This window comes from Stenotrophomonas sp. OVS01A (assembly GCF_019969775.1).
Lineage (GTDB): Bacteria > Pseudomonadota > Gammaproteobacteria > Xanthomonadales > Xanthomonadaceae > Stenotrophomonas > Stenotrophomonas indicatrix.
The window spans coordinates 630,632-686,260 of the sequence record NZ_JAHXYV010000002.1 but is presented as its reverse complement, the minus strand read 5'-3'; the positions used below and the strand labels follow the sequence as shown (position 1 = coordinate 686,260).

Below are 55,629 nucleotides of genomic sequence, written 5' to 3'. Positions count from 1 at the left end.
CACCGTGGCGCAGGCCACCACGGACAACGCACGGCGGCTGTTCAACCTGCCCGCCTGACCGGTAGCGCCGGGCCCTGCCCGGCGGCATTGTGCTGGTCGCGCTGTGCGCTCGCCGGACATGGCCCGGCGCTACCGATCACGCGTCGGCGTGATCCTCGGCCACTTCGGCCTTCACCTTCTTCGGCTCCAGCAGCATCTCCAGCGCCTTGCCCACGGCCGCGAACGCAAACGCGCCGGTGATGTGGGTGGCCGCGCCCAGGCCAGCGCCGCAATCGAGCTTCAGGGCCGCATCCGCGCCCAGGTTCGGCCGCAGGCCACAGACGCTGCCGTCGGCCTGCGGATATTTCACGTTTTCCAGCGAATACACCGCCGGCACGCCGAAATAGCGCTTGGCATTCTTCGGGAAGTTGAATTCGCTGCGCAGCTTCTTGCGGATCAGCGCCAGCATCGCGTCATGCTCGGTGCGCGAGACATCGCGGATGCGCACCAGGGTGGGATCGGTACGGCCGCCGGCCGCGCCGACGGTCAGCAACGGCAGCTTGCGGCGGCGGCACCAGGCGATGGTTTCCACCTTCACCCGGAAGCTGTCGCAGGCATCGATCACCAGGTCGAAACCGCGGTCCAGCAGTTCGGCCATGTTGGCCGGGGTCAGGAACGCCTGCACAGCGTCGACCTCGATCTGCGGATTGATCGCCCGGCAGCGCTCGGCCATGGCCTCGGCCTTGTTGCGGCCGTAGTTGCCTTCCAGCGCCGGCAGCTGGCGGTTGGTATTGGATACGCAGATGTCATCGGCATCGATCAGGGCCAGATGACCCACCGCCGAGCGCGCCAGCGCCTCCACCACCCACGAGCCGACGCCGCCCATGCCGACCACGGCAACACGGCTGCCCTGCAGGCGCTCGAGCGCGCCGACGCCATACAGCCGTTCAATACCGGCAAAGCGTTGTTTGACCTGTTCGTTCATCGGGCTATTTTAACGTGCAGGTCCCCTGACTACAGCACGACGACGCCGAACCCACCGTTGCACGCCCGGAGCGCCCGCCATGAGTGCCAGCCCACCCCGCCGCCCGTCCACCGCCTACCGCTATCTGTTCGTGCTCGGCCTGGGCCTGCTGATCGGCCTGATTGCCACGGTGATGGTCGGCCGCGCACTGCAGGCACGCCGCGATCCGTTCCCGGACAGCCTGATGCAGGTGATGCAGCGGCAGGCGGATCTGCTGCAGCAGGCTCAGCAGCAGAACCGCTGCAGCCTGGCCGACAGCGTCCCGCGCCTGCAGGTGCTGCGCCTGCTGTCCAACGATCTGGACCAGGCCTTCCCCGGATTGAAGGACAGCCGGCAGTTCCAGCAGCACGCCAGCCAGTACCGGGCCGATCTCAATGCGGCATTGGCCAGCCCGCCCATCGACTGCAACGCGTTGGCGCAGCAGGTCCAGGCACTGCAGGACGATTGCCGGGCCTGTCATCAGGACTTCCGCTGATTCATCTTCGAGTGGGTGAAGGCCGAGGTGGTTGGCGCCTTGTTCACGTTGGAAAGAGGAGGATTCGCTCACCCTGCTGCATGACGCAGTACCACCCAACGCACCCGCCTTCACGGCCAGGAGATGCCCCATGAAGATCCAGCTCATCGCCGCCAGTGTCATCGCAACCGTCGGCCTGGCCGGCTGTGCCACCTCGCCGGGCTACGGCGGTGGTGGTTACAACAACGGCGGCTACAACAACGGCGGCTACGGCAACAACTCCGGTTACAACCAGGGCCGCTGCGCCGACTGCGGCATCGTCACCCGCATCAATGCCGTGCAGTCCGGCCGTACCGCGCCCTCCGCCACCGGCGCGATCCTCGGCGGTATCGTCGGCGCGGTTGCCGGCCATGAGATCTCCGACCACACCGGCGGCAGCCGCGGCAACAAGAACATCGCCGCCGCCGCTGGCGCCGTGGGTGGCGCATTGGCCGGCAACCAGATCCAGAAGAACGTCACCAGCGATACGTATGACATCAGCGTGCGCATGGATGACGGCCGCACCATCGTGGTCAACCAGCGCGACCTCGGCGGCATCCGCGAAAACACCTATGTCCGCGTGGTCAACGGCAAGGTCATCCTGCGCTGAACCGCAGCGGGCCCCGGCCGATCAGAACCGGAGCAACAAAAAAAGGCCCGCTTGCGCGGGCCTTTTTCATGCCGGCAAGCGGCAGGTATTACGCCGGCTGGACCTTGTCAGCCTGCAGGCCCTTCTGGCCCTGCACCACTTCAAAGCTCACAGCCTGGCCTTCCTTGAGGCTCTTGAAGCCCTGGGTCTCGATGGCACGGAAGTGCACGAACACATCCTCGCCATTCTGCCGGCTGATGAAGCCGAAGCCCTTGGCATCATTGAACCACTTCACGGTACCGTTCTCGCGATCAGCCATCTCACTAACTCCCTTTGACTCTCTACTTGTTGTTGGATACGCCTGTTGGGCGGCTGACAAGCAAGGGGGAAGCGAGGTGCATCGATGCAGCGGATCGGAACGATCTTGCTTCATCAGGCCACGATCCACGGTGACCTTGCCAAGCTCAGCGACTGCAACTTAACCCGACCAAAACGAAAAAGCAACTGGCAAAAACCTTTCACTGTCAACCCCAAAAAGACAACCATACTGGACAGCATGGACCTCTCATTCATCTTGTATCTGCTAGCGGTCATTTTTGTCCTCATCGGCATCGCCGGCATCGTCCTGCCGGCCCTGCCGGGCATCCCACTGGTCTTCATCGGGCTGGTGCTGGCGGCCTGGGCAGACGGCTTCGTCCATGTCGGCTGGCCCACCCTGCTGATCCTCGGCGTGCTGACCGCGCTGTCGCTGCTGGTCGACGTGCTGGCGACCGTGGTTGGCGCCAAGCGCGTGGGCGCCAGCCGCAAAGCGCTCTGGGGCACCTTCATCGGCAGCATCGTCGGCCTGTTCTTCATGCCGATCGGATTGTTCGCCGGGCCGTTGCTGGGCGCGCTGCTGGGCGAGTACTGGCATACCCGCGAGCTCGGCCGCTCGACCAAGGTCGGGCTGGCCACCTGGCTTGGCATCCTGCTGGGCCTGGCGCTGAAGCTGGCGCTGGTGATCGCGATGCTGGGCCTGTTCGCCTTCGCCTGGTTCCTGTGAGCCATGCGGCCTTCACGCAGCGCGCACGCACACGCCGGGCATAAACCCGTGGGGCTGGCCGTTACCGGATGCAGCCGCCACACTGTCCCTCTTTCCGCATTCATTCCGAAGGGCCTGCTGCAATGACCCTCTCTCCGTTGTTTCCCCGCCTTGCACCGCTGGCGTTGGCCCTGGCCAGCGCGCCTGTGGCTGCCCAGGAATTCGCGCCCAGCGCCGAAGCCTCGCCGGCCGCCTGCGCGGCCATCACGACCGATGCTGCCCGTCTGGCCTGCTACGACCGCCAGTTCGGGCGCACGCCTCAGGCCACCGCCGAAGCTGATGCGGCCGCCGAAGCCGCCGCACAGGCACGTCGCGAGCAGCGCGACACCACGCGGGTGAGCCAGGGCGAGGAGAAGCTGCGCGAGCGTGTCAGCGATCTGTTCCGGTCCGAAGCGCCGGACAGCGCACTTGCCAATGCCGGCCGCGGTTCGCTGCTGGACAGCCGCTGGGAACTGGCCGAGGACTCCAAGCTGGGCCCGTTCCAGCTGCGCGCGTACAAGCCTGTCTACCTGCTGCCGGCATTCTGGACCAGCGACCGCAACACCATGCCGCACTCGCCGAACCCGGCCAACAGCGTGACCACCCCGCAGGTGCTGGACAGCGCCGAGCTGAAGTTCCAGATCAGCTTCAAGACCAAGATCGCCGAGAACCTGTTCGGCGACAACGGCGACATCTGGGCGGGCTATACCCAGAGTTCGCGCTGGCAGGCCTACAACGGCGAAGACTCGCGCCCGTTCCGCGAGACCAACTACGAGCCGGAAGTGATGATGGTGTTCCGCAACGGCTACTCGATCGGTGGCTGGCGTGGGCGGATGACCGGCATCAGCCTCAACCACCAGTCCAACGGCCGTGCCGATCCGCTGTCGCGCAGCTGGAACCGGGTGATCCTCAACGTCGGCCTCGACCGCGAGAACTGGGCACTGGTGCTGCGTCCCTGGTACCGCATTCCCGAGACCCGCAGCGACGACAACAACCCGGACATCGAGGACTACATGGGCCGCGGCGACGCGACCCTGACCTGGAACCACAAGGGTCACGAGGTCTCGTTGATGGCACGTCATTCGCTGCGCACCGGTGACCGCTCGCACGGCGCGCTGCAGCTGGACTACGGCTTCCCGATCAGCAACCTGCTGCGCGGCCATGTGCAGATCTTCGACGGCTATGGCGAGAGCCTGATCGATTACAACCACAAGGCGACCTACGTCGGCGTGGGCGTGTCCCTGCTGGAGTGGTTCTGATGGATGTGACGATCTGGCACAACCCCGCGTGCAGCAACTCGCGCGGGGCGCTCCAGCTGATCCGCGACGCCGGCTTCGAACCGGTGGTGATCGACTATCTCGGCAGCCCGCCCGACGTGGCCACGCTGCGCCAGGTACTGGCCGAATCCGGCCTGGCCGCGACCGGGCTGGTGCGCAGCAAGGAACCCGAGTTTGCCGCACTGGGTCTGCAGGGAAGCGATGACGACGCCCTGCTGGCCGCGATGGCCACCCACCCACGGCTGATCAACCGCCCGGTGGTACGCACCGCGAAGGGTACCCGCCTGTGCCGGCCACCGGAAACGGTGCTGGAGATCCTGTAACCCGCCCCGCTTTGGTAGAGCCGAGCCATGCTCGGCTGCGGTTCGCGTGCCACCCGTGAATGCAGCCGGGCATGGCCCGGCTCTACAGAACGGGTTACCGCCAGTCGGTGATACCTTCGCGGCGATAGACCTCGGCGAACGCCGGGCGCGCCTTCAAGCGATCCGCATACGCCTTCAATACCGGCCAGTGGTCGCTGGGCGTGGGCATGTTGCGTGACCAGCGCATCAACATCACCAGCATGAAATCGACCACGCCCGGCGCATCGCCGAGCAGGTAGGGATCGCCGTCCTGCAGGTGTGTGGCAACGTGCTGCCACGCTGCCTCCAGCTGCTGCCGTGCCATCGTACGCACCGCCTCGATGCACTCGCCACCCGCTGCTTCATGCGGATAGAACCAGGCGCGGTATGCCGGCTGCACGGTGTTGGCGCACCAGAACATCCAGCGATAGGCCTCGCCGCGTTCCGGTGTGCCGACGGCAGGCAACAACCCTGCCTGCGGATGACGGTCTGCCAGATACAGCGCGATCGCGGCCGCCTCGGTCAGTACCTGGTCGTCGATCAACAGGGTCGGCACCCTGCCCGCCGGATTGAGCGCCAGGTAGCCAGCTGATTTGTGCTCGCGCGTTTCGAAATCGAGCAGCACCAGCTCGTGCTCGATGCCGAGCTCGATCAGCAGCCAATGCACCACCAACGAGGCGGTGCTGGTGGAACCATACAAGGTGGTGCGCATAGGACCTGTCCTGGGCGGGGAACGGCTGATTATGCGCGCTGTCCCCGGCGTGGTCAGCCGCAGGTGCTCATGCAGGTATCACGACGCTCGCCGCAGCCCATCATCGGTGCGCGCAGCGTGCAGTCGTGCGCCTTCAACTCGCAGGAACGGCGCAGTTCCGGATGCTCGATGTCCTTGCAGCGCTGGTCCGGCGTCGGTGCCACCTGCTGCTCGCAGCTGGACTGGCGGCTGCCGATCCCCTGGCCTTCGGCCATGCAGCTGCGATAGCTGGCCTGGCACTGCATCTGGCACTGGGCACCGGCGCTGAAGCCGCCCCCACCGCCATACGACGAGGACGACGTACTGCAGCCGGCCATGACCAGCAGGGTGACAAGGGAAAGGCTACGCAACAGGTTCACAGGACGCTCCTTGTTCAATAGACCGGAAGACTGCCAGAAGAACGGGTTTCGCTCACCGATCCGCCGCAGTCGAGTACACACTGCGCCCGGGTCGCATCGCAGGCGCGCGTGTTGACTGCGGTGGCGCAGTATGCGCCGGCGCCACGTGCGCCCTCGCAACGATGCCGCATCTTCTCGTCAGCGATGTCACTGCATCTGTCGATGACGCGCTCCTTGTCCGACTGACAGCTCTGCTGCGCCATCTCGGCCATCGAACGTGCCTGACCCGCGCACTGCATGTGCCGCTGCGTACACCCCGCTGCACACACGCGGCCGGCCTCGCTGGTGGGTTGCTTGACGTAATACTGCGGCGCGCAGCCCACCATCAAGGCAAGGGCGACTGCGGCGAAAACATTGCGTATTCCTTGACGCACAAACAGCTTCCCTTGCCTGGCAACGTGCACACCCTAGCAAAGCCGCGCGGTTGCAATCGTTAAACGAAGAACGGCGCCACCCGGGCGCCGTTCTGAAATCGGACGGGCGTGGTCGACGCCGCGCCGATCACTCCACCACGACAGGAATCTTGCCGATGCGGGCCTGCCACTCGCGCGGGCCGGTCTTGTGCACCGACTCGCCGGTGGAATCGACGGCCACGGTCACCGGCATGTCTTCCACGGTGAACTCGTAGATCGCTTCCATGCCCAGGTCCGCAAAGCCGACGACCTTGGCCGCCTTGATCGCCTTGGACACCAGATAGGCCGAACCACCGACGGCCATCAGGTAGGCCGACTTGTGCTTCTTGATGGCCTCGATCGCGGCCGGACCGCGCTCGGCCTTGCCGACCATGCCCAGCAGGCCGGTCTGTGCCAGCACCTGCTCGGTGAACTTGTCCATGCGGGTGGCGGTGGTCGGACCGGCCGGGCCTACCACTTCGTCGCGCACCGGATCGACCGGGCCGACGTAGTAGATGAAGCGCCCCTTCAGATCGACCGGCAGTTCCTCGCCCTTGTTGAGCATGTCGACCATGCGCTTGTGCGCGGCGTCGCGGCCGGTCAGCAGCTTGCCGTTGAGCAGCAGGGTCTGGCCCGGCTTCCAGCTGGCCACGTCTTCCGGGGTGATCGTGTCCAGGTCCACGCGGGTGCCCTTGGACGCGTCGTAGGTCAGCTTCGGCCAGTCTTCCAGCGACGGCGGATCCAGCATCACCGGGCCGCTGCCATCCAGGGTGAAGTGCGCATGGCGGGTGGCGGCGCAGTTCGGGATCATCGCCACCGGCAGGTTGGCCGCGTGGGTCGGGTAGTCGTTGATCTTGATGTCGAGCACGGTGGTCAGGCCCCCCAGGCCCTGCGCACCGATACCCAGTGCGTTGACCTTCTCGTACAGCTCCAGACGCAGTTCCTCGATGCGGTTGGACGCACCACGGGCCTGCAGCTCGGTGATGTCGATCGGCTCCATCAGCGCTTCCTTGGCCAGCAGCATCGCCTTCTCGGCAGTGCCGCCGATGCCGATGCCGAGCATGCCCGGCGGGCACCAGCCCGCGCCCATGGTCGGCACGGTCTTCAGCACCCAGTCGACGATCGAGTCGGACGGGTTGAGCATGGCGAACTTGGTCTTGGCTTCCGAGCCACCGCCCTTGGCGGCAACGATCACCTCCACGGTGTTGCCCGGCACCACCTTGACGTTGACCACGCCAGGGGTGTTGTCCTTGGTATTGATGCGCTTGCCGGCCGGATCGGCCAGCACCGAAGCGCGCAGCTTGTTGTCCGGGTACAGGTAGGCGCGGCGGATGCCTTCGTTGGCCATGTCCTCCACGCCCATGGTGGCGTCATCCCAGCGCACGTCCATGCCGATTTCCAGGAACACGGTGACGATGCCGGTGTCCTGGCAGATCGGCCGATGGCCTTCGGCGCACATCCGCGAGTTGATCAGGATCTGCGCGATCGCCTCCTTCGCTGCCGGCGACTCCTCGCGCTCATAGGCGGCGGCAAGGTTCTTGATGTAGTCGACCGGGTGGTAGTACGAGATGTACTGCAGCGCGTCGGCGACGGACTGGATGAGGTCTTCCTGCTTGATCGATGTCACGGATTGCTCGCTTGCTGAAGGCTGGCGGGGGTAATCCGCCCATTTTACCCCCTCCCTCGACCGTGGGGTGGTGGTGCCGGCCGCTGGCCGGCAAGATCCGACCCTGCCCTCTGTCACGCTGCGCCCCGCTGGCGCGTCCTTGCCCACATGAACGCCGAAACCACCTTCCAGACCCACCGCCCACGCCTGATGGCGCTGGCCTACCGCCTTCTTGGCAGCCGCAGCGACGCCGAGGACGTGGTCCAGGACGCCTGGCTGCGCTGGGCCGGCAGCGATTCGGCCGCCATCGTCGACCCCGAGGCCTGGCTGGTGACCACCACCACCCGGCTGGGGCTGGACCGGCTGCGGGCAGCCAAGCGTGAACGCACCCACTATGTCGGGCCGTGGCTGGCCGAACCGCTGGCGATCACCCTCGAACCCGACCCGGCGCCCGGCCCCGCGCAGCTGCACGCGCTGGCCGACGACGTCTCCGTGGCCTTCCTGACCCTGCTCGAACAGCTCGGACCGGAGGAGCGCGCCGCCTTCCTGCTGAAGGAAGCCTTCGACCACGATTACCGCGAAATTGCCGAGCTGATCGGCCACAGCGAGGCCAATTGCCGCCAGCTGGTGCACCGGGCCCGGCAGCGCCTGCAGTCTGGGCGGCCGCGCTTCAATGCCGATGCCAGCCAGCACCGGCAACTGCTGGCGCGCTTCATGGACGCTTCCCAGCGTGGCGACAGCGAGGCCATCCAGGCGCTGCTGCATGCCAACGCGCTGCTGGTTTCCGATGGCGGTGGCGTGGTCACCGCGGCGGTGCGACCACTGCGGGGTGCCGAGCGTATCGGCCGCCTGTACTGGGCCATCGCCCGTCGCGGCGCGGCGCAACCGGCACAGCTCGGCTACGTCAATGGCGAACCGGCGATCCTGCGTTTCGAAGGCGACCACCTGCACTCGATCACCACCATCGAGGTGGTCGATGGCCGCATCGCCAATCTCTACAGCGTGCTCAATCCGAACAAATTGCCGTCGGTTGTCACGCGCGGCGATGCTGCGGCGTCCTTGTAATGAAAGGCGGCCACCGTGGCCGCCGTGGAGCCGAAAATGTCCGACCACGCCTCTCCCCGCGTTCCCTACACCCGCCTGGCCGCCGAGGCCTTCAAGGGCCTGCTGGCCACCAGCAAGGCAGTGCATGACAGTTCGATCGATCCGACGTTGATGGAACTGGTATTCCTGCGCGTTTCGCAGCTCAATGGCTGCGGCTACTGCATGGACATGCACGGCACCGCGCTGCGCAAGGGCGGCATCGAACCGCGCAAGCTGGATACGCTGCCCGCCTGGCACGAAAGCCGCTTCTTCGACGACCGCGAGCGCGCGGCGCTGGGCTGGGCCGAGGCGCTGACCCGGTTGACCGATGGCGCACCGTCGCAGGCGGCGTTCGATGCGCTGGCACCGCACTTTGATGAGAAAGGCATCAGTGACCTGAGCATGGGCATTGCAGTGATCAATGCCTGGAACCGGCTGGGGGCTGGGCTGCTGCCGCCGCTGCCGTAAAAGAGGCCAGCCCGGTGGGTCAGGTTCCTGCAGCTGCTGGTAGGTGTCGACCTTGGTCGACACGGTAGATCCACGCCATGCGTGGATGTGGTTGGGTCGGACCCCTTCGCAACGCGAACGGATCCGACCCCGGCGCCCACACGGCTGCCCTGACCCCACCTGCACGTATCAGGCGCGCACAATGGCGGCATGCCCGCCTCTCCCATTGCCGGCGCTGCCGGCGCCAAGAAACCCAGCCTGCGCCAACGCTTCAAGGCGATGCGCAACCTGCCGCCGTTCCTGCGCCAGGTGTGGCAGACCAGCCGCGCACTGACCCTGGCCAGCCTCGGCCTGCGCCTGATCCGTGCGCTGCTGCCGGTGGCGATGTTGTACGTCGGCAAGCTGATCATCGATACCGCCCTGCACCTGAGCCAGCACGGAGCCGGTTTTCCGCCGATGGGCGAGGCGCTGTCCAGCGGCCTGCTCAATCCACTGCTCGGCCTGCTGGCACTGGAATTCGGCCTGGCGATCGCCTCGGACCTGCTCGGTCGGCTGGTCAGCTACGCCGATGCGCTGTTGTCGGAACTGTTCGCCAACGCCACCAGCGTGCGCCTGATGGAACATGCGGCGACCCTGGACCTGGAGGATTTCGAGGACCCGGACCTGCAGGACAAGCTGGACCGTGCGCGGCGCCAGACCATGGGCCGGATGAACCTGATGAGCCAGCTGTTCGGCCAGGTGCAGGATGCGATCACCGTTGCCAGCCTGGCCGTCGGCCTGCTGGTCTACGCACCGTGGCTGATCCTGCTGCTGGCGCTGGCGCTGGTGCCGGCCTTCATCGGCGAGTCGCACTTCAATGCGGCCGGCTACAGCCTCAACTTCCTGTGGACGCCGGAGCGCCGCCAGCTGGACTACCTGCGCCAGCTCGGTGCCAGCGTGGAGACGGCCAAGGAAGTAAAGATCTTCAACCTGCACCGGTTCCTGGTCGACCGCTACCGCAGCCTGTCGGCGGCACTGTTCCTGGCCAACCGCGCGCTTGCCCGGCGGCGGGCGTTCTGGGGCACGCTACTGGCCGCGCTGGGCACGCTGGGCTACTACACCGCGTATGCGTATATCGCCTGGCGCACGGTGCGTGGCGATTTCTCGATCGGTGACCTGACCTTTCTCGCCGGCAGCTTCCTGCGCCTGCGCCAGTTGCTGGAAGGCCTGCTGATCGGGTTCTCGCAGGTGGCCAGCCAGGCGCTGTACCTGGACGACCTGTATTCGTTCTTCCAGATCGAACCGGAAATCCATTCGCGAAAGGACGCGGTGCGCGTGCCGCAGCCGATCCGCGAGGGCTTCGTGTTCGAGGACGTGGGCTTCCGCTATCCCGATGCCGAGCAATGGGCCGTGCGCCACCTGGATTTCCACCTGCACGCGGGCGAAGTACTGGCGCTGGTCGGCGAGAACGGCGCGGGCAAGACCACTCTGGTCAAGCTGCTGGCACGCCTGTACGAACCGGACGAAGGCCGCATCCTGCTGGATGGGCGCGACCTGCGCGACTACGACCTGGACGACCTGCGCGCCAATCTGGGCGTGATCTTCCAGGATTTCGTGCGCTACAACCTCAGTGCCGGCGAGAACATCGGTGTCGGCCAGGTCGAAGCGATGGACGACCGCGCGCGGATCTCCGATGCCGCCCGCCGCGGCATGGCCGAGGAAGTGATCGCTGCCCTGCCCGGCGGCTACGACCAGCAGATCGGCCGCCGCTTCCAGCAGGGCGTGGACCTGTCCGGCGGCCAGTGGCAGAAGATCGCCATCGCCCGTGCGTGGATGCGCGACGCACAGGTGATGATCCTGGACGAGCCCACCGCGGCACTGGACGCCCGCGCCGAGTTCGAGGTGTTCCAGCGGTTCAGGGAATTGGCGGATAATCGTACGGCAGTGCTGATTTCCCACCGCTTCTCTTCAGTACGCATGGCCGACCGCATCCTGGTGCTGGCCGATGGCCGGATCGAAGCCAGCGGCACGCACGAGCAGCTGATGGCACAGGGCGGCCGCTATGCCGAACTGTTCGAACTGCAGGCGGCCGGTTATCGCTGAGAACGCCTCTCGTTCCGTCTAATGAGAACCTGTCTCATTTGAGATAGAATTGTCCCGACGACTTCCGATAGATACGCCCATGTCCTCCGCTTTCGGCGCCGAAACGGTGCTTGAGGTCCGCCACTGGACCGACGCCTACTTCAGCTTCACCCTCACCCGTGACAGCGGTTTCCGCTTCGAGAACGGCCAGTTCGTGATGATCGGCCTGGAGACCGATGCGCGGCCGCTGCTGCGCGCGTATTCCATCGCCAGCGCCAACTGGGAAGAACAGCTGGAATTCTTCAGCATCAAGGTGCAGGACGGTCCATTGACCTCGCGCCTGCAGCACATCAAGCCAGGCGACAAGGTACTGGTCGGCAAGAAGCCCACCGGCACCCTGCTGATCAGCGACCTGCACCCGGGCAAGCACCTGTACCTGCTGGGCACCGGCACCGGCCTGGCGCCGTGGCTGTCGGTGATCAAGGACCCGGAGACCTACGAGCGCTTCGACAAGGTGATCCTGTGCCACGGTGTGCGCTACGAAAAGGACCTGGCCTACCGCGATTATTTCGAGAAGGAACTGCGTGAGCATGAGTTCCTGGGCGAAATGGTCGGCGACAAGCTGCTGTACTACCCGGCGGTGACCCGCGAGCCGTTCCCGAACCAGGGCCGCCTGACCTCGCTGATGGAAAGCGGCGAGATGCAGCGCACGCTCGGCCTGCCCGAGCTGAGCCCGGAAAACGACCGCGCGATGATCTGCGGCAGCCCGCAGATGCTGGCCGACCTGCGCACCGTGCTGGACAGCCGTGGCTTCCAGACTTCGCCGCGCATCGGTACGCCCGGGCACTACGTGTTCGAGCGCGCGTTCGTCGAGAAATAAGCCGCCTCGGTAGCGCCGGGCCATGCCCGGCGGATATCGGTCGCCGGGCATGGCCCGGCGCTACCGGTCAAAGCAGCGCCTCGATGCCGCCGCGCAGCTGCTCCGGCTTGGTGGTCGGCGCATAGCGATCCACCACCTGGCCCTGGCGATCGACCAGGAACTTGCTGAAGTTCCACTTGATGCGGGCGATACCCAGCAACCCGCGCTTCTCATGAGACAGCCATGCCCACAGCGGGTCGGCACCCTCGCCATTGACCTCGATCTTCTGCGACAGCGGGAAGCTGACCGGGTAATCGATCGAACAGAACTGGCGGATCTGCGCGGCATCGCCCGGCTCCTGCGCGCCGAACTGGTTGCAGGGAAATCCGATCACCACCAGGCCGCGATCACGATAGTCCTGCCACAGCTGTTCCAACCCGGTGTACTGCGGGGTAAAGCCACAGCGGCTGGCCACGTTGACCAGCAGCAGCGGACGGCCCTGGTACTGCGCCAACGCCTGCGGCTGGCCTTCAAGGTCACGGAAGCTGAAATCGTAGGCAGTGGTCATGGCGGATGGCCGTGGGCGGTGATTGCATGGTACCCGGGCAGCCACCCAAGGGGTGGCCCTGCTGCGGGGTGGCTTTGCCAACATGCCTTTTGACACAAGTGCGGGCGCGCCGGGCCGGGTTACCCTCGGGCCCTTGTTTGCCTTACCGGAGTATCGACCTTGACCACCCGCCTTGCCCTTGCCGTGGCCATGACCCTCGGCCTTGCCCTGCCCGCCTATTCGGCCAGCGCCGCCGCCCCGGCCACCGCTACCAATGCCCAGCAGGCCAATCCGTTCTTCGCCGACAGCCCGCTGCCGCTGCATTTCCCGCAGTTCGACAAGATCAAGGACAGCGACTTCGCCCCGGCCTTCGACGCCGGCATGGCGCAGCAGCTGAAGGAAGTGGAGGCGATCGCCAACACCAAGGCCAAGCCGACCTTCGACAACACCATCATCGCCCTGGAAAAGAGCGGTGACACCCTGGACCGCGCGACCACCGTGTTCTTCAGCCTGGTCGGCGCCGACACCAACGACACCCGCAAGAAGCTGCAGGCCGACTATTCGGCGAAGTTCGCCGCGCACAGCGATGCGATCGCGCTGAACGGCAAGCTGTTCGCGCGCATCCAGGCGCTGTATGACAGCCGCACCACCCTCGGCCTGGACGCTGAAGGCGTTCGCCTGGTCGAGAAGTACTACGACAACTACGTGCGCGCCGGCGCCAAGCTGTCCGAGGCCGACAAGACCAAGCTGAAGGAAATGAACGCCGAGCTGGCCAACCTCGGCACCAAGTTCAGCCAGAACGTGCAGTCGGAAGTGAACGCTTCGGCGATCACCGTCAACGACGTCAAGGAACTGGACGGCCTGTCCAAGGAGCAGATCGCCGCTGCCGCCGAAGCCGCCAAGGCCCGTGGCCTGGACGGCAAGTACGTGATCACCCTGCTCAACACCACCGGCCAGCCGCCGCTGACCAACCTGGCCAACCGTGCCCTGCGCCAGAAGATCTACGAAGCGTCCACCACCCGCGGCAGCCGCGGCGGTGAGTTCGACAACACCGCGCTGGTCGCGCGCATCATGCAGCTGCGCGCCGACAAGGCCAAGCTGATGGGCTTTGCCAACTTCGCCGCCTACAACCTGACCAACCAGACCGCCAAGACCCCTGAAGCGGTCAATGCGATGCTCGGCAAGCTGGCCCCGGCCGCGGTGGCCAACGCCAAGCGCGAAGCCGCCGACCTGCAGGCAATGATCGACCAAGAACAGAAGGCCGCCGGCAAGCCGACCTTCAAGCTGGAGCCGTGGGACTGGGCCTTCTACAGCGAGAAGGTGCGCCAGGCCAAGTACAACTTCGACGAATCACAGCTGAAGCCGTACTTCGAGATGAAGAACGTGCTGGAGAACGGCGTGTTCTTCGCCGCCAACCAGGAATTCGGCCTGACCTTCAAGCAGCGCACCGACCTGCCGGTCTACCACGATGACGTCACCGTCTATGACGTGTTCGATGCCGACGGCAGCCAGCTGGCGATCTTCATCTTCGACCCGTACGCACGCGCCTCCAAGCGCGGCGGTGCGTGGATGAACTCGTACGTCTCGCAGTCCAAGCTGACCGGTTTCAAGCCGGTGGTGGCCAATCACCTGAACATCCCCAAGCCGCCGGCCGGCCAGCCGACCCTGCTGACCTGGGATGAAGTGAGCACCACCTTCCACGAGTTCGGCCACGCCCTGCACGGCATGTTCTCGAATGTGAAGTATCCGTACTTCTCGGGCACCGCGGTGCCGCGCGACTTCGTCGAGTTCCCCTCGCAGGTCAACGAGATGTGGGCCGACAACCCAGCCATCCTGAAGAACTACGCCAAGCACTACCAGAACGGCTCGGTGATGCCGCAGGCACTGCTGGACAAGGTGCTGGCCGCGGCCAAGTTCAACCAGGGCTTTGCCACCACCGAATACCTGGGCGCCGCCATGCTCGACCAGCGCTGGCACCAGATCGGCCCGGACCAGGTGCCGGCCGCCAAGGACGTGATGGCCTTCGAGCGCGCCGCGCTGGAGAAGGACGGCATCTACTACGCGCCGGTTCCGCCGCGCTACAGGACCCCGTATTTCAGCCACATCATGGGCGGCTACTCGGCCGGCTACTACGCCTACATCTGGTCGGAAGTGCTCGACGCCAACACCCAGAAGTGGTTCCGCGACAACGGCGGCCTGAGCCGCAAGAACGGCGACCACTTCCGCGCGACCCTGCTGTCCAAGGGTGGCAGCGTGGATGCGATGCAGCTGTTCCGCGATTTTGCCGGCCACGAGCCGCAGATCGAACCGCTGCTGGAAAAGCGTGGCCTGACCGGCACCGGCAACTGATCGCCGGCACCGCATAGCGTGAAACGAAAACCGCCCGGGAGACCGGGCGGTTTTTTTTTCGCCGGGGCGGACCTGGCGCATTGCCGATGCTGGCCTTTTACCCGCTGTCGCATTCGCCTCTTGCCATGACGTAGGTGCAAGAAGATGGCCGCGTCATATACCCCTCATTCAGCCCGATACAGCAGTTCGCGACACCGCTTGTCGCAAATCAAATGGAGTTGTCAGGAGAAGATCATTCCACGACGAAATTTGACAGTGGCCCCAGAACGCGCGGTGCCGCTTGTGGCCCACTCGGCCCCGACCGACCACGGAGGGAGGCGAGCACAGGAGGTGCGAACGCCAGTCAATCGTCCTGACTTCCCGTTGTGAAAAAACATGAAAATGCGCTTCAAAGCTCCCTTGCTGTCTGCCAGCGTGCTGGCTGGCATCGCAATCTTTTCTGCATCCCAGGCCATGGCTGCAGGACGTGCGTACGACACGCAGGAGGTTGCCTGCAACGATCCGGCAGATGCGGTCTGTCTGTCGTGGAACCTGCAGACCGCTCCGGGCGGATCCCGCACGGCCGGCATCAATGTGACGCTGATGGAGGGCGAGAGCATTTCCGGCGTCGTCAAGCCCAAGGCAAACCGGTACACGACGACCAAGCTGCGCGCCAATCCCGACCTGGACATCTACATTGGCATGGGCTTTGAACCCACCGAGACGCAGTTCACCTGCAAGGTCGATGAGCTCGAGGAATGCCGCATGAGCGGACGCAATCTGCCGCCGATGCACTTCAAGGTCAGAGCCCGAACCGACACGGCCAACACGTCGTTGGGATACGTCTACACCGTCGCCAACTGACGCAAGGGTGATGCCGCAGCAGCCCGGCAAGACGGCGGGCTGCTGCGGTTGCGCGCCTCCGCCGGCGATCACCGCGGCGCTACATATCCCCCGGGCACGCCCTCCGGCGACAGCACCAGCTGCCACAGCTGCGCATGCCGGCAGCGGAAGCTGGCCATCGATCCGGCCAGATAGAAACGCCACATGCGCCGGAAATGTTCGTCATAGCGCGCGTCCAGCCGCGGCCACGCCGCTTCCACGTTGCGCCGCCAGGCTTGCAGCGTCAGGTCGTAGTCGGTACCGAAGTTGTGCCAGTCCTCCAGCACGAAGCGCCCTTCGAACGCCCGGCTGATCTGCACCGCCGACGGCAGCATCGAATTGGGAAAGATGTAGCGGGCGATCCACGGATCGGTGCGGTGACGCGAAATGTTGCTGCCGATGGTATGCAACAGCAGCAGTCCCCGCGGCGAGAGGCAGCGCCGGGCCACGTCGAAAAAGCTGCGGTAGTTCTTGTCGCCCACGTGTTCGAACATGCCGATCGAAAAGATCGCATCGAAAGGTTCATCAAGTTCGCGATAGTCCTGCAACCGGATCTCGATCGGCAGGCCAGCGCACAGCTTGCGGGCGAAGTCGGCCTGCTCCTGCGAGATGGTGATGCCCACGCCACTGACACCGTATCGTTCGGCGGCGAACTTCAGCGCCTCGCCCCAACCGCAGCCGATGTCGAGCACGCGTTGCCCGGGACGCAGCCCCAGCTTGCGGCACACCAGGTCCAGCTTGGCTTCCTGCGCGCCATCCAGATCGTCGGCATTGCGCCAGTAACCACAGCTGTAGACCAGGCGCTGGCCAAGCATCGCCTGGTACAGGTCATTGCCAAGGTCATAGTGGCGGCGGCCGACTTCGTAGCTGCCCGCCCCGGACTGCAGGTTGAACAGGCGCGCCTTCAAGGCGTCGGCCACCTCGCGCCAGCCGTGCACCCGTTCGTCCAGGTGCGCCTGCATCAGGTGGTACAGGAACTCGTCGAGGACGTTGGCATCCCACCAGCCGTCCATGTAGCTCTCGCCCAGGCCGAGTGACCCGTGCGCGATGACCCGCGCGAAGAAACGCGGGTCATGCACCTGGATATCCTGCGGCCGGGTTCCATCGATCTGGACCCCGGCCTCGTGGAGCAGGCCGGTGACCCGCTCCTGCAACCCTGTATCCACGTCACCTCCTCGTCTACGGTTACCCGCGTGCGAACAGCTCCACGTAGTCCTTGGCCACGTGTGGCAACAACACCGAAGCCGGCACATCGGCGGTCTGGGTGCCGTCCGAGTATGGACCCACCTGGTAGGGCGGGAACACGAAGCGCAGCGCGGTGATCTGTCCCTTGTCGTCGGTCAGCGGCTGGAACTGGCTGAAGTTGTCGGCCTGCGGACCGGTGCCGTCGGCGATCATCCGCGAGGCATTGCGCAGCGATTCCTGCAGCTGCGACGGGTCCATGTCCTCGCCGCTGAGGCGGGTGGCCACACGCTCGCGCAGCTGGTCGGCGACGAAATCGCTGATCGCTTTCCATCCCTTGGCATCGGCCACCAGCTTCTCGGCGCTCAGCATCTGCTGCTGCGCGGGCAGCCACACGAAACGAGCAACCAGCGGTTCGCCATGGGCGCCGCCGGTGTAGCGGCTGCCGTCGGCACTGACCACCACCAGCTGCGGCGTCTCCAGCAGCTTCTCGAAGCTCAGCGACAGCTCATAGGGCATGGTCGGCTTGTCGTTGCCCAGCCCGTCCAGCGCCTGCTGCAGATCGCTGCGGGCGGAGGTGGCATAGGCCTGCAGCGCGCGTGCCAGGCCCGGATAACGATCGATGCCCGCCGGGTAGCTGATGCCGACCACTTCACGTTCGTTGTTCTCGATCACATCGCGCAGATCCAACGGCGCTTCCGCCGCGGGTGCCTCGGCGGTGCCGGTGGTTTCGGCCGCAGGTGCGGCATCGGTGGCCGGAGCCGCCTCGTTCTCGCGCTGGCAACCGGCCAGCAACAGCACGCCCATAGCGCCGGCCAGCACGCTGGCGTGCAGTGGCCGGTTGTTTCCAATCTTCATCGGGATCCCCTGTTCATGTTCATGCATCATCGCCTGCCCTGGCTGAAGGGTGGCCCGCTGGATTCAGCCCACAAGCAGATCGTGGTACTCCTCGTGCCGCTGCAGGAAGGCCTCGGCATAGGCACATGCCGGCACCACCTTGTACTTCTGCTCACGGGCGAAACGCAGTGCGACCCGGGTCAGCTCACCGGCAATGCCGCGGCCGGCGATCGGCTCGGGCACTTCGGTATGGGTGATGACCATCCGCCTGCGCTTGATCTGGTACTCCAACAGTGCCACCTGCCCACGCACACGGGCGGTGAAACGGTGGTTGACCTGATCGTGTTCGACCTCGTAAGCCAGACCGGGGGGCGTGACCGAAGCCATGGGACTGTCTCCTGCGGCGACTGCGTGGATGGTGCGCACGCGGGCGCCATGATCGCGTGAAGCCTGAACAGGGACAAGTCTGCGCCCGTTGCGTCAGTTGTTGCCCTCAAGCTTCAGGCCAACCGGCCGCTAACCCCTCTGCAGGGGTGCGCCAGCCTGGCATGCCCCTTGCGACAGTTGACCAAGCGATCTGCCGTGGAGGCCCGTGATGCACCCCAGCGATTCCCAAACCGATACCGATCACGCCCTGCTGGAGGGCCTGCTGCAACTGGCCGTGGAGGGACAGACCGAAGACCAGGCGTTCCAGAGCATCGGCGAGGAAGTCTTCTCCCGCCTGCTCGATACCTACGGTCAGCAGACCCGGGCCTGACCCGGAGCGGGGCCGCAGCCCCGGGGGTCGGATCCAGTGGATCCGACCCCGGCCACCCTCAGCCGCCGCCGAGGCGGAAGGTCGGGTTGGACAGTTCGCGCAGGAAGTGACTGAAGATGCTCGGCTGCATGGCCAGCATGAAGATCACGCCGAACGCCGCACCGGCCAGGTGCGCGCTGTGGTTGATGCGATCGCCACCGCGCTTGTCCATCCAGATGCTGTAGCCGACGTAGAACGCGGCATAGACGATCGCCGGCGCCGGGATGAAGAACACCAGGATGATCGACCACGGCTTGATCAGGATGAAGGCGAACAGCACCGCCGACACCGCCCCGGACGCACCGAGGCTGAGGTAATTCGGGTTCTTCTGGTTCTTCAGGTAGCTGGGCAGGATCGAGACCAGCAACGCACCGACGTAGAACGCCGGATAGACCAGGTAGCTGCCGGTCAGCTGCACCATCACGCTCTCGATGAACCCCCCGAAGAAGAACAGGGTGATCATGTTGAAGATCAGGTGCGACCAGTCGGCATGGATGAAGCCGTAGGTGATCAGGCGGTCGTACTGGCGGTGGCGATCCACCGCCGGCGGCCACAGGATCAGGCGGTCGGCCAGCTTGCGGTTGTTGAACGCCATCCACGACAGGATGGCGGTGATGGCGATCAACAGCAGATTGACGGGGGTCATGTCAGGCTCAGGCGGTGCGGTAGTTGTCGACCATACGATAGCGTCGTGCATACCAACCAAAGGCCAACGCCGCGATGAAGGCGAAGCCGGCGAAGAAGAACATCAGGAATGCCGCCTCGCTCAACCCGGTCCCCGCGATCTGGTGGGTCACCGTCTCGTTGCGTACGGCCGCATTGGACAGCAGCACCCACAGGTTGCCGATGGTGGTGGTCAGGTTCCAGAAGCTCATCACCACGCCCTTCATCGCCTGCGGGGCCTGGCTGTAGGCGAACTCCAGGCCGGTGGCCGAGACCAGCACCTCACCGAAGGTCAGCAGCGCGTACGGCAGCATCTGCCAGAAGATCGACATCGCATTGCCGCCATCCATCACCACCTGGATGCCACCCACCACGATCCAGGCCAGGCCGCTGAAAGCGATGCCGGCGGTCATCCGGCGCAGCGCGGTGGGCTCGAAACCGAAGCGGCGCAGGGCCGGGTACAGCACCAGGTTGTTGAACGGAATCAGGATCATCACCAGCAACGGGTTCAGCGCCTGCATCTGCGAGGCGGTGAACCAGCTCGGCATCTGCATCTGCTGGCCCTGCAGCACCCAGGTCGAGGCTTTCTGGTCGAACAGCGAGAAGAACGGCGTGGTCAGGGCGAAGATCACCAGCACGCGCAGCACCGAGCGCACGCCTTCCACGGCTTCGGCCGGATGCTGGCCGCGCGCGCGGTCCAGCTGCAGCCAGGTGCCACCACCGATGCCTGCCAGGATCGAGACCAGCGCCAGGCACAGGCAGATCACGATGCCGAGCGAGCCGACCAGGCCGAACGAGGCCACCGCCAGCACCAGGCCGAGCACGGCGATCACCAGGCCCGGACGGCCCTGGCCGGCCACCCGCGTGGTCAGCGCGGTGCGCACCACATTGGCGAACGAATGCGGGTCCTTGGGCGGCAACGGCACCAGCACGTAGCGCTTGCGGCCCAGCCAGAACACGAAGGTGGCGATGAACATCAGGATGCCCGGAATACCGAACGCCCACTGCGGGCCCCAGTTCTTCAGCACCAGCGGGATCAGCAGCGAGGCGAACAACGAGCCGAAGTTGATGATCCAGTAGAAGGCGTCGAAGACGATCTTGGCCAGGTGCTTGTTGCTCTGGTCGAACTGGTCGCCCATGAACGAGGCCACCAGCGGCTTGATGCCACCGGCGCCCAGCGCGATCAGGCCCAGGCCGAGGAAGAAGCCGCCACGGCTGCCCTCGAACAGCGCAAGGCACAGATGGCCCATGCAGTAGACCAGGCTGAACCACAGGATGGTGTGGTACTTGCCGAAGAACTTGTCGGCCAGCCAGCCACCGAGCAGCGGGAAGAAATACACGCCGATCATGAAGCTGTGCATGATGTCCTTGGCTTCACCGGCACGGCCTTCGGCCGTGATTTCCTGCAGCAGCAGGGAGGTGATCAGGAACTGCACCAGGATGTTGCGCATCCCGTAGAAACTGAACCGCTCGCAGGCCTCATTGCCGATGATGTACGGGATCTGGCGCGGCATCTTTCCCTGGCCGGCGATGGGGGCGACTGCGTCGTGGCTCATCCTGTAAGGCATTCCTGCAAAACGAAAGGCGCAAGAGTACCGGAACCTGTGCGTGCGAAGCACGCTGCAGGGCTGCATGACAGGCGCGCCAAAGCATGGCAGGCATGGGCGGCCCTGCCGGAAGTCACGGAACCTGCACGGCAAAAGCGTAAACTTATCGTTATGCGCCCCCTCCCCTTTGCCCGCATCCTGTCCAGCTGCCTTGCCCTCATGCTGGCCGTGCCTGCATTGGCGCGACCGCAGGCGCCGCCGGCCGTCGGCGTTGCCACGGAGGTGCGGCAATTGACCGTCGCCGCGCTGGAACTGCCCAGCCGTGATGAAGGGCAATGGAAGCAGCGCCGCGAACAGGTGCTGCAGCTGCTGACCGATCTGCAGCCGGATGTGATCTCGGTGCAGCAGGTCCTGCAGCAGCAAGGGCGCAACCCGGCCTGCTGGCTGGCCAGCCGGCTGCGCTACAGCTGCGATTTCGTCACCGCAGACCCGCCGAGCCAGCCGGTCCGGCATGGCAACGCGATGCTCAGCCGGCTGCCGGTCAGCGAGGACGGCGTTACCCTGCTGCATCCGCCGGGCACCTTCAGTGCCGCCGGCATGATGCGCCTGCGGCTGGGCGACAACGACGTCAACGTCTACGTCGCGCGCCTGCGGCCGGAGCCGGATGAGGCCACGGCCCGGCAGCACCAGACCAGCGACCTGATGACCTGGATCGGCGCCACGGCCGAGGGCATGCCGAGCCTGATCGCCGGGGATTTTTCCGCAAGCACCGTCGAGCTGGTGCGCAGCACGCCCGGCTTCCAGCCGGCCCGGCGCAATCCCGGCGCACCGGCGGCCAGCGGCGGCGGCGCCAGTGGCCATGGGCTGGATGTGCTGTTCCAGGTCAAGCATTTCGGCGGCATCCGCCAGCAGGCGATCATGCTGCCCGCCGATGGCGACCTGCCCGGCCTGCGCCTGGGCGTGATGGCGACGCTGCGGCTGCAGGACGTGGCTGCCACCACCGAATGAGAGCCATGAGGTTGCCGGCCAGCGGCCGGCACTACCGATGCGCAAAAAAAAAGGCCGGGGTCTCCCCCGGCCTTCTGTTGAAGCCGCCGGGCATGGCCCGGCGCTACCGTTCTCAGGCGATCGCTTCCTGGTAACGGCGCTCGACTTCGTTCCAGTCGATGACGTTGAAGAACGCGCCGATGTATTCCGGACGACGGTTCTGGTACTTCAGGTAGTACGCGTGTTCCCACACGTCCAGGCCGAGGATGGGGGTGTTGCCTTCCATCAGCGGGCTGTCCTGGTTGCCGGTGCTCTCGACCACGACCTTCTTGTCCGGGGTCACGCTCAGCCATGCCCAGCCGCTGCCGAAACGGGTCAGCGCAGCCTTGGTGAAGGCGTCCTTGAACTTGTCGAAGCCGCCCAGGTCCTTGTCGATGGCCTTGGCCACGTCGCCCACCGGGTTGCCGCCAGCATTCGGAGCCATCACGGTCCAGAACAGCGAGTGGTTGGCATGGCCGCCACCGTTGTTGCGCACCGGACCCTGCAGGTTCTCGGGCAGCGACTTCAGCTTCTTCACCAGTTCTTCGACCGGCAGGTCAGCGTACTCGGTGCCTTCCAGCGCCGCGTTGACGTTGTTGATGTAGGTCTGGTGATGCTTGGTGTGATGGATTTCCATCGTCGCCGCATCGATATGCGGTTCCAGCGCGTCGTAGGCGTAGGACAGCTTGGGCAGGGTGTAGGCCATGATGCATCTCCTGATTGCGAGGGCACCCGACGGTGTCGGGCGTTGCGCGGTGAATGATGGGGACAGGCCGCCAGATTACCAAGGGGGATGTAAAGGAAATTGCGTCCTGCAGGTGAGCATGCCGGCAATTGTTACGCAGCGGTGACGCGGCGCGCGCCCTCATGCAGGGTGCAGCGCGCAGGCGCTACAGTGGGCGCACCACCCTCGCCTGCTCCTGCCCATGCGCAACCCCCGGCTGTTGATCACTGCCATCGTCCTGCTGCTGCTCGGCCTGGTCGTCAATCATTTCCTGCAGCGGCCGCCGCCGCCGCAGTTCGCGCCCGACCTGCAGGGCACTCCGGCGGCCAACGCACCGGCGCTGCGCAGCAACAGCGACAGCGACAGCGGCCTGCCCGGCTTCCTTCCGGCCGAGGCCCGCCAGACCATCGCGCTGATCCAGCGCGGCGGCCCGTTCCCGCATCGGCAGGACGGCAGCACCTTCGGCAACCGCGAACAACAGCTGCCACAGCGCCCGCGTGGCTACTACCGCGAGTACACCGTCGACACGCCCGGTGCAGGCAACCGCGGCGCGCAGCGCATCGTCACCGGTGGCAACCCGCCCGATGCCTGGTACTACACCGATGATCACTACGAATCGTTCCGCAGCTTCACCGTACCGGCCTCCGGAGAACGCCCATGAGCCACGATGATTTCGGCCTCGGCCTGCATGACATCAACAATGCCGGCGTCTACGCGATCGACAGCTCCGATATCAGCGCGCTGTCGGCAGCGATGCGCGATGCCGACCTGAAGGTGATCCGGATCGACCTGGATGGCGTGGGCGACAAGCGCACCCTGCTGGCGCGGCTGGCCGCCCAGCTTGATTTCCCTGCCGGCTTCGGCGGCAACTGGGATGCCCTGTCTGACAACCTGCGCGACCTGCAATGGCTGCCGGCCCATGGCTATGCGCTGTTCCTGGCCGACGTCGATGCCCTGCGCGCCGGTGCAGGCAAGGAGTTCGACACGCTGCTGGACATCCTGGATGAAGCCAGCCGTGACTGGGTAGGTCGCGACGTCCCGTTCTGGGTGTTCCTGTCGCAGAGCGAATGACCTGGTAGAGGCCGACCTTGGTCGGCATGCACGTGAAGCGCATGGATCATCCACGCATGGCGTGGATCTACCCGGCGCAGCTGGATGCACAGTAGATCCACGCCATGCGTGGATGCGGCACCCTACCGGCTGCCGTTATCTTCCTGCAGCTCTTTCTTGAACGGGATATCCGGCGGCGGACGCGCCACTGCCGGCTGGTCCTGCATGTTCGGATCGGTGAGGCCACAGCCGCCACCGGCCTGCAGGATCGAGATCACGCAGGAAATCTTCGTGCTGGTACCCGGCAACGGAATCTCCATTGCCTTGACACCCTTGCGCACCCATTCGGCAAGCAGCGATTCCTGCGGCACCCAATACTTGTCGAACGAGGTAGGCGTGTAGTCGTACGGCGGCCGCTTCAGCCATTTGCCGGACTCGGCGATGCGCTCCTTGCTCCAGCCGTCGTTGACCCCACCGGGTGCGCCGCGCTCGGCCTTGCCGGCCCCGTTCTGGCCGGCCACGCGTACGCTGCCGTCAGCGTTGAACAGACCATCGCCCTTGCCCGCACTGGTTTGCGCGGCGCCCTGGTTGGCACCGTCGCGATTGCGGCTGGAGGCGCCCCAGTCGTCACCGCGGGCGGGCGTTGCCCAGTTGCCCGGGGCCGGTGCCGGACGGGCGCCCGCCTGTGCGGCGGCGGTACTGGTCGTCGCAGGGCGCGCCACGCTGGCGCTGTTCTGGGCCGAACTGCCGGCGGATGCCGGCGTCGGCGTGGTCGCGCTGCCTGCCGCAGTCGACGCGGCAGGTTGCGGAGCGGCAGCAACCTCCCGTTCGCGCACCTGCACCTCGCGCCCGGCAGGCGCACGCACCGTGGGCTCGCGCCCGGCGACGGTGGCCATGCGCACCTGCGGATCGGTCATCGCCTGCACTTCGCGCTCGCGCACCTGCACGTCGCGCTGCGGCACGCGTACCTGGATGTCGGTGGTGCGCATCGGCTGCGGCGCCACCGGCGCTTCAACCGTGCTGATTTCGCGCTCCTGCACCTGTACATCGCGCACGCGGGGAGCCTGCACTGCCACCTCGGGCGTGCGTACCGGCGTTGCTATCGGCACAGACTGTACCGGCTGCACGCTGCGCTCGCGCACCGTCGGAATGGTGTCGCGAGGCACGATGCTGACCTCGGTGCGCGGCAGTGCGACCGGCGGCACCACGAATTCGGCGGTCGCCTCTGCAACCTCGGTGGCCTGTACCGGTGAGGGCGGCGGTGCGGCCACCGGCGCCGGCTCCATCTCGGGCGGCGGCGGCACGCTTGCGGTCGGTGCCGTGGCAGCGGCAGTGGAAGACGGCGCAGGTGCAGACGGTTGCGGCCGGGGCGCTGTCGCCGCTCCGGCATCCTGGCCTGCGGCTACAGCACCGGCCTCCGCGGCGGCAGCCGCCTCGGCACCGGGCTGGTCGCCGCCGCCTTCCTGTGCAGCACGGCCGACGAATTCAATCTGCACGCGCTCACCCTCGCTGCCCTGCTCGTCCGGCGAAGACGTGCGGATCACCGCCACCCACAGCAGCAGCAGGAAGAACAACAGATGCAGCAACGCGCTGAGCAGCGCCGAGGTCCAGCGCATCCAGCGCTGGTCACGCGGCGCCGGATCCCAGTCCTGCCAGAACAGGCGGCGCAGGGACGCCCATGGCCCCAGCCCCGGCAAGCGCCCCGGAGGCCCGGGCAGCGGCCGCGGCAGCAGCACTGCGATCACCTCGCGCGCGTGGAACGGACGCGGCAGCGGCGTCAGCGTCCGCAGCCAGATCGCCCAGCCGTACGGCAGGCCGGTGCTCTTCTCGAGGATGGGCGGTCGCTGCTGGCGCGCCAGCAGCAGGTCGATGAGTTGCTCGGCTCTGGGCAGAGGCACGCGTTGGCGATCAGGCGGCGTTGCCGCGCGGAATATACGGAGCGTGGCCGCTGTCGTGATCAGTAGCGTCACGCACCGCAGTCACCCCAGGCACACGGCCCATCAAGGTCTTCTCGATGCCCTGCTTGAGGGTGACGTCGGCCATGCCGCAGCCCTGGCAGCCACCGCCGAAGCGCAGCAGCACCACGCCGTCGGCCGAGACTTCCTGCACGGCGACCTTGCCACCGTGCGAAGCGAGCTGCGGATTGACTTCGTTTTCCACCACCCAATGCACGCGCTCGACCAGCGAGGCGGCATCGCCGGGCGCTTCGCCCTTGATCCGCGGCGCCTTGATCGTCAGCTGCTGGGTACCAGCGGTACCGGGCACGATGTCGATCTCCGCGCCATCGAGCCAGCCAACGCTGGTGGCGTCCACATAGAGGGTGAAGCCATCGCAGTCCACCGCCCACTCGTCGCCGAGCAGATCGGTCGGCTCGGCGAACTCCAGCCGGGCATCGGCACGCGGGGTGCCAGGATCGACCGCACTCAAGCGCACGCCCATGCCGGGCACGCCCTCGCGTTCGATCAGCTTGCGGAAATGGGTCTGGGCAGTGTCGGAGATCTGGATCATCAGGCTATTCTAGCCAAGTAAGCGTCAGCCGCTCATTCGATTTATACACCGGCCGGCGCATTGTTCAGTCAACACGAGGTGGAGGAACCCATGGCCGACCTGATTCCGCTGGCACAGGCCCGTTGCGTGCCACGCAAGGGCAGCGACCACAAGCTGGGCGAGGCCCGGCTGGCCGAACTGCTGCCGCAGGTTCCCGGCTGGGAGCTGGCCGAGGCCGGCCAGGCGCTGGTGCGCACGTTCCGCTTCAAGGATTACTACGCCACCATGGCCTTCGTGAACGCGCTGGCCTGGATCGCCCACGGCGAGGACCATCACCCGGACCTCGGCGTCCACTACGACCGTGCCGTCGTCCGCTATTCCACCCACGACGTGGGCGGCCTGAGCGAGAACGACTTCATCTGCGCAGCGAAGACTTCCGCCCTGACGGAGCAACTGAAATGAACGTGCGATTGCTGAGCCTGTCCCTGCTTGCCGTGACCGGCCTGGCCGGCTGCGGCACCTCCGAACCGCCGGCAGCACCGGCTGCCGCACCCACCGAAGTGGCTGCGGTGAAGACCCCGCCGCCGCAGTATCCGCTGGAACTGGCCTGCACCGGCGTGGGCGGCACCAGCACCTTCAAGGTGGTGATCGGCACCGACGGCAAACCCAGCGAGGTCACCCTGCTGACCGGCGCGGGCAACCCGCAGCTGGACGATCTGGCCAAGACCGCCGTGCAGGGCTGGCAGTTCAAGGCAGCCACCCGCAATGGCGAGGCCGTGCCGGCCACGATCCAGGTGCCGGTCAGCTTCAACCCGCCGCAGCCCAAGCCGGACCAGTGCTTCGCCATCGAAGAAAGCCTGCGCCGCGGCGGCTGATCGCCTGCCGGTGACGAGGCCAGCCGACGCCCGCCTCGCCTTTGCCGCCCCGGCCCGTGCCGGGGCGATTGCTTGATGACAAGGAACGCGTCGGTACATGCTGCAGATTCCCCCCGAAAACATCTGGATCGCCCTGGCGGTCACCCTCGCTGCGGGCCTTGCCACCGCCATCGGCAGCCTGCTGGTACTGTTCTCGCGTCGCCCCAATCCGCGCCTGCTGGCCTTCGGCCTGGCCTTTGCCGGCGGCGCGATGGTGTACGTCTCGCTGTCGGAGATCCTCAACAAATCCATCGCCTCGTTCGCGCTGGCCTATGGTGAGCGCACCGGCTTCACCTACGGCACCCTCGCCTTCCTGCTGGGCGTGGTGGTGATCGTGCTGATCGACCACTTCATTCCCAACCCGCATGACAGCCTGGACAAGCAGGACCCGGCCTTCCGCGAGAACAGCCGCGAATACCTGAAGCGGGTCGCCCTGCTGACGTCGGTGGCGATCACCGCGCACAACTTCCCGGAGGGGCTGGCGACGTTCTTCGCGACGCTGGAGAGCCCGTCGGTGGGCATGCCGCTGGCCTTCGCCATCGCCATCCACAACATTCCCGAGGGCATCGCCATTGCGGTGCCGGTGTACTTCGCCACGCAGAACAAGTTCTATGCGTTCGCCGCCAGCCTGCTGTCAGGCCTGGCCGAGCCGGTCGGCGCGGCGATCGGCTATGTACTGCTGTCCGGCTCGCTGTCCCACGCCACGTTCGGCTGGGTGTTCGGCCTGATTGCCGGTGTGATGGTGTTCCTGGCGCTGGACGAGCTGCTGCCGGCGGCCAAGCGCTACGCCAAGGGCCACGAAACCGTGTATGGCCTGGTGGCCGGCATGGGTACGCTGGCGATCAGCCTGGTGCTGTTCAAGTGGTGAGGGATTTCCGGCCAACGGGCTGAGCCCCCTCGCGGCTGGCGGAGCGAGATGCTGCGGTTGGGCCGGGCGAGGTGGGTATGCGGGGGACGCCGTAAACCCATCCATGGGGGCTTGGGCGCGCCATCCATGGCGCTTACACCCCCGCAAACCCACCTCGCCCGGCCTCTGACAGGCTACGTGCGTGCCAGCCGCGCGATGAAAGGATTAAAAGCGAAGCCCGCGCTGCGCGCGTGAGTCGAGCGTTGCTCGACTCTACAAAGGCTGCGTGCAGCCTGGGGTCTACGCTGCGGCTGTCGGGTCCGCCTTGTAGCGAGCCGAGCACCGCAGGTCCGGCGAGGGCGAAGAGGCGCGGGTGTTTGAGCGCAGCGAGTTCCGCGCCGCCCCTCGGCGGACCGAGGAGCACAGGGCACCGGCGCGCAGCGCTGGCTCGCGGATGGCGGCGTGTTTCTTTGGTTACTTTCTTTGCACGAGCAAAGAAAGTGACAAGCCCACTTATCGCAGGGAAACGACGGCTCCAGCCAAACGCCCGGCGCCGCCGAACCGCCCTTAGCGAAGTCGATCCAGCGCCTCGACCAGCTCATCGGCCAGCGGCGCGTTCAGCACATACGGGCTCTTGCCGTCGTCCAGCGCGAACTCCAGCGACGCGGCATGCAGGAACAGGCGCTTCAGCCCGATCTGCTCACGAAGCCGCTTGTTGACCGCAGGATCGCCGTATTTGTCGTCACCGGCTACCGGATGCCCCAGATGCTGGGCGTGCACGCGGATCTGGTGGGTGCGGCCGGTTTCGATGCGCACCTCGCAATAGGAATGGCCGCCCTTGCGCTCCAGCACCCGGAAATGGCTGATGGATTCCTTGCCGATCGCGTTGACCTGCACATGACGCTCGCCGCCCTGGCGCAGGCCCACGTGCAACGGCGCGTCGACCGTCATCACCCCGTCCGGCATGCGCCCGGCCAACAGGGTCAGGTAGCGCTTGCGGATACCGGCGCCGTGGTCTTCACGCAGCAGTGCCTGCAGCTCGCTCAGTGCCGAACGCTTCTTGGCCACGATCAACAGGCCCGACGTGTCACGGTCCAGCCGGTGGACCAGTTCGAGGGTCTGCCCGGGGCGCAGAGCGCGCAGGGTCTCGATGGCGCCGAAGCTGATGCCGCTGCCACCATGGCTGGCGACGCCCGTCGGCTTGTTCAGCGCCAGCAGCCGGGCATCTTCGAAGACGATGGCCTGCTCCAGCCGACGCATGAACGCCTCGGGCGGACCCGCCTTGTCTCCCTCTTCGCTGAGACGAACCGGCGGTATCCGCACTTCGTCGCCGGCCTCCAGCTTGCGCTCGGCCTTGGCGCGGCCGCCATTGACGCGCACCTGGCCGCTGCGGACCAGCTTGTAGACCAGGCTGCGCGGGGCACCCTTGAGCTGGCCGAGCAGGAAATTGTCCAGGCGCTGGCCGGCGCGGTCGGCCGGAACGGTGATCATGCGCACGGAAGGCTTGTCGCCGGCCGGCTTGGTGGGGTCTTGTGCAGTCATCAGCCTGTTTATTCTGTTACACTCGGGGGGCGAGATAAGGGATTGATTTCGTTGGAAGTTACTCAGGGCCAGAAGCCCCGCTTCCGACGAATCCGGCACAGTGCGCGACCACCGCCCGCGGGGCGGCCATGTTAGCGGCTCACCGGCGTTCCCGGCCATCGCCGATTGCCTGACACGCAGTCGCGCTGAACATGTCCCGTGCGGCGCTCCAGCCTGGCTGACAGCTGCCTCCGGCCCTGCAACACCCAAAACCAGAAAATTGAAGCGCTCCCGCGGCCTGCCGTGGTGTCGTAGCGCTGGAAACCCAAGCCGCCCTCCCCGCGCTTGCGCGAATGGGCGGCGAGCCGTGTCCAGAGGCGAAACTCCATGGCGTTCCGCGCGGTAGCCGCTTGCGAGGAACGCAACAATGAAGCGAATGCTGATCAACGCCACGCAGGCTGAAGAGCTGCGTGTTGCCATCGTGGATGGCCAGTCGTTGTATGACATCGACATCGAGCAGCCGTCCAAGGAACAGAAGAAGTCCAACATCTACAAGGGCCGGATCTTCCGCATCGAGCCCTCGCTGGAAGCGGCCTTCGTTGAATACGGTGGTGGCCGCCATGGCTTCCTGCCGCTGAAGGAAATCTCCCGCGATTACTTCCAGGCCGGTGTCGACCACAACAAGGCCGGCATCCGCGAGCTGCTGAGGGAAGGCCAGGAAATCGTCGTCCAGGTGGACAAGGAAGAACGTGGCAACAAGGGCGCCGCCCTGACCACGTTCATCTCCCTGGCCGGCCGTTACATGGTGCTGATGCCCAACTCCCCCAGTGCCGGCGGTGTTTCCCGTCGCATCGAGGGTGAAGACCGGGCGGCCCTGAAGGACGCTCTGGACAAGCTGAACATCCCCGACGAAATGGGCGTCATCATCCGTACCGCCGGCGTCGGCCGCGATGCGGAAGAGCTGCAGTGGGATCTGGATTACCTGCTGAACGTCTGGCGCGCCATCGCCGAAGCCGCCCTGAGCAAGCCGGCCCCGTTCCTGATCTACCAGGAATCGCGCCTGATCGTGCGCGCCCTGCGTGACTACCTGCGCGCCGACATCGGCGAGATCCTGGTGGACACCGAGGAAATGTACGAGCACGCCAAGGAGTTCATGCAGCAGGTGATGCCGCAGACCCTGCGCAAGCTCAAGCATTACAAGGACGACATCCCGCTGTTCAACCGCTTCCAGATCGAATCGCAGATCGAAGGCGCCTACGAGCGCAACGTGCGCCTGCCGTCGGGCGGCTCGATCGTGGTCGACCAGACCGAAGCGCTGACTGCCGTCGACGTCAACTCCTCGCGCGCCACCAAGGGCAGCGACATCGAGGACACCGCGTTCCAGACCAACCTGGAAGCGGCCGAGGAAGTGGCCCGCCAGCTGCGCCTGCGCGACCTCGGCGGCCTGGTGGTGATCGACTTCATCGACATGGCTTCCAACAAGCACCAGCGCGAAGTCGAGAACCGCCTGGCCAACGCGCTCAAGTACGACCGTGCACGCGTGCAGGTTGGCCGCATCTCGCGCTTCGGCCTGCTGGAAATGAGCCGCCAGCGCCTGCGTCCGAGCCTGGGCGAATCCAGCCAGATCGTCTGCCCGCGTTGCGACGGCCATGGCCGCATGCGCAGCGTCGAGTCGCTGTCGCTGTCGATCATCCGCGTCGCCGAAGAGCATGCGATGAAGGAGAACACCGGGCAGGTGCTGGTACAGGCCCCGGTGGAGATCGCCAATTACCTGCTGAATGAAAAGCGCGGCGCGCTGGGCGAAATCGAGAAGCGCCACGAGGCGCCGATCGTGATCGTTGCCGACGAGCAGCTGCACACCCCGCATTACACCGTTACCCGCCTGCGCGACAACGAGCTGGGCGAGGAAAGCGGCAAGCCGAGCTACCAGCGCGGTACTCCGCGCAAGCTGCCGGTGCACGCACTGACCAAGGGCCAGCTGAACATCCCGCCGCCGATGGTGACCCAGGTCAAGCACAACTCCCCCGCCCCGGTGCGGGAGGAAGTGGAACCGACCGCTGCGCCTGCACCGGCACCGGTGGCCGCAGTGGCTCCCGCTGCCGCCGCCAGCGGTGGCGTGGTTGGTTGGCTCAAGCGCATCTTTGGCGGCGAGCCCGCTCCCGCTCCTGCGCCGGCACCGGCCGCCCGCCAGCAGCAGGATGGCGGTCGCCGTGACCGCAACAAGGATCGCAACAAGGACCGCAAGGACCGTCGCGAGGACAGCCGTGGCAACGGCGGCAATGGCAATGCGCAGCAGCAGAAGGACGGCGGCAACCGCAAGGACCGCGGTGAGCAGCGCAAGGATGGCCGCAACGGCGGCAGCCAGGCCAATGGCAATGGCCAGCAGCAGCCGCAGCAGCAGGGCAAGCCGAAGGATGCCCAGCAGCCGCAGCAGCAGAACAAGCCGCGCAACGAACAGGGCCAGGGGCAGCAGCAGCCGAAGCTGAAGCAGCCGAGGCAGCCGCGCCCGCAGGACGGTGACAAGCCGGCCGAGAAGCCGCAGCGTGCCGCTGCCGAAGCCCCGGCCGATGTCGTGACCGCTGCCGCTGCCGTGGCTACCACGACTGCGGTTGCGGCCACGGTTGCGGTGCAGGAAGAAAAGGCACTGGCACCGGCCGTCGCCACTGAAAACGTGGTCGACACCGTCGCGGCCGTGGACACCGCCGCAACGACCGATGCCGAGGTCGTGGTTGCGACCGGGGCTGCCGAGGATGCTGCGGCCGATGCCGCAGGCGATCAGACCGGCGAAGGCGCAACCCGCCGCCGCCGTGGCCGTCGCGGTGGTCGTCGTCGTCGTCGTGGTGGCGCCGAGAACGCTGCAGGTAGTGACGTACTGGGTGATGACCTGGACGACGGCGATGATGCCGAAGGCGAGGACAACGACGGCGATTCGGTCGAGCAGACCGCCCCGGCTTCGGTCGGCGCACCGGCAGCCGCCGTGCAGCCGTCGCGTTCGCAGCCGGAATTCGATTTCGATGACGAAGTCGAGCCGGCCGCCGCTGATGCCGGCAAGCCGGCACGTGCGCCGGTTGCAGTGGCTGCCGCGGTTGCCCCGGTTGCTGCCGTAAGCAGTGCCGTGGTCGAGGCAGCCGCTCCAGTGGCCGCCGCAGTGCAGACTCCGGCTCCGGTGGAAGCAGTCGCCAAGGTCGAACCGGCCCCGTCGCCGGTGCAGACCAGCATGCTGGATGCCATCGATGCAGCGACGCCGGTGCAGCCGGCGCCTGAAGCGGCTCCGGTGATCGAGGCGAAGCCGCCGGTGACCGAGACCGCTGCTGCGATCGAAGCCGCTCCGGTCGCTGAACCGACCGCGGTGGTCGAAGCCGCACCGGTGGCCGAGCCGAAGCCGGTGGTGGCCGATGTTGCGCCGGTGGTTGAAGCTGCTCCGGCAGTCGAACCGAAGGCCGAGGTTGAAGTCGCCCCGGTCGCCGAGCAGCCGGCAGCCCCAGTGGCTGTCGAAGCCGCACCGGTGGACGCCGCTGCGCCGGTCGCCGATGCGGTCGTGCCGGCGCAGGTCGACCCGATCGCCGATGGCCATGCCGACGCTGCCGCACAGGCCGCCGACGCGCAGGCGTCGGAAGAAGACGAAGACGCCGGCAAGCGCACGCCACCGGTCGCCTGATCGATCCTTGATCGGCAACAACGAAACGGCGGGGATCGATGATCCCCGCCGTTTCTGTTTGTGACGTATCAGATGCCGTAGCGAACGCCTGCCGCGTCGCCACGCGATGCAGTTATCAGGGCTTCGGCGCGAACTGCAGCCGGGTCCACACCCCGTAGTGATCGGAGGCCCAGCGGCCACCGTCATCAGGCTGGTCGAACAGGATCTTCGCTTCGCGCGCGACCATCTCGTCCTGCTGGAAGAAGATGTGGTCGATCCGCGACGGCGCCTGGTAGTAATGGCGGTTGAGCGTGCTCACACCCGCCAGGTCGGTGTTGACGTGCACGCTGCCGTAGCTGTCGCCATAGTGGCTGCGCAGTTCGCTCAGATCGCCGGCATCGACCAGGGCGTTGAAGTCGCCGGCAATCACCACCGGTGCCCCCGCAGAACTGCCGGCGATGAAACGCAGCAGATCCTCGACCTGGCTGCGGCGGATGCGCTGGCCGGCGTCGTCACTGCGCTCGTTGAGATGGGTGGCATAGACATTGACCGGCCTGCCCTCCACGTCGATGCGCAGATGGGCCACGGTGCGGTAGTCATCCAGCGGCAGCAGCAGGTGTTCGCCATGCGCCAGGATCGGGCGCCGGGTCAGCAGCGCATTGCCATAACGCTTGGGTGCACCCACCGGATCGGTGGACACGAATACGTACCGGTAGCCGAGCTGGCTGGCCAGCCACTGCGCCTGGTTGCGCACGTTGCGCTTCTGGATCACCTCCTGCAGCGCGACGGCATCGGGCTGCAGGCGCTTGAGCTCGGCCACGATCGTGCGACGACGGCTGGGCCAGTCCTCGCGGTCGTGGTGCAGGTTGAATGTGACCATGCTCATGCCGGGCTCGCCGACCGCTGTGGCCGCGCCAGCCGCGCTGGCCAACTCAGCGGCTGGCGCCAGCCCGGGCAGGGCCAGCGCGATCGCCAGCCCCAGCGCGCACAAACCGCGACCGATTCCGAGCGGACCTCGCATGCTTACTTTTCCTTGCGTTCGGCGCGGCGCACCGCGCTGGGCACATCGATCTCGACGCGTGCCGGCAACTGGTGCACATGCAGCTCGTTGTTGACCCATTCCGCCGCCTCGCCGTTGACCGTCGCCTGGCCCGGCTCGCCTGCATACGGCCATGGCAGCACCACGCCACCGGCCGGCGGCACCAGCCCGGGCTGCACTTCCAGCACCAGCTGCTTGTCGCTGCGCTGCAGGCGATAGTTGAGCTGCCCCTGCGGCGTGCGCAGGCCCTGCACGGCAATGCCCTCGCCCTGCAGCCACGCCACCGGGATACCGGCGGCCAGCACCAGCGCCTCATCCGCATCGCGGTTGTAGCCGAACATGTCCAGTGCCGAACGGACGAAGTCCGAGGCCACCCAGGCATGCGGCAGGTCACCCACGAAGAACGGCTTGCGCGGCGTGCGCGAGACGACCTCGGCCCACTGGTTCCAGGCCTGCGGTGCACGATCCTTGAAGAAGAACTCGGTGGCCTGCCAGGCACGATCACGCCATCCCAGGCGCACGAACGCGGCGACGTTGCGCCATTCGTACGGCGTGTAGTCCTTCCATTCGCGCTTGCCATCGCGGCGCCCGACGAATTCGTTCCAGTAACGCTGGAAGGTCGCGTCCAGCGCCTCCTGCGGCAACCGCCCCTGCTCGCCGCCGGGCGCCAACGCGATCGTGGTGGAGGTGGCGTCGAAGTCACCCAGCTCGGCCGAGCCCGGCAGGTAATCAATGCGGTGCTGCTGCATGGCCGCCAGCAGCGAGGCCTGCAGGTCATCACGGAACTGATCGCGCGACTCGCTGATCTGCATCGCCTCGACCTTGCCCAGCTGCGCCGCCAGTTGCGCGGCGTCCTTGTAACCGCGCAGTGCCCAGAAGTTGTCCCAGTACGAATGCATCGGCTTGGCCGAATAGCCCTCGTGGCTGATCGAGGCCGGCATCATCCCGTAGAAGGCAGGATTGCGCGCGCGGTTCTCCTCGGTGCGCTCGCTGCCCCGCAGTTGCTCCATGTAGCTGTAGGCGCCCAGCACATGCGGCCACATCTGCTCGAGGAAGGCCGTGTCGCCGGTATAGCGGCCGTACTCGGCGATGTTGTAGATCAGTTCGCCGTGGCTGTCGTTCTCCGGCACCGGGTCGCTGCCACGCGCATCGACGCAGCACGGCACCTTGCCGTTTTCAAACTGATAGGGCGCATACCAGGTCACGTAGTCACGCACGGCATCGCTGCGCCCCATCCGCAGCAGGCCTTCGGAGATCATCGCGCCATCGCGGATCCAGCTGCGTGCATAGGAGCGCGTACCGGGCTGCAGGCGCGGGCCGACCCGCGAGATCAGCATGTGCGCCACCGCGGTGCGCAGGGTTTCCACCAGCGGTTGGCCGGCGGCGGGCACCTGCAGGGTCACCACGCCCAGCTTGTCGCGCCACATCGTCGCCACCTGCTGCTGTGCCTTGGCCACGTCCAGCGCCTGCGGCGCCCAGCTGCCGGTCTGCGGCAGCACGATCGCCACCTCGCGGCTCTGCCCGGGTTCGAGCTTGATCGTGTACAACAGTGCGCCGGACGCCATGCCGGTCGGGTCCTTCACCGCAGTAGTGCCGGGCAGCTTGCCGCTGGCCAGGTGCATCGCATCCAGTTTGCCGTCGAAGCTGCTGGCAAAGCGCGCATCCGGTACCTGCAGGGGATACAGCCGCGGTTCGCCATTGATGCGCACCAGCTGCTCGCCCACGTCCAGGCTGTCGATGCGGCTGAAGCCGCCCACGGTGTTGAGGAACTGGGTGGGGGGATTGACCTGCCACGGGCGGATCGCCAGGGCCAGGGTGTATTCGTGCGCGACCTTGTCCGGATTGCTCAAGCGGTAGCGCCCGATCAGCTGCGCGCGTTCGGGCGTGCCCTGCACGAAGCTTGTCACCGAAAGGCCGGCCTTCTCGTGCACCCAGTCGACCGTGGCGATCGGCAGGTAACGATCCTGCAGTGACTGGCTGATGGCAACGTTCGACCAGTCAAGCAGCTTGCCGTCGAGGCGGATGAACGGCTCGATGCTGAAGCTGCCCTTGGCCGGCTCCAGCGCACCGTCCTCGCTGATCAACGCCTGTTCCTGGCCGCCGTCCAGGCCAAGCAGCGTCCAGTACGGCTGCTCGCCAACGTAGGCGCGCGGCAACGCGCCACGCGGCAGGTCGGCCGCCACCGAGGACAGGAAGGCATTGGGAGTCGCGGCGAACGCCAGCGGCTTCAGGGTGATGTCACGGATGCCGTAGCGCCAGTTCGGCCCGCCCTGCAGGTCGAAACGCACGTAGCGCGCATCGGTGTCGGGCAGTGCCAGCCAGTCCCGGCCTCCGGCACCTGCGGTCACTTCGCGCACGGTACGCCAGTCACGGCCATCCTCGGAGGTACGCACGGTGTAGCGATTGGCTTCCAGGTCGGGCAGCCAGTCGATTACCGCACCGCCGATCTCGCGGTTCTTGTGCAGGTCCAGGCTGATGGTCTGCTGCTTGACCCCGCCACTGATCCAGAAGGTATCGGACTTGCCGTCGATCATCCGGTCCTGCAGCGCGGTTGCGGTATCGGCGATCACCGAGGGCCGCAGCGCCGAATCATCCTGCGCGGGCAGCCCCTGCAGGGTCAGCTTGTCGAAGCACACGGTACCGCGACCGCCGACCTTGCTGTAGATCGTGAATTCCATCGACGCGCTGCGCGCCATGTCCTTCTCTGGCGATGGCCCCCAGGCCTTGTCGATCTGCCGGCGGCGGTACTCCACCGGCGTCCACGCCTTGGGGAAGGCATAGCCGGGGCGGTTGACCCACCACACGTTGTCGCCGCTGGCGTCGATCAACTTGAACTGCAGGTCATTGGACGGCGAATCACCGCGCAGCTGGAAGCCGAAACGATAGTTGGCCGGGTACTCGATGTTCAGTGGACGACGGATGCCGACGTAACCGGAGACCTCATGGAAGTCGTAATCCAGGCACAGCGCGCGGCCACCGCCAGCGCCACTGACCGGCCGCAGCGAGCCGCTGACCTGGTCGGACAACACCAGCTTCCAGGCGCTGATGTCGTCGAAATCATCCAGCACCTTCGGCGCGGGCAGCGCCGGTGGTGCGGCGATCGCCAGGGAAGACCACAACAGGCCCAGTCCAACGGCGATCGCACGCATCATCCCTTCACACTCCCCAGCAACAATCCTTGGATGTAGTACCGCTGCAGCACCAGGAACAGCGCCAGCACCGGAACCACGGTGACCACTGCGCCGGCCATCATCATTTCCACGTCCATGATGTGTTCGCGCGAGAGGGTGGCCAGGGCCACCGGCAAAGTGTAGTGCTCCTGGTCGGTCAACACGATCAAGGGCCACATGAAATCGTTCCAGGCGCCCATGAAGGTGAAGATCGCCAGCGTCACCAGCACCGGCTTCAGCATCGGCAGCACGATCTGGAAGAAGATCCGCAGCTCCCCTGCCCCGTCGATGCGTGCCGCTTCCAGCAGCTCATCGGGAATGGAGCGGGCGTACTGGCGCACCAGGAAGATGCCGAACACGCTGGCCAGCGCCGGCACGATCACGCCGCCGAAACTGTTGACCAGGCCCAGCTGCTTCATCAACAGGAACAGCGGCAGCATCGCCACCTGTGCCGGGATCACCAGCGCCGCCATCAGCACCTGGAACAGCCGCTCACGACCGGCGAACTGCAGCTTGGCGAAAGCGTAGCCGGCCATCGTGTTGAGCAGCAGCGAACCGAGGGTGATCGCCAGCGACACCAGCAGGCTGTTGGCGAAGTTGCCGCCCATGCCGGTGCGCGCGAACAGCTCGGTGTAATTGTGCGTGGTGATGCTGGACGGCAGCAGCGGCGGCGGGAAATGGGTGGCCTCGCCCTGCGGCATGAACGACACCGACAGCATCCACAGCAACGGTGCCAGGCTGACCAGGGCCAGCACCAGCAGCGCGCCATTGATCATCCACGGGTGCCAGCGTGACTGGCCGATTTCACGACTCATACCAACTGCCTCTTGCGGCCAAAGCGCAGCATCACGGTGGTCACCGCCAGGATGATAAGGAACAGCAGGAACGCCACGGCCGAGGCGCGTCCCAGGTTCCACCACTTGAAGCCTTCCTCGAACATGAAATACAGCACGCTGACGGTGCTCTGCAGTGGGTCGCCGCGGGTCATCACATAGGGTTCGGCGAACAGCTGGAAGTACCCGGATACGGTGATCACCCCGACCACCAGCAGCACCGGGCCGAGCATCGGCAGGGTGATGTGCAGGAACTGCTTCCAGCGCGAGGCGCCGTCGATGCGCGCGGCCTCGTACAGGTCATGCGGAATCGCCTGCAGGCCAGCCAGGAAGATCACCATGTTGTAGCCGAAGTTCTTCCACACCGCGAACAGCATGATGGTCGGCATCGCCCAGTTGGGATCGCCCAGCCAGTCGATCGGGCTGATGCCAAGATGGCCCAGGCCGTAGTTCACCAGGCCATAGCTGGTGTGGAACAGGTAGCGCCAGATCACCGCCACCGCCACCAGCGTGGTCACCACCGGGGCGAACAGCGCGGTGCGGAACAGCGCCTTGAAGCGCGCGGCCGGGGCATTGAGCAGCATCGCCGCGCCCAGCGATACACCGATCGACAACGGCACGCCGATCACCACGAAATAGGTGGTGTTCCACAGCGACTTCCAGAACATCGGGGTCTGCAGCAGGTCGATGTAGTTGCCCAGACCCACGAAGCGCAGGTTGCTGCTGTCGGCCAGCGCATACAGGTCGAAGTCGGTCACGCTCAGCGCCAGCGCCGAAGCCACCGGCAGGCCGAAGAACACACCAAGCACGATCAGCGAGGGGCCGGCGAAGATCCAGCCGGCAAGCGAAGTACGTTTCATTGCGGGCTCCCGGCCGCGACTGCACTGGTCGAACCCGAGGGGGGTGCGCTGCGCTGCAGGCGTTGTTGTTCATGCATCCAGCGACGCTTGGCCAGCACCTTGTCCACGCGCTGGTCCAGTTCGGCCACGGCCTTGTCCTGCGGCAGGCCGCCACGCACCACCTGTTCGGTGACGATGCGCATTTCCTGCACGATGCGCTCCCATTCGAGCACCTTCGGGGTCGGCTTGACCCGCTCCAGCTGGTCTCGGAAGGCGGCGGCAAGTGGATCGTTGGCCAGCGACGGCGCATTCCAGGTGCTGCGACGCGGCGGCAGGTCGCCGATGATCGCGTGGAAGCGCGCCTGGATTGCCGGCCGCGACAGGAATTCGATCAGCTTCCAGGACGCTTCCTTCTGCTGCGACTTGCGGAAGATCACCAGGCTGGTACCACCGGCGATGCCCGCGCCCGGACCGTCCGGACCCGGCAGCGCGGCCGTGCCCCACTGTCCTTCCAGTTCCTTCGGCTGCAGCTTCTTGAACTCGCGGATGTTCCAGGGGCCGGAAATGTAGAACACGTTGAAGCCGCGGAAGAATTCATCCCAGACGTTGGAGATCTGCGTCTCGGACATCTTCGGCGCCCAGCCCTGCTCGAACATGTTGGCGTAGAACCCCAGCGTGCGGCGGAAGCCGGGGCTGGAGAAATTGCCACGGGTGTCGTCGTCGCGCAGCAGCGGATCGGGCTGCTGCAGGGCCAGCGACAGCTGCTGCTCGAACTCGTTGATCGGCATCAGCACCGCATAGCGGTTCGGACCCTGCATGCGCTTGATCGCGGCCATCTGCTCGTCCCATTCCGCCCAAGTGCGCGGCGGATGGTCGAAGCCGGCCTTGGCCAGCAGGTCCTTGCGGTAATAGATCAGGCGGGTATCGACGTACCACGGCACCCCGACCAGCTCGTTGTGGATCACGTTGGTATCCCAGATGCCCTGGAAGTAGTCCTTCGGATCGACCACAGTCGAGCGCTGCACGAACGGCTGCAGCGGCGTGAGCGCGTTGAGTTCGGCGAACTCGGGCACCCAGGTGTTGCCGAGCTGGCACACATCGGGCAGGCCATCGGCGGCAAAGGCGGTCAGCAGCTTTTCGTGCGCGGCCGTCCACGGGATGTTCTGCACATCGACCTTGATGCCGGGGTTCTCCGCTTCGAATTCGTGGATCAGCTCGCTGACCACTTCAGCCTCGCGCCCCATCGCCCAGAAGCGCACGGTGGTGGTGCCCTGCTCCTGGCGGGCACAGCCGGCCATGACCAGCGCGGCCAGTGCAGGCAATGCCCAGCGTCGCAGGCGGTGTTTCCAGTCGTGCACCTTGTTACTTCCCCTGGCCGGTGTTGCGGTTGGCATTGTTTTTCTGTTCCTGCGCGGCGGCCGCACGTGATTCGGCGATACCGACCGCACGCGCTGCGGCGGCCTTCTCATCCTTCTGCAGCTCCAGCGGCTGGAAGGAGCCTTCCGGCGCCAGCCAGCCTCCACTGAAGCCCGCCCGTTCCAGGCCCTTGCGGATGTACGGGTTCTTCTTCATCACGTCCCAGACGAAGTCGTTGCGGTAGTTGGCGATCATGGTCAGGATCGGGCCCTGGTCGATGGCGATGTAGTCGCTGGCGACCCAGCCACGATCAGGAACCACCCGCCCGGTCTTGATCGGGATGTCGTAGCTGAAGCTGGGATTGAAAGAATCCAGGAAGCCATAGCTGGAGTAGATGTAGTCGCCGTAGCGCTTGTGCATCTCCAGCGTGGCCGGAATCACTTCCTCGGGCGCGAACACGACCGACGAGATCGCGGCGGTCGGCGCGATCGTACCGTCATCGAAATTCTCGCGCAGGCCTGCGCCGCGCGACGAGTAATGGCGGAACTGGCGCTGCTCGCCCCGGTATTCCTGGGTGGTGTTCTGCGGACCATCACTGGCGGTCAGGCCCCAGACGTTCTCGCCATATTCCTTCCAGTTCATCGGGTTGGCGATGGCGTACTCACGCTGGGCCAGCGCCGCCGAACGGCTGTTGAGGAAGTAGGTGCTGCCACGCTCGCGCATGTACGCATCCTGGATATCGCGGAAGTCGATCCAGACATGGCTGTACTGGTGGCCGAACAGCGGACCGAAGGACAGGTATTCCTGGCCCTGGTAGACGCCCCAGTCGTTGTCGTAGGTGCGCGTCCATACCGTCCACGCATCCGGGCTGACCGGGTGGCTGGGCGAGCCCAGGGCGAGGATGTAGACCATCATCGCTTCGTTGTAGCCCATCCAGTCATGGTCGATGAAGCCGTTCTCCGGGAACCAGCCCATCGAGATCAGCGGCGCACGCTGCTGCAGCCACGGCCAGTCGACCTGCTTGTACAGGGTGTCGGCGATCTGCCGGATTTCCTTCTCGCGCGGATCGTCGCCGTCGTAGTACGACTGGGCGAACAGCACGCCCATCATCAGCAGCGCGGTATCCACCGAGGACAGTTCCACCCAGCTGTCGTAGCGGCGCCCTTCCTGCATGTCCAGGAAGTGGTAATAGAAGCCCTTGTAGCCGGCCTTGCCGGTGCGCTGCGGGCCCATCGGCACGTCGCGGAAGAACTTCAGGGTGGTCAGGGTGCGGTCGATCGCCTGGTTGCGGCTGACCCAGCCGTTCTCGATGCCGATCGGATAAGCGGTCAGGGCGAAGCCGACCGAGGCGATGCTGGCGAACGGCCGCGACGGATAGCGGTCCGGGGTCAGGCCGTTGATCTCGTTGGTGGTATCCCAGAAGAACTGGAAGGTGCGGCGCTCGATGTCATCGAACAGCGGCGGCAGCTCCGGCTTCATCGGCCGCGGCGGTGCGTCGGCCTCGATCAGGATCACCGGCGGGCGCGGCTTGGCAGGCTCCTGCTGGGCCGGTTTGCAGGCGGCGATGGCCAGGGTCATCGCAGCGGCGGTCATCAGGTGGCGTGCCTGCATGGCGCGGTTCCTCCGGTGGGCTGATCGATGAAAGAGCATAACGTCCAATGACCTGAAATCGTTTACAAAGTGCGGTCTTAAAAAACCACGAAAACGTGGTTGATGACACCGCGGTCATTGCCCACGCCATTGCCCCCTGCCCGGCAATGGCGTGGGCAATGGACCGGCCCGGAGGCCGGCCATTGCCGTTGAAACCGGAGCCATCGGCGAACCGATGGCTCCGTACTGCATCAACTTCCCGCGATCAGAAGCGGAAGCCCACTTCGGCCTTGACCTGACGCGGAGTACCGATGATGTCGCCGGTCTCGTTGTAGCTGGCCTGCAGCTTGCCGTTGGTCTTGACGTAGTTGTAGGTGGAGAAGTTGTCGAAGTTGAACACGTTGATGATGTCGATACGCGCGTACAGCTCGGTATCGCCCGCCAGCTTGAACGTCTTCGTCGCCTGCAGGTCGACCGAACGGTAGCCGAAGATCTTGCCACCCACCAGGAACTTGCCATTGGCGTTGGGCACAGCCGCCTGCGGCGTCGGCAGGTTGTAGCCACTGGCCTGCGGCACCGGGTACCAGTCATTGACGGCGGTCGGGGTAGCCAGGGTGATCTTGCCGCCGAAGGTGATGCCCCAGAAGCCCGCGTACGAACCGGTGACCACCAGGCGGTGGCGCGGCGCGCCGTTGGAACGGATGGTCGGGTAATCCTCGATCAGGCCGCGGTCGAAGGCGTACTTCTCGTTGATGTCGCGGTTGTGGCGCGCGGTCGTCCAGGTGTAGGCGATCGAGGTACCCCAGCCGCTTTCCTGGGTGAACGGCTTCTGCGCCGACAGCAGGATCTGGGTCGCACGGGTCTTGATGCCCTGCTGGCCGATGATCAGGCTGCCGAAGCCCGGCACGTTGCAGCTCCAGGCCTGGCTCAGGCCCGGCTCGGTGCCACCGCACAGGCGCGGGTCATCGAAGAACTGGCCGGTCGGGTAACGGTTGCCCAGGGTGAAGGCGAAGCCGTCGTAGCTCAGGGTACGGGCGATGGTGGCGTCGGTCAGCCAGTCACCGATCTGGTTGCTCATGCCCAGGCTGAACTGATCGGAGTACGGAGCCTTCAGCTTGTTGTTCAGCAGATCCACTTCCAGGCCGGCATTGCTGGTCGCACCGACCAGGCTCTGCAGGTTGCCGATGCCGTTGAGCAGGTTCGGGTTCCAGTCATAGCAGGCGGCCTGGCCGTTGATGCAGGTGCCGGTGGCCGGGTTGCGGAAGTAGATGGTCGGCTGCGGCAGGGCCAGCTTGGTGGTTTCCAGCTGCAGGTTGTCGAACAGATCGCGGTCGTACGAACGGCCGGCACCACCGTGGATCACGTGCTGCTCGTCGGCGTTGATGTCATACGAGAAGCCCAGGCGCGGCTGCCAGGCATCCTTGAATGCCTTGCGGTTGTGGCCGTTGCTGATGTAGTCGCTGATGTCCAGGCCGCCCAGCGCCAGCGAATCGGCGTAGGTCTGGCCGGCGGCAGCACGCGGATCCTGCGAATAGATCGCGTCGACCACGGCCTGCGGGGTGACGAAGTCCAGGTAGGACGGGGTCTTTTCGTAGTCCCAGCGCAGGCCGAGGTTGATCTGCAGGTGGTCGTTGACCTGCCAGTCGTCCTGGATGAACACGCCGTACTGCTTGGACTTCGAACGCACTTCACCGGACACGCCGTCCACGCCGGTCACCGGCTTGACGAACTGCGCCTTGTACGGGATGGAATCGGGGAAGTCCGGATCGCCCAGGCTGTAGGTGAAGGTCGGGTTGATCTGCGCCGCATCGGAGGCGTACAGGTCGATCGCCTTGTACTTCACGCCCATCTTGATGGTGTGGTCGCCGGCCCACTGGATGCCGTCCAGGGTCAGGTTGTCTTCGATCGACCAGCCCTTCTGGCCCTTCACCTGCGAATCCAGTGCCGATGCGCCACCGATCTTCACCACGGTGCGGTCTTCGGTGCCGTCCGGTGCGGTGTAGGTGATGCCGTTGGCCAGGGTCAGCGGGGTCGGGTTGTTGAACGAATCTTCATGGGTGACCATCATTTCGTTGTAGTAACGCTCGCCGCTGTGGTTCCAGCGCAGGGCGTAACGACGGTCGGTGTTGACCACTTCACGACCGGCTTCCGGCGAGGTCTGGCCACTGAACTGCGACTGGGTTTCGTCGCGGTCCTGGAAGGTCAGCTCGATGCGATCGTTGTCGGTCGGCTCGAAGTCGATCTTGCCGAAGATCAGATCCTGCTGGAACGGCTGGCTGGCCGGGCCCAGGCCGGCGGCGCCTGCGGGCGGCAGCAGGCCGGCAGCACCGGTGACCGCGCCGTCCGGCGCGATGGTGACCGGCAGGTCGAAGCGCTTGGCTTCGTAGGTCACGAAGAAGTGGGCCTTGTCCTGAATGATCGGGCCGCCCAGGGCGAAGCCGTATTCCTTCTCGGCCGAGACCATCTTGTCCTTGCCGCCCTGGCGCTCGGCCGGCGTCTTGGCGCGCATGTCCTCGTCGGTGTAGCGGTAGAACGCCTCACCCTTGAATTCATTGGTACCGGACTTGGTGGCAGCGGTCACTGCGGCGCTCGACACCTGGCCGTACTCGGCCTTGTAGTTGCCGCTGATGACCTTGTATTCGCCGATGGCCAGCTGCGGGAACGGGTTGCCGGCGCTGCCGGACTGGCCGGCCACGCCGCCGCCCTTGACGTAGCTCTTCTGGCCCACGCCGTCGATGTAGACGTTGGTACCGTCGGAATTGGTGGCACCGCCGCGCAGCGAGGTGTTGCCCTTGGCATCACGGGTGAAGATCAGGCCCGGCACCGCGTCGGCGAACTCCAGGAAGTTGCGCGACACCTGCGGGGTGGTCTGGATCTGCTGCAGGCTGACGGTCTTGCCGACTTCGGAGGTACGCACTTCCTGCAGCAGGGTCGGCGCGACGACGTTGACGGTGTCCAGGTTGGTGGCGGCGGTCGAGCCGGTACCACCGGCAGCCGCCTCGCTGAAGTTCAGCGTCGCGGTCGAGGCGACGGTGACGGTGACCTTCTGGGTCTGGCCGTTGGCGACCACGTTGTAGGTGCCCGGATCCAGGCCCATCAGCGAGTAGCTGCCGTCGGCACGCACGGTGCCGCGACGGACGGTGCCGGTGGCGACGTTGGTGGCGGTGACTTCGGCACCGGCCTGGGCGCCGGAGACCTGGCCGCGCAGGCTGGCGTTGGCCGACTGCGCCATGACGTTCGGGGCGGCGGCCAGCATCAGGCAGCTGACCAGTGCGGTGCTCAGCAGCCGGCGCGCCGGGGTGCGGATAGTGGAATGCATCATCAACTCAATCTCCGGGTGGCGGTGACCGCTTGCGCGGCACCTGCGATCAATCAAAAAAGAAGGAACGCCTCTGGCTTCAATGGCCGGATGGCGGAGTGGTGGAATCGCGAACAATCAGGCGCGGGACCAGGGTCTGCTTGTCCCCTGCCCCTTCCGTGGAGGTGCCGTCCATCAACTGCAACAAACGCGACATCGCCCGATCGCCCAGTTCGGCAATGCTGACCTGCATGGTGGTCAGCGACGGGTGAACGAAACGCGCAAGCGGAATGTCATCGAAGCCGGCCAGGGCGACATCGGTCGGGACATGGACACCTGCCTGCGCGAAGGCATACAGGCAACCCAGGGCCATCATGTCGTTGGCGGCGAATACGGCATCGGGCAGCGTGCCGGCTGCCAGCAACTCCTGACCGGCGCGATGGCCGGAAGCTTCGTCGAAATCACCGGGCAGCTCGATGCCTTCGGCGCCGCTGCCAAACGCCGCCAGCGCGTCACGGAAGCCGCGCAGGCGCTCGCGCGCGTCGAAGTTGAGGTCCGGGCCAGAAATGAATGCAATGCGCCGATGGCCAGCATCGAGCAGGTGGCGGGTCATCGCCATTGCCCCTGCATGGTCATCGATGCTCAACACCGGATGGTCCTGCCCAGGCAGGTAGGTGTTGATGAGTACCGTCGGCAATGCCTGCGGCAGGTTGTCGGTCAGGAACCCCGGGCTCTCCGCATAGGGCGAGAGCACCAGCAGACCGTCGACCCGGCCGCGCATGGCACGCAGGGCTGCACCCTGCTGCTCCTGGTCGCCGTGATAGCTCGACACCAGCAGGTGCTGGCGCCGGCTGCGGGCGACGTTGTCGATGCCACGCATCAACTCGGAAAAGAATTCGCCGTACAGGTCCGGAAGCACCACGCCCACCGTATTGGTGCGGCGGCTGCTCAGGCTGCGGGCGGCGGCGTGCGGGGTGTAACGCAGCCGTGCGGCCACCTCCAGCACAAGCTGGCGGACCGGTTCGGCGACATTTTCATGCCCGTTGAGCGCGCGCGAAACGGTGGCCACAGAGACCTTGGCTTCACGGGCGACGTCTTTGATTGTTATGGCTGCCTTGTTCACGAAGCCGCCCTCCACGGCTTGGACCTACCAGCATTGGCGCGGAATGTAAGCGTTTCCATCTGCGCTTGTAAACAGTCCGTTAGACGAATGTCCCCAAACGGACACGGAAACCTGTCCCTGGCAGGCCCATCAACGGACCTGCCAGGACAGCGCGGGACAAGGCCTCAGCCCTGTTCTGACGGGGTATGCGCGCGGATGGACAACGCGTGGATGTCGGTTTCCATCAACGTGCCCAAGGCGGCGTAGACCGCGCGATGGCGCGCCAGCGGGGCCATTCCCGCGAAGCGCTCACTGACCACGTGCACGTTGAAATGGCCGCGACCATCGCGCGCTCCGGCATGGCCTGCATGGCGATGGCTGTCGTCTTCGATCTCAAGCACGCTGGGGGCCAGCGCGTGCTGCAGCGCGTCACGAATCTGCTCGATCCGTTCCGCGTTCACGGCAGCACCTTGCGGAACGGTCGCACCTGCACCCGCACGTAAACGCCCGCCGCGACGTACGGGTCGGCATCGGCCCAGGCCTGGGCCTGCTGCAACGAGTCGAAGCCGGCAATCACCACCGAGCCGCTGAACCCTGCCGGGCCCGGGTCTTCGCTGTCGATCGCCGGACACGGCCCGGCCAGAAGCAGGCGGCCTTCATCGCGCAACGCGGTCAACCGTGCCAGGTGCTCGGGCCGCGCCTGCAGCCGCTGGGCCAGTACATCCTGGCCGTCATATCCTTCAATCACATACCACACCGGCATTTCCTCGCTTGCGTTGCTGGTGGGCCGATTCTAGCCAATCCCGCCGCCTGCCCGGCCTCGGCTGGACACTGGCGCGGCAAAGGCTTACCCTAGGGACCATTGCACGTGGCTGGATGCAGCAGCCCGTCGGTTTTTGCGGCCAAACGCAGCCCCCGACGACCGACCCGCTGCTTCGAACCGGTCCACCCGACCGGGCCCCGTAGACGACCTCCCCGTAGTCCTGTCGCTGCCGTGTCCTGCGGAGCGTCCTGTTGTTTGATGTGTGGAACCGCGCCGAGACAGGCGCGCCTGGTGTCCTGGCGGTCCGTGGCAGTTGCCCGGTGTGCCAGCTACCGCGACTGGTCCGTTGCAATCCTGATCTCCATTAGATGACTTCCGAACTCGCGCTCGACGCGAACACGCCAACCCGGCCGCCCGCCCCCCAGCAGCAGGAAATGCCGCTGGCCGTGGTGCATGGGCAACCGGTCCTGCAGATTCCGCAGGACCTGTACATCCCGCCGGATGCGCTGGAAGTCATCCTGGACGCCTTTGAAGGACCGCTGGACCTGCTGCTGTACCTGATCCGCCGGCAGAACCTGGACGTACTGGACATTCCCGTGGCCGAGATCACCCGGCAGTACGTGGAATACATCACCGTGATGCGCGAGCTGCGCTTCGAGCTTGCCGCCGAGTACCTGGTGATGGCGGCGATCCTGGCGGAAGTGAAGTCGCGCATGCTGCTGCCCCGCCCCCCCAGCGTGGAGGGCGAGGAAGCCGATCCGCGTGCGGAGCTGGTGCGACGGCTGCAGGAGTACGAACGCTTCAAGCAGGCCGCCGAGGATATCGACGCCCTGCCCCGGCAGGACCGTGACACCACCGTGGCACATGCCTTCATGCCCGAGCGCGCCGCAGTGAAGCTGCCGCCGCCGGTGGACCTGAAGGAAATGCTGATGGCGCTGCACGACGTGCTCAAGCGCGCCGAGCTGTTCACCGGCCACGCCATCAAGCGCGAGGCGTTGAGTGTCCGGCAGCGCATGGGTGAAGTGCTGGGGCGGCTTGAAGACGGCAGGTTCTATCGTTTTGAAAACCTGTTCACCGCCGAAGAAGGCAAGCTGGGCGTGCTGGTCACGTTCCTGGCAGTGCTGGAACTGGCCAAGGAGCAGCTGCTGGACCTGGTGCAGGAAGAACCGCTGGCGCCGATCTACGTGAAGTCCCTGGCCGCCGGCAATACCAATGCCCCGCTGCAGTTCAGCAGCGAGTTCGACGACAACGACGCCGCCAATGAAAACGAGTGAGCGCTGACTGCCGATGGATCAAACGCTGATCAACCGCATTGTCGAAGGTGCGCTGCTGGCCTCCAGCCAGCCGCTCACCCTGGCCCAGCTGAAGGACCTGTTCCCGGAAGATGAGCCGGCACCACCGGGCAGCATCGAACGTGCGCTGGAACGGCTGCGCGAGGGCTGCCAGGACCGTGGCGTGGAACTGGTGGAGGTGGCTTCGGGCTTCCGCTACCAGGTGACCGCCGAAGTACATGGCTGGATCAGCCGGCTGTGGACCGAACGCAAGACCCGCTATACCCGCGCCACCCTGGAAACACTGGCCCTGATCGCCTACCGGCAGCCGATCACCCGTGGCGAGATCGAGCAGGTGCGCGGCGTGGCGGTCAGCAGTAACATCATCCAGGCACTGGAAGAGCGCGAGTGGATCCGCGTGGTCGGCCACCGCGACGTGCCTGGCAAGCCCGCCCTGTTCGGCACCACCAAGGGCTTCCTGGACTACTTCGGGCTGAAACGCCTGGACGAACTGCCGCCGCTGTCCGAACTGAAGGACCTGGGCGACCTGGAACCGCAGCTGGCGCTGGATCGCGACGCACCCCTCGCCGCCAGTGCCGACGGCCCGGACGTGAGCGCCGACCCGGACGCCGCTGCAAATGACGACACCGGCACCACCGCTGGCGACACCCCCGATTCTGCCGACGCATTTCCTGCGGCGGCCGACGATGAGCAAGCACCTTCGCCCTCCGATGATGGGCACCCCGATTCCGCGCCGGGCGAGCGCGCGGTGACAGTGAACGAACGCGAAGACAACGCCGTCGCGAAGACGACCGTGGCTGTTGACCAAGCCGATTCCGAACCAGAGGCCGACCTCGAAACCGTCGGCCGGAGCAAAACTGATGAGTGACACCCCCCGCAAGCCCTCGTTGAACAAGCTTTCGCTCAAGCGCGAAGCCACGTCCGAACAGTTCAAGCTGGAAGAACGCCTGCACAAGGTCCTGGCCCAGGCCGGCCTCGGCTCGCGTCGTGCGCTGGAACAGCGCATTGCCGAAGGCCTGGTCAAGGTCAACGGTGAAGTCGCCCAGACCGGCATGTCGGTCAAGAGCGGCGACAGGATCGAACTCGACGGCCGCGGCTTCGTCGCCACTGCGCTGGCCGAGCCGTCGCGCGTGCTGGTCTACAACAAGCCGGAAGGCGAAGTGACCACGCGTGAAGACCCTGAAGGTCGCCCGACCGTGTTCGAATCCCTGCCGGCGCTGAAGGGTGCCCGCTGGATCGCCGTCGGCCGCCTGGACATCAACACCACCGGCCTGCTGCTGGCGACCACCGACGGTGAGCTGGCCAACGCCATGATGCACCCCTCCTTCGAGGTCGAGCGCGAATACGTGGTGCGCGTGCGTGCCCCGGAAGGCGAGGACAAGGTGCCCGATGCCGTCGTCGACCGCCTCACCCGTGGTGTCGCGCTGGAAGATGGCCCGGCCAAGTTCGATGAGATCGAACGCATCGGCGGCACCGATTCGCACGACTGGTTCCGCGTCGTGGTGAAGGAAGGCCGCAACCGCGAAGTGCGCCGCCTGTGGGAATCGCAGGGCTGCCAGGTCAGCCGCCTCAAGCGCACCCGCTACGGCAAGGTCAGCCTGCCGCGCGAACTGGCCCGCGGCCAGTCCGTCGAACTGCCGGGCAGCCAGGTCGAAGCGCTGCGCGCCGAACTGAAGCTGGAAGAAGGCGCGCCGTCGGCCCTGACCCTGCAGCCGGTGATCGGCCAGCGTCGCGCTGCCAAGACCACCGTGCGCGTGCGCGAAGGTGGCCGTGGCAACGCTTACGTCAATGGTCACAACACCGCCGATGAAGGTCGCGAACTGCGTCGCTTCGACAACGTGCGCGAAGACCGCGGCCGCGGTCGCGGCGGCAAGGGCGGTGGCGGTTTCAAGGGCGGCCTGACCGTCAGCGGTGAAGCTGCTGCCAAGCAGTCGCAGCGCCCGTTCAAGCAGCGCGCGCCGAAGAACGACCGCTCGCTGCCGGAAGGCAACCCGGCCGCATTCCGTACCTGGTACGTGCCGGATGGCGTGAGCACCGGCCCGAGCGGCCACCGCAATGCCGGTCCGGGCGCTCGTGGCCCGGGTGCCCGTGGTCCGGGCGCAGGTGCAGGCGGCCAGGGCCGTCCGTACGGCAAGCCGAAGGGTCCGGGCGCAGGCGCCGGTGGCAGTCAGGGTCGTGGCGGCTACGGCGGTGAAGGTCGTGGTGGCTACGGTGGTGAAGGACGCGGTGGCGCCGGTGGCGCAGGCGGCCAGGGTCGTCCGGCCGGTGCGGGCAACCGCTCGCAGGGCCAGGGCAACAAGCACCCGTACGGCCATCCGGGCAATGCCCCGAGCTTCCCGTCCGACCACGCCAATCCGGGCTTCAGTCCGTATGGCAGCTCGCGTCCGGCCGGCAACGGTCGTCCGGGCGGCAATGCGAATGCACGTCCGGGCGGCAACCGTGGTCCGGGTGCTCCGGGCGGCAATCGCGGCCCGGGTGGCCCCGGCGGCAACCGTGGTCCCGGCGGCCCGGGTGGCAACCGCGGCCCGGGTGGCCCCGGCGGCAACCGTGGCCCGGGTGGCCCGCGTCGCAGCGGCCCGCGCGGCGGCTGATCTCCACCTTCAATGAAGGACACAGCGATGACACGGATGTTGTCCCTCGGCGCCCGCATCGGCGCCGTGCTGGTGGCTCTGTTGCTGGTCGGCGGCTGCGAACGCGCTGCCGACCGGCTCAAGCAGGAAATCGCCGCCACGCAGAATCCCTGGCCGAAATCTTCGGCCCTGCACGATCCGGCCGACCGCATGCTGCGTCGGCTGATTGTCGATGAGCGCTATCTCACCCGCATCAAGCAGGCCGGTAGCAAGGACAAGGCTGCTGTCGCCGGTGCACAGCTTGCACTGGATGGCATCGGCCGCCTGCCCCGCCCCATGCTGGAGCGGCGTGCGCAGCTGCTGGCCGCAATGCTGCGCGGAATGCCGGTAGAGAAATGCGCACTGATCGCCCGCGCCACCACGGCGTCGGACATTGCGCAGGTAGGCAGGACCTTGTTCAACGAACTGGAGAAGCGTCCGTCGCAGGACATCGATTTCTGGTTCGAGATGAGCTACCAGGCCAGCCTCGCCGAGCTCGAACAGCGACCCGCAACCCCTGCCACTGAACAGCAGATTGCCGAGGCGACCGAGGCCCTGCTCGCCTCGATGGCTGACGAAAGCACGCGCGCGCGGGCCATGGCGGTACTGCCGCGGATGGACACCGCACCGGCTGCCGACGTCTGCTGGGCATCGCTGATGCTGCTTGATGCCGCGTCCAGCACCGTGCCCGAACCACATCGCGGCACATTGGCCTGGCTGATGGCCCAGCAGTAGACACGGCGACGGAAGCCGGGCCCGTGCGCCCGCTTCCCCGCGTTCGGCCGCGACCACTCCACTCTCACCCTGCCGCTCGAGCGCTTTCGGCGCGCTGGAACGCCGCAGGCGTGGTCGCGACCATGCTGCGGAAGAAGGCGATGAACGGACTCTCTGCCGAGAATCCAAGTTCCAGCGCCACGTGCGCGACACGATGGCCGAGCAGCAGCAGTTCCATGGCCCGCATCAACCGCCATTGCTGACGCCACGCCTGGTAGCCCATGCCGGTATCGCGTTGCATCAGGCGCCCGATCGTACGCACGCTCAGTCCGCTGCGCTGGGCCAGCTCGCCCAGTTCGGGCGGCAGCTGCTCGGCCACCGGCAGGCAGCGGGCGATGCGCGGGTCGCGCGGTAATGGCAGCTCCATCGGCTCCACCGGCGCAGCGGCAATCTCAAGCACGCACAGCGCCAGTTGATGCCCCGCTCGCGGCGCTTGCCAGTCATGTGCGAACGGCGCCTGCGCGATCGGCTCCAGCAGCGCCTGCAGCAGGGGACCAACACCAATGATTGCCGGCTGCTGCGGCAACTGCGCCGACAGCGTGGCATCGAAGTACAGCGACCGATAGTCCACCGCCTGTCGCATCTGCGCGCGGTGCAGCAGACCACCCGGAATCCACGCCGCGCGCGATGGCGGCAACAGGCTGATGCGATCCCCGAACGTCAGCCGCGTGCAACCGGCGCGCGTGTACAGCAGTTGCGAACGTGCGTGCTGGTGCCAACCGGAGTCATGCTCGGCCAGCGTGGCAGCGATACCGATCACCGGGGCGCTCCAGGCATCGGCATCGAAGCGAGCGCCGGGCTGCAGCCATGCCATGTCCGATTTCATCCATCTACTGTCGTAATCACTAGAGTGCGCCATCAGCACGGCCACGACAATGCGCGCCCCTGTTTCCGGAGCGCGCCGATGTCACCTCGCCTGCTGTCCCTCACCATTGCGCTGCTGATGTTTCCGCAGCTGGCGCAGACCCTGTACAGCCCGGCGCTGGCGGATCTGGCGCAACGCTTCACCCTGCCGGCCAGCGCTGCCAGCCAGGCGATGAGCCTGTACCTGCTGGGGTTCGCGCTGGGCGTCCTGCTGTGGGGAAGGCTGGCCGACCGCGTTGGCCGTCGCCCCGCCCTGCTGGGTGGCCTGTCCGTTTTCGTGCTGGCGGCACTGGGCGGATTGGCGGCCGGCACGTTCGGCCAGGTGCTGGCTGCGCAGATGCTGGCCGCCCTGGGCGCCGCCGCCGCCTCGGTGGTGACCCAGACCGTGCTGCGCGACCACCTTGAAGGGCCCGCGCTGGCGCAGGCGTTCTCCTGGATTGGCATGGCGCTGGCGCTGAGCCCGGCGATCGGGCTGGCACTGGGCTCGCTGCTGGTCGCTGCCGATGGCTATGCCGGCGTGCAGGCCGGCCTGCTGCTGATCGCTGCATTGCTGATGCTGGGCTGCGTAACCGGGCTGCGTGAAAGCCGGCCCGCGCAGATCGCGCCCGTACCGCTGCGGCCCCTGCTGCGGCAACTGCTGGGCGACCGTTGGATCTGGTCGCACGCGCTGCTGGTCATGGCCTTCAACGTGGCCATGTACAGCTGGTACGCGCTGGGGCCGTTCGTGTTCGCACGCCTGCACTGGCCGGCCAGCTGGTTCGGCGCCAGCGGTGCGGTGCTGGCGCTGGGTTCGGCGTTGGGCGCCTGGGCCAATGGCCGCCTGTTGCGTGCCGGCGTCCCTGCGTTGACGCGCATCCGCATCGCGGCATCGCTGGTACTGGCCGGTGGTGTCCTTGCAGCGCTGCTGCGCGGGCAACCGGTCATGGTGATGGCGATGCTGCCGGTCGTTGCGGGATTCGGCCTGGCCATCCCCAACGTGCTCGGGCAGGCACTACGCAGCTATGCACACTGCCTGGGCAGTGCCGGCGCCCTGTTCGGCCTGCTCTACTACCTGCTGATCGGCGCGGCGATGGCCGTTGTCGGCGCACTGCAGATGCTGGCGCCATCCATCATCGCCTGTGCACTGCTGGCGCTGTGGTTGCTGCGTCCGCGGAGTGCGCTGGCCTAGGAATTGCTGCAAACGCACTGCACTGTGCGCCACTGCCGGAAACCGCGCGGCAGCGCTGGCTATGGTGCGTGTACTCCGCAACCACGCAGATGCCGATGATCACCATCACCGCAGAACAGGCCCGCGCAAACGCTGACGCCGCCACTCGACCGATCGAGCAGTACTACAGGGATCTGGACAAATCGATACAGGTCGGCTCGGAAAACGGCCGCCGTTACATCGTGTTCGGCTTCAACAAGGCGCTGGCCAGCGAGCGCCTCGTCGACGGCGTCGTCGAGCAACTGCTGGAGAACCGCTTCAGTGTCGAACGGCTGCCCAGCGACGCCGAGCAGCACTACATCCGCATCAGCTGGGAAGCCGGGGAGCCCTCCCGCCTCAACGCCGGCTGATGGTGAACGCCGCGCCGTCCACACCCAGGTCCCAGCCCTTGCCGGTACCGGACAGGGCCAGCGAGATATCGCCCTTGGTCATCACCTGCGCGTTGCTGGACTTCACCGCACCGGCATGCGCGCCGACCGAGGCGTAGGTGCCCAGCAGCTCGCCGACGCTGCTGGCGCCGGTGAAGCTGCCACGGCCATCGGTGATCTTCGACTTGCCAACGGTCAGGCCGCCGCCCTTCAGCTGGATCCGCACCGGCATGCTGGAACCGTTGGTGCAGTGGATGGTGCCGTTGCCCGAGGCGGTCTTGTAGATCAGTGACCAGCCGGACAGGTTGTAGCGCAGCTGGCAGTCAAGGTTGCCACCGGCCTGCGCGGTCGGGGCCAGGGACGCTGCGGCCAGCGCCAGCAGCAGTGCAAACGGCTTGGTATTCATCGGCAGAACATCCACATCGGTCGGAATGTGGGCGAATCTAGCAGCGCGCGCGTGCACGTTGGATGCAGGCGCGCGCGGTGGGGCGGGAAGCGTTCAGCCGCCGTATCAGGCCTGCACATCCAGATGGAAGGCATCGGCATCGAGCATGGCCGGGAAGCGTGCACGATGCGAGGCCAGCGCTTCGGCGGAGATGGTGGTGGTCACCACCTGCTCGCGCTCGCGGATCTCCACCTGCGGCTGGCCGAGGAAGTCGATGACCGCGCTGTCGCCGGCGTAAAGCAGCTGGTTGCCGTCCACGCCCACGCGGTTGACTGCGGCGACGAAGCACAGGTTCTCGATCGCCCGCGCGCGCAGCAGGGTCTTCCACGCGTAGGCGCGCGCGGAAGGCCAGTTGGCGACGAAGATCTGCAGGTCGAAGTCCAGCTGTTCGGCTCGCTCGACGTTGTAGCGGTTGCGGCAGAACACCGGGAAACGCAGGTCGTAGCAGACCTGCGGATTGATCCGCCAGCCCTTCCATTCCACGCACAACCGGTCGCGGCCGGCGGCGTAGCGCTCGTGCTCGCCGCCGTAACGGAACAGGTGACGCTTGTCGTAGTACTGCAGGCCACCATCGGGGGTGGCGAACAGCAGGCGGTTGTAGACGCCCTCACCATCGCGCAGCTGCACGCTGCCGATCACTGCCGCATTCAAGGCTTTGGCCTGCGCGCGTACCCACGCCACGGTCGGGCCGTCCATGCCTTCGGCCTGGGCGATCGCTTCATTGGAGAAACC

55 protein-coding genes (2 of these 55 only partly in view) are annotated in these 55,629 nt (G+C 66.2%); 26 read left to right on the top strand and 29 right to left on the bottom strand.

The window, feature by feature from the left end; translation table 11 throughout:
• Nucleotides 1-58, top strand: partial view of a TatD family hydrolase gene (locus LC407_RS11960; protein WP_223482870.1) — the end only. Its footprint begins 713 nt before the window's first position; only the last 58 of its 771 coding nucleotides appear in the window; its start codon lies beyond the left edge, outside the window; the stop codon is at nt 56-58.
• A gap of 78 nt (nt 59-136) precedes the next feature.
• On the opposite strand, the gene LC407_RS11955 is transcribed toward LC407_RS11960, so the two are convergent.
• Nucleotides 137-964, bottom strand: coding sequence for a tRNA threonylcarbamoyladenosine dehydratase (locus LC407_RS11955; RefSeq protein ID WP_025876770.1), 828 nt, complete (start codon nt 962-964; stop codon nt 137-139).
• Between the two features lie 79 nt (nt 965-1,043).
• On the opposite strand from LC407_RS11955, the gene LC407_RS11950 reads away from it, so the two are divergent.
• The gene (locus LC407_RS11950) at nt 1,044-1,478 is read left to right on the top strand and encodes a cytochrome c (RefSeq protein ID WP_025876769.1); all 435 of its coding nucleotides are present in this window, start codon (nt 1,044-1,046) and stop codon (nt 1,476-1,478) included.
• 130 nt (nt 1,479-1,608) lie between these two features.
• Nucleotides 1,609-2,106 carry a glycine zipper 2TM domain-containing protein gene (locus LC407_RS11945; protein WP_033831530.1) on the top strand — a complete coding sequence of 166 codons (498 nt, stop codon included), beginning with the start codon at nt 1,609-1,611 and terminating at the stop codon, nt 2,104-2,106.
• Between the two features lie 88 nt (nt 2,107-2,194).
• Here LC407_RS11945 and LC407_RS11940 read toward each other — a convergent pair whose 3' ends face one another.
• Entirely contained in the window at nt 2,195-2,404 is a 210-nt protein-coding gene (locus tag LC407_RS11940; RefSeq protein WP_025876765.1) for a cold-shock protein, read from the bottom strand.
• 237 nt (nt 2,405-2,641) lie between these two features.
• On the opposite strand from LC407_RS11940, the gene LC407_RS11935 reads away from it, so the two are divergent.
• The 3 genes from LC407_RS11935 (at nt 2,642) to arsC (ending at nt 4,745) form a co-directional block, all read left to right on the top strand.
• Nucleotides 2,642-3,127, top strand: coding sequence for a DUF456 domain-containing protein (locus LC407_RS11935; protein WP_033831531.1), 486 nt, complete (start codon nt 2,642-2,644; stop codon nt 3,125-3,127).
• Nucleotides 3,128-3,249: 122 nt separating this feature from the next.
• A complete protein-coding gene (locus tag LC407_RS11930; RefSeq protein ID WP_032951931.1) occupies nt 3,250-4,404 on the top strand; it encodes a phospholipase A in 1,155 nt (384 codons plus the stop codon).
• On the top strand, nt 4,404-4,745 hold the full coding sequence (gene arsC, locus LC407_RS11925) for an arsenate reductase (glutaredoxin) (protein ID WP_032978833.1): 342 nt from the start codon (nt 4,404-4,406) through the stop codon (nt 4,743-4,745). Before LC407_RS11930 ends, arsC begins: the two co-directional genes overlap by 1 nt.
• 94 nt (nt 4,746-4,839) lie before the next feature.
• Here the strand turns inward: arsC and LC407_RS11920 are convergent, their stop codons facing one another.
• From LC407_RS11920 to LC407_RS11905, 4 genes are all read right to left on the bottom strand, one after another.
• On the bottom strand, nt 4,840-5,475 hold the full coding sequence (locus LC407_RS11920; RefSeq protein ID WP_223482869.1) for a glutathione S-transferase family protein: 636 nt from the start codon (nt 5,473-5,475) through the stop codon (nt 4,840-4,842).
• 53 nt (nt 5,476-5,528) lie between these two features.
• On the bottom strand, nt 5,529-5,873 hold the full coding sequence (locus tag LC407_RS11915; protein WP_032978830.1) for a hypothetical protein: 345 nt from the start codon (nt 5,871-5,873) through the stop codon (nt 5,529-5,531).
• 14 nt (nt 5,874-5,887) lie between these two features.
• Nucleotides 5,888-6,124 carry a hypothetical protein gene (locus LC407_RS11910; protein ID WP_223482868.1) on the bottom strand — a complete coding sequence of 79 codons (237 nt, stop codon included), beginning with the start codon at nt 6,122-6,124 and terminating at the stop codon, nt 5,888-5,890.
• 289 nt (nt 6,125-6,413) lie between these two features.
• Complete coding sequence (locus LC407_RS11905) at nt 6,414-7,931, bottom strand: fumarate hydratase (protein WP_025876754.1); 1,518 nt, start codon at nt 7,929-7,931, stop codon at nt 6,414-6,416.
• A gap of 147 nt (nt 7,932-8,078) precedes the next feature.
• On the opposite strand from LC407_RS11905, the gene LC407_RS11900 reads away from it, so the two are divergent.
• From LC407_RS11900 to LC407_RS11885, 4 genes are all read left to right on the top strand, one after another.
• Nucleotides 8,079-8,975 (top strand): RNA polymerase sigma-70 factor, encoded by an 897-nt coding sequence (locus LC407_RS11900; RefSeq protein ID WP_223482867.1) that lies wholly within the window; start codon nt 8,079-8,081, stop codon nt 8,973-8,975.
• 36 nt (nt 8,976-9,011) lie between these two features.
• Nucleotides 9,012-9,461, top strand: a complete 450-nt coding sequence (locus LC407_RS11895) for a carboxymuconolactone decarboxylase family protein (RefSeq protein ID WP_032978827.1) — start codon at nt 9,012-9,014, stop codon at nt 9,459-9,461.
• A 189-nt stretch (nt 9,462-9,650) separates the two neighbouring features.
• Nucleotides 9,651-11,522, top strand: a complete 1,872-nt coding sequence (locus tag LC407_RS11890; RefSeq protein ID WP_025876751.1) for an ABC transporter ATP-binding protein — start codon at nt 9,651-9,653, stop codon at nt 11,520-11,522.
• A 79-nt stretch (nt 11,523-11,601) separates the two neighbouring features.
• Nucleotides 11,602-12,381 carry a ferredoxin--NADP reductase gene (locus LC407_RS11885; RefSeq protein WP_049466610.1) on the top strand — a complete coding sequence of 260 codons (780 nt, stop codon included), beginning with the start codon at nt 11,602-11,604 and terminating at the stop codon, nt 12,379-12,381.
• A 67-nt stretch (nt 12,382-12,448) separates the two neighbouring features.
• Here LC407_RS11885 and LC407_RS11880 read toward each other — a convergent pair whose 3' ends face one another.
• Nucleotides 12,449-12,928: a glutathione peroxidase gene (locus LC407_RS11880; protein WP_025876749.1), complete on the bottom strand. Its 480-nt coding sequence runs from the start codon at nt 12,926-12,928 to the stop codon at nt 12,449-12,451.
• A gap of 159 nt (nt 12,929-13,087) precedes the next feature.
• Between LC407_RS11880 and LC407_RS11875 the strand changes: the two genes are divergently transcribed.
• Together LC407_RS11875 and LC407_RS11870 are read left to right on the top strand one after the other, a co-directional pair.
• Nucleotides 13,088-15,256: a M3 family metallopeptidase gene (locus LC407_RS11875; protein WP_223482866.1), complete on the top strand. Its 2,169-nt coding sequence runs from the start codon at nt 13,088-13,090 to the stop codon at nt 15,254-15,256.
• Nucleotides 15,257-15,631: 375 nt separating this feature from the next.
• A complete protein-coding gene (locus LC407_RS11870) occupies nt 15,632-16,099 on the top strand; it encodes a hypothetical protein (protein ID WP_154231509.1) in 468 nt (155 codons plus the stop codon).
• Nucleotides 16,100-16,167: 68 nt separating this feature from the next.
• Here the strand turns inward: LC407_RS11870 and cfa are convergent, their stop codons facing one another.
• The 3 genes from cfa to LC407_RS11855 are packed head-to-tail and all read right to left on the bottom strand — an operon-like array spanning nt 16,168 to nt 18,523.
• Nucleotides 16,168-17,283, bottom strand: a complete 1,116-nt coding sequence (gene cfa / locus LC407_RS11865; RefSeq protein WP_059064639.1) for a cyclopropane fatty acyl phospholipid synthase — start codon at nt 17,281-17,283, stop codon at nt 16,168-16,170.
• Between the two features lie 19 nt (nt 17,284-17,302).
• Complete coding sequence (locus tag LC407_RS11860; RefSeq protein ID WP_105165031.1) at nt 17,303-18,184, bottom strand: DUF3298 and DUF4163 domain-containing protein; 882 nt, start codon at nt 18,182-18,184, stop codon at nt 17,303-17,305.
• Nucleotides 18,185-18,220: 36 nt separating this feature from the next.
• Nucleotides 18,221-18,523 carry a GNAT family N-acetyltransferase gene (locus LC407_RS11855; RefSeq protein ID WP_025876743.1) on the bottom strand — a complete coding sequence of 101 codons (303 nt, stop codon included), beginning with the start codon at nt 18,521-18,523 and terminating at the stop codon, nt 18,221-18,223.
• A gap of 208 nt (nt 18,524-18,731) precedes the next feature.
• On the opposite strand from LC407_RS11855, the gene LC407_RS11850 reads away from it, so the two are divergent.
• Complete coding sequence (locus LC407_RS11850; RefSeq protein ID WP_167552091.1) at nt 18,732-18,893, top strand: hypothetical protein; 162 nt, start codon at nt 18,732-18,734, stop codon at nt 18,891-18,893.
• A 58-nt stretch (nt 18,894-18,951) separates the two neighbouring features.
• On the opposite strand, the gene LC407_RS11845 is transcribed toward LC407_RS11850, so the two are convergent.
• Nucleotides 18,952-19,578 (bottom strand): rhomboid family intramembrane serine protease, encoded by a 627-nt coding sequence (locus LC407_RS11845; protein WP_025876742.1) that lies wholly within the window; start codon nt 19,576-19,578, stop codon nt 18,952-18,954.
• Nucleotides 19,579-19,585: 7 nt separating this feature from the next.
• Nucleotides 19,586-21,151 (bottom strand): oligopeptide:H+ symporter, encoded by a 1,566-nt coding sequence (locus LC407_RS11840; protein WP_025876741.1) that lies wholly within the window; start codon nt 21,149-21,151, stop codon nt 19,586-19,588.
• Nucleotides 21,152-21,313: 162 nt separating this feature from the next.
• Here LC407_RS11840 and LC407_RS11835 point away from each other — a divergent pair, with 162 nt between their 5' ends.
• Nucleotides 21,314-22,150, top strand: coding sequence for an endonuclease/exonuclease/phosphatase family protein (locus LC407_RS11835; protein ID WP_223482865.1), 837 nt, complete (start codon nt 21,314-21,316; stop codon nt 22,148-22,150).
• A gap of 112 nt (nt 22,151-22,262) precedes the next feature.
• Here the strand turns inward: LC407_RS11835 and LC407_RS11830 are convergent, their stop codons facing one another.
• Nucleotides 22,263-22,874 carry a superoxide dismutase gene (locus LC407_RS11830; RefSeq protein WP_005410310.1) on the bottom strand — a complete coding sequence of 204 codons (612 nt, stop codon included), beginning with the start codon at nt 22,872-22,874 and terminating at the stop codon, nt 22,263-22,265.
• Nucleotides 22,875-23,094: 220 nt separating this feature from the next.
• On the opposite strand from LC407_RS11830, the gene LC407_RS11825 reads away from it, so the two are divergent.
• Nucleotides 23,095-23,553 (top strand): ribonuclease domain-containing protein, encoded by a 459-nt coding sequence (locus tag LC407_RS11825; protein ID WP_223482864.1) that lies wholly within the window; start codon nt 23,095-23,097, stop codon nt 23,551-23,553.
• Nucleotides 23,550-23,963: a barstar family protein gene (locus LC407_RS11820; protein ID WP_025876732.1), complete on the top strand. Its 414-nt coding sequence runs from the start codon at nt 23,550-23,552 to the stop codon at nt 23,961-23,963. The genes LC407_RS11825 and LC407_RS11820 overlap by 4 nt, the downstream gene beginning before the upstream one ends.
• Before the next feature lie 122 nt (nt 23,964-24,085).
• Here the strand turns inward: LC407_RS11820 and LC407_RS11815 are convergent, their stop codons facing one another.
• Complete coding sequence (locus LC407_RS11815) at nt 24,086-25,840, bottom strand: hypothetical protein (protein ID WP_223482863.1); 1,755 nt, start codon at nt 25,838-25,840, stop codon at nt 24,086-24,088.
• Nucleotides 25,841-25,850: 10 nt separating this feature from the next.
• Complete coding sequence (locus tag LC407_RS11810) at nt 25,851-26,450, bottom strand: NfuA family Fe-S biogenesis protein (RefSeq protein ID WP_049466593.1); 600 nt, start codon at nt 26,448-26,450, stop codon at nt 25,851-25,853.
• 90 nt (nt 26,451-26,540) lie between these two features.
• Here LC407_RS11810 and LC407_RS11805 point away from each other — a divergent pair, with 90 nt between their 5' ends.
• The 3 genes from LC407_RS11805 (at nt 26,541) to zupT (ending at nt 28,211) form a co-directional block, all read left to right on the top strand.
• Nucleotides 26,541-26,891 carry a 4a-hydroxytetrahydrobiopterin dehydratase gene (locus LC407_RS11805; protein WP_025876725.1) on the top strand — a complete coding sequence of 117 codons (351 nt, stop codon included), beginning with the start codon at nt 26,541-26,543 and terminating at the stop codon, nt 26,889-26,891.
• Nucleotides 26,888-27,304 carry an energy transducer TonB gene (locus LC407_RS11800; protein ID WP_025876723.1) on the top strand — a complete coding sequence of 139 codons (417 nt, stop codon included), beginning with the start codon at nt 26,888-26,890 and terminating at the stop codon, nt 27,302-27,304. The genes LC407_RS11805 and LC407_RS11800 overlap by 4 nt, the downstream gene beginning before the upstream one ends.
• A gap of 97 nt (nt 27,305-27,401) precedes the next feature.
• Entirely contained in the window at nt 27,402-28,211 is an 810-nt protein-coding gene (zupT, locus tag LC407_RS11795; protein WP_025876721.1) for a zinc transporter ZupT, read from the top strand.
• A gap of 546 nt (nt 28,212-28,757) precedes the next feature.
• Here the strand turns inward: zupT and LC407_RS11790 are convergent.
• Nucleotides 28,758-29,732, bottom strand: coding sequence for an RluA family pseudouridine synthase (locus LC407_RS11790; protein ID WP_025876523.1), 975 nt, complete (start codon nt 29,730-29,732; stop codon nt 28,758-28,760).
• 406 nt (nt 29,733-30,138) lie between these two features.
• Between LC407_RS11790 and LC407_RS11785 the strand changes: the two genes are divergently transcribed.
• Nucleotides 30,139-33,369, top strand: a complete 3,231-nt coding sequence (locus tag LC407_RS11785) for an Rne/Rng family ribonuclease (protein ID WP_223482862.1) — start codon at nt 30,139-30,141, stop codon at nt 33,367-33,369.
• 115 nt (nt 33,370-33,484) lie between these two features.
• On the opposite strand, the gene LC407_RS11780 is transcribed toward LC407_RS11785, so the two are convergent.
• The 10 genes from LC407_RS11780 to LC407_RS11735 form a co-directional block, all read right to left on the bottom strand.
• Nucleotides 33,485-34,369 (bottom strand): endonuclease/exonuclease/phosphatase family protein, encoded by an 885-nt coding sequence (locus tag LC407_RS11780; protein ID WP_223482861.1) that lies wholly within the window; start codon nt 34,367-34,369, stop codon nt 33,485-33,487.
• A gap of 2 nt (nt 34,370-34,371) precedes the next feature.
• Entirely contained in the window at nt 34,372-37,539 is a 3,168-nt protein-coding gene (locus tag LC407_RS11775; RefSeq protein WP_059064654.1) for a discoidin domain-containing protein, read from the bottom strand.
• The gene (locus tag LC407_RS11770) at nt 37,536-38,372 is read right to left on the bottom strand and encodes a carbohydrate ABC transporter permease (protein ID WP_025876515.1); all 837 of its coding nucleotides are present in this window, start codon (nt 38,370-38,372) and stop codon (nt 37,536-37,538) included. The genes LC407_RS11775 and LC407_RS11770 overlap by 4 nt, the downstream gene beginning before the upstream one ends.
• Entirely contained in the window at nt 38,369-39,250 is an 882-nt protein-coding gene (locus LC407_RS11765) for a sugar ABC transporter permease (protein ID WP_025876513.1), read from the bottom strand. The genes LC407_RS11770 and LC407_RS11765 overlap by 4 nt, the downstream gene beginning before the upstream one ends.
• Nucleotides 39,247-40,587 carry a sugar ABC transporter substrate-binding protein gene (locus LC407_RS11760; protein WP_025876511.1) on the bottom strand — a complete coding sequence of 447 codons (1,341 nt, stop codon included), beginning with the start codon at nt 40,585-40,587 and terminating at the stop codon, nt 39,247-39,249. The genes LC407_RS11765 and LC407_RS11760 overlap by 4 nt, the downstream gene beginning before the upstream one ends.
• 4 nt (nt 40,588-40,591) lie before the next feature.
• Nucleotides 40,592-42,196: a glucoamylase family protein gene (locus LC407_RS11755; protein ID WP_025876509.1), complete on the bottom strand. Its 1,605-nt coding sequence runs from the start codon at nt 42,194-42,196 to the stop codon at nt 40,592-40,594.
• A gap of 244 nt (nt 42,197-42,440) precedes the next feature.
• On the bottom strand, nt 42,441-45,497 hold the full coding sequence (locus LC407_RS11750) for a TonB-dependent receptor (protein ID WP_059064656.1): 3,057 nt from the start codon (nt 45,495-45,497) through the stop codon (nt 42,441-42,443).
• Nucleotides 45,498-45,573: 76 nt separating this feature from the next.
• Nucleotides 45,574-46,596: a LacI family DNA-binding transcriptional regulator gene (locus tag LC407_RS11745; protein WP_025876505.1), complete on the bottom strand. Its 1,023-nt coding sequence runs from the start codon at nt 46,594-46,596 to the stop codon at nt 45,574-45,576.
• A 164-nt stretch (nt 46,597-46,760) separates the two neighbouring features.
• Complete coding sequence (locus LC407_RS11740) at nt 46,761-47,036, bottom strand: BolA family protein (RefSeq protein ID WP_025876502.1); 276 nt, start codon at nt 47,034-47,036, stop codon at nt 46,761-46,763.
• Complete coding sequence (locus tag LC407_RS11735) at nt 47,033-47,332, bottom strand: YciI family protein (RefSeq protein WP_025876500.1); 300 nt, start codon at nt 47,330-47,332, stop codon at nt 47,033-47,035. The genes LC407_RS11740 and LC407_RS11735 overlap by 4 nt, the downstream gene beginning before the upstream one ends.
• 374 nt (nt 47,333-47,706) lie before the next feature.
• On the opposite strand from LC407_RS11735, the gene LC407_RS11730 reads away from it, so the two are divergent.
• The 4 genes from LC407_RS11730 to LC407_RS11715 are packed head-to-tail and all read left to right on the top strand — an operon-like array spanning nt 47,707 to nt 51,974.
• The gene (locus tag LC407_RS11730) at nt 47,707-48,612 is read left to right on the top strand and encodes a ScpA family protein (protein WP_025876498.1); all 906 of its coding nucleotides are present in this window, start codon (nt 47,707-47,709) and stop codon (nt 48,610-48,612) included.
• 13 nt (nt 48,613-48,625) lie between these two features.
• The gene (scpB, locus tag LC407_RS11725; RefSeq protein ID WP_025876496.1) at nt 48,626-49,498 is read left to right on the top strand and encodes an SMC-Scp complex subunit ScpB; all 873 of its coding nucleotides are present in this window, start codon (nt 48,626-48,628) and stop codon (nt 49,496-49,498) included.
• Nucleotides 49,491-51,221, top strand: coding sequence for a pseudouridine synthase (locus LC407_RS11720; protein WP_025876494.1), 1,731 nt, complete (start codon nt 49,491-49,493; stop codon nt 51,219-51,221). The genes scpB and LC407_RS11720 overlap by 8 nt, the downstream gene beginning before the upstream one ends.
• A 27-nt stretch (nt 51,222-51,248) precedes the next feature.
• Entirely contained in the window at nt 51,249-51,974 is a 726-nt protein-coding gene (locus LC407_RS11715; protein WP_133119351.1) for a hypothetical protein, read from the top strand.
• Nucleotides 51,975-52,038: 64 nt separating this feature from the next.
• Here LC407_RS11715 and LC407_RS11710 read toward each other — a convergent pair whose 3' ends face one another.
• Nucleotides 52,039-52,827 carry a helix-turn-helix transcriptional regulator gene (locus LC407_RS11710; RefSeq protein WP_223482860.1) on the bottom strand — a complete coding sequence of 263 codons (789 nt, stop codon included), beginning with the start codon at nt 52,825-52,827 and terminating at the stop codon, nt 52,039-52,041.
• A 90-nt stretch (nt 52,828-52,917) separates the two neighbouring features.
• Between LC407_RS11710 and LC407_RS11705 the strand changes: the two genes are divergently transcribed.
• Both LC407_RS11705 and LC407_RS11700 read left to right on the top strand, forming a co-directional pair.
• On the top strand, nt 52,918-54,045 hold the full coding sequence (locus LC407_RS11705) for an MFS transporter (protein WP_223482859.1): 1,128 nt from the start codon (nt 52,918-52,920) through the stop codon (nt 54,043-54,045).
• 95 nt (nt 54,046-54,140) lie between these two features.
• On the top strand, nt 54,141-54,434 hold the full coding sequence (locus LC407_RS11700) for a hypothetical protein (RefSeq protein ID WP_025876486.1): 294 nt from the start codon (nt 54,141-54,143) through the stop codon (nt 54,432-54,434).
• Here LC407_RS11700 and LC407_RS11695 read toward each other — a convergent pair.
• Together LC407_RS11695 and LC407_RS11690 are read right to left on the bottom strand one after the other, a co-directional pair.
• Nucleotides 54,421-54,858 carry a hypothetical protein gene (locus tag LC407_RS11695; RefSeq protein WP_025876484.1) on the bottom strand — a complete coding sequence of 146 codons (438 nt, stop codon included), beginning with the start codon at nt 54,856-54,858 and terminating at the stop codon, nt 54,421-54,423. The two genes, LC407_RS11700 and LC407_RS11695, sit on opposite strands and share 14 nt — an antisense overlap.
• Nucleotides 54,859-54,963: 105 nt before the next feature.
• On the bottom strand, nt 54,964-55,629 hold the 3' portion of the coding sequence (locus LC407_RS11690) for an amidohydrolase (protein WP_025876482.1). The gene runs 141 nt beyond the window's last position; the window shows 666 of its 807 coding nt (coding positions 142-807); its start codon lies beyond the right edge, outside the window; it ends in the stop codon at nt 54,964-54,966.

What these genes read in the sequence shown, in the direction of transcription:
- LC407_RS11750 (WP_059064656.1), bottom strand. Translation starts at nt 45,497, where the DNA reads ATGATGCATTCCACTATCCGCACCCCGGCGCGCCGGCTGCTGAGCACC.
- LC407_RS11700 (WP_025876486.1), top strand. Translation starts at nt 54,141, where the DNA reads ATGATCACCATCACCGCAGAACAGGCCCGCGCAAACGCTGACGCCGCC.
- LC407_RS11830 (WP_005410310.1), bottom strand. Translation starts at nt 22,874, where the DNA reads ATGGCCTACACCCTGCCCAAGCTGTCCTACGCCTACGACGCGCTGGAA.
- zupT (WP_025876721.1), top strand. Translation starts at nt 27,402, where the DNA reads ATGCTGCAGATTCCCCCCGAAAACATCTGGATCGCCCTGGCGGTCACC.
- LC407_RS11940 (WP_025876765.1), bottom strand. Translation starts at nt 2,404, where the DNA reads ATGGCTGATCGCGAGAACGGTACCGTGAAGTGGTTCAATGATGCCAAG.
- LC407_RS11930 (WP_032951931.1), top strand. Translation starts at nt 3,250, where the DNA reads ATGACCCTCTCTCCGTTGTTTCCCCGCCTTGCACCGCTGGCGTTGGCC.
- LC407_RS11800 (WP_025876723.1), top strand. Translation starts at nt 26,888, where the DNA reads ATGAACGTGCGATTGCTGAGCCTGTCCCTGCTTGCCGTGACCGGCCTG.
- LC407_RS11765 (WP_025876513.1), bottom strand. Translation starts at nt 39,250, where the DNA reads ATGAAACGTACTTCGCTTGCCGGCTGGATCTTCGCCGGCCCCTCGCTG.
- LC407_RS11955 (WP_025876770.1), bottom strand. Translation starts at nt 964, where the DNA reads ATGAACGAACAGGTCAAACAACGCTTTGCCGGTATTGAACGGCTGTAT.
- LC407_RS11695 (WP_025876484.1), bottom strand. Translation starts at nt 54,858, where the DNA reads ATGAATACCAAGCCGTTTGCACTGCTGCTGGCGCTGGCCGCAGCGTCC.
- LC407_RS11850 (WP_167552091.1), top strand. Translation starts at nt 18,732, where the DNA reads ATGCACCCCAGCGATTCCCAAACCGATACCGATCACGCCCTGCTGGAG.
- LC407_RS11790 (WP_025876523.1), bottom strand. Translation starts at nt 29,732, where the DNA reads ATGACTGCACAAGACCCCACCAAGCCGGCCGGCGACAAGCCTTCCGTG.
- LC407_RS11880 (WP_025876749.1), bottom strand. Translation starts at nt 12,928, where the DNA reads ATGACCACTGCCTACGATTTCAGCTTCCGTGACCTTGAAGGCCAGCCG.
- LC407_RS11785 (WP_223482862.1), top strand. Translation starts at nt 30,139, where the DNA reads ATGAAGCGAATGCTGATCAACGCCACGCAGGCTGAAGAGCTGCGTGTT.
- LC407_RS11810 (WP_049466593.1), bottom strand. Translation starts at nt 26,450, where the DNA reads ATGATCCAGATCTCCGACACTGCCCAGACCCATTTCCGCAAGCTGATC.
- LC407_RS11910 (WP_223482868.1), bottom strand. Translation starts at nt 6,124, where the DNA reads ATGGCCGAGATGGCGCAGCAGAGCTGTCAGTCGGACAAGGAGCGCGTC.
- LC407_RS11840 (WP_025876741.1), bottom strand. Translation starts at nt 21,151, where the DNA reads ATGAGCCACGACGCAGTCGCCCCCATCGCCGGCCAGGGAAAGATGCCG.
- scpB (WP_025876496.1), top strand. Translation starts at nt 48,626, where the DNA reads ATGGATCAAACGCTGATCAACCGCATTGTCGAAGGTGCGCTGCTGGCC.
- LC407_RS11825 (WP_223482864.1), top strand. Translation starts at nt 23,095, where the DNA reads ATGCGCAACCCCCGGCTGTTGATCACTGCCATCGTCCTGCTGCTGCTC.
- LC407_RS11950 (WP_025876769.1), top strand. Translation starts at nt 1,044, where the DNA reads ATGAGTGCCAGCCCACCCCGCCGCCCGTCCACCGCCTACCGCTATCTG.
- LC407_RS11890 (WP_025876751.1), top strand. Translation starts at nt 9,651, where the DNA reads ATGCCCGCCTCTCCCATTGCCGGCGCTGCCGGCGCCAAGAAACCCAGC.
- LC407_RS11860 (WP_105165031.1), bottom strand. Translation starts at nt 18,184, where the DNA reads ATGCATGAACATGAACAGGGGATCCCGATGAAGATTGGAAACAACCGG.
- LC407_RS11775 (WP_059064654.1), bottom strand. Translation starts at nt 37,539, where the DNA reads ATGATGCGTGCGATCGCCGTTGGACTGGGCCTGTTGTGGTCTTCCCTG.
- LC407_RS11755 (WP_025876509.1), bottom strand. Translation starts at nt 42,196, where the DNA reads ATGCAGGCACGCCACCTGATGACCGCCGCTGCGATGACCCTGGCCATC.
- LC407_RS11720 (WP_025876494.1), top strand. Translation starts at nt 49,491, where the DNA reads ATGAGTGACACCCCCCGCAAGCCCTCGTTGAACAAGCTTTCGCTCAAG.
- LC407_RS11935 (WP_033831531.1), top strand. Translation starts at nt 2,642, where the DNA reads ATGGACCTCTCATTCATCTTGTATCTGCTAGCGGTCATTTTTGTCCTC.
- LC407_RS11870 (WP_154231509.1), top strand. Translation starts at nt 15,632, where the DNA reads ATGAAAATGCGCTTCAAAGCTCCCTTGCTGTCTGCCAGCGTGCTGGCT.
- LC407_RS11920 (WP_223482869.1), bottom strand. Translation starts at nt 5,475, where the DNA reads ATGCGCACCACCTTGTATGGTTCCACCAGCACCGCCTCGTTGGTGGTG.
- arsC (WP_032978833.1), top strand. Translation starts at nt 4,404, where the DNA reads ATGGATGTGACGATCTGGCACAACCCCGCGTGCAGCAACTCGCGCGGG.
- LC407_RS11845 (WP_025876742.1), bottom strand. Translation starts at nt 19,578, where the DNA reads ATGACCCCCGTCAATCTGCTGTTGATCGCCATCACCGCCATCCTGTCG.
- LC407_RS11715 (WP_133119351.1), top strand. Translation starts at nt 51,249, where the DNA reads ATGACACGGATGTTGTCCCTCGGCGCCCGCATCGGCGCCGTGCTGGTG.
- LC407_RS11835 (WP_223482865.1), top strand. Translation starts at nt 21,314, where the DNA reads ATGCGCCCCCTCCCCTTTGCCCGCATCCTGTCCAGCTGCCTTGCCCTC.
- LC407_RS11805 (WP_025876725.1), top strand. Translation starts at nt 26,541, where the DNA reads ATGGCCGACCTGATTCCGCTGGCACAGGCCCGTTGCGTGCCACGCAAG.
- LC407_RS11945 (WP_033831530.1), top strand. Translation starts at nt 1,609, where the DNA reads ATGAAGATCCAGCTCATCGCCGCCAGTGTCATCGCAACCGTCGGCCTG.
- LC407_RS11855 (WP_025876743.1), bottom strand. Translation starts at nt 18,523, where the DNA reads ATGGCTTCGGTCACGCCCCCCGGTCTGGCTTACGAGGTCGAACACGAT.
- LC407_RS11730 (WP_025876498.1), top strand. Translation starts at nt 47,707, where the DNA reads ATGACTTCCGAACTCGCGCTCGACGCGAACACGCCAACCCGGCCGCCC.
- LC407_RS11885 (WP_049466610.1), top strand. Translation starts at nt 11,602, where the DNA reads ATGTCCTCCGCTTTCGGCGCCGAAACGGTGCTTGAGGTCCGCCACTGG.
- LC407_RS11770 (WP_025876515.1), bottom strand. Translation starts at nt 38,372, where the DNA reads ATGAGTCGTGAAATCGGCCAGTCACGCTGGCACCCGTGGATGATCAAT.
- LC407_RS11895 (WP_032978827.1), top strand. Translation starts at nt 9,012, where the DNA reads ATGTCCGACCACGCCTCTCCCCGCGTTCCCTACACCCGCCTGGCCGCC.
- LC407_RS11900 (WP_223482867.1), top strand. Translation starts at nt 8,079, where the DNA reads ATGAACGCCGAAACCACCTTCCAGACCCACCGCCCACGCCTGATGGCG.
- LC407_RS11705 (WP_223482859.1), top strand. Translation starts at nt 52,918, where the DNA reads ATGTCACCTCGCCTGCTGTCCCTCACCATTGCGCTGCTGATGTTTCCG.
- LC407_RS11710 (WP_223482860.1), bottom strand. Translation starts at nt 52,827, where the DNA reads ATGGCATGGCTGCAGCCCGGCGCTCGCTTCGATGCCGATGCCTGGAGC.
- LC407_RS11820 (WP_025876732.1), top strand. Translation starts at nt 23,550, where the DNA reads ATGAGCCACGATGATTTCGGCCTCGGCCTGCATGACATCAACAATGCC.
- LC407_RS11780 (WP_223482861.1), bottom strand. Translation starts at nt 34,369, where the DNA reads ATGCGAGGTCCGCTCGGAATCGGTCGCGGTTTGTGCGCGCTGGGGCTG.